The organism is Colwellia sp. 5_MG-2023 (assembly GCF_030547795.1).
Lineage (GTDB): Bacteria > Pseudomonadota > Gammaproteobacteria > Enterobacterales > Alteromonadaceae > Colwellia.
On the sequence record NZ_JAUOPW010000023.1, the window covers coordinates 1 to 57,671 of the forward strand.

The 57,671-nt window shown below is 35.5% G+C and carries 51 protein-coding genes, 2 tRNA genes and 2 pseudogenes (1 of these 55 running past the window's edge); 15 read left to right on the forward strand and 40 right to left on the reverse strand.

The features are described 5' to 3' along the window. Nucleotide 1: 1 nt before the first annotated feature. Both Q4496_RS13910 and Q4496_RS13915 read right to left on the reverse strand, forming a co-directional pair. Nucleotides 2–74: transfer RNA gene (locus Q4496_RS13910), tRNA-Glu, on the reverse strand. A 73-nt stretch (nt 75–147) separates the two neighbouring features. Beyond that, nucleotides 148–223: transfer RNA gene (locus Q4496_RS13915), tRNA-Ala, on the reverse strand. A gap of 449 nt (nt 224–672) precedes the next feature. Here Q4496_RS13915 and yvcK point away from each other — a divergent pair. After that, the gene (yvcK, locus tag Q4496_RS13920) at nt 673–1,578 is read left to right on the forward strand and encodes a gluconeogenesis factor YvcK family protein (protein WP_303602817.1); all 906 of its coding nucleotides are present in this window, start codon (nt 673–675) and stop codon (nt 1,576–1,578) included. Between the two features lie 10 nt (nt 1,579–1,588). On the opposite strand, the gene dcd is transcribed toward yvcK, so the two are convergent. Further along, nucleotides 1,589–2,194 (reverse strand): dCTP deaminase, encoded by a 606-nt coding sequence (gene dcd / locus Q4496_RS13925; RefSeq protein WP_215971540.1) that lies wholly within the window; start codon nt 2,192–2,194, stop codon nt 1,589–1,591. 67 nt (nt 2,195–2,261) lie between these two features. Next, the gene (apbC, locus tag Q4496_RS13930; RefSeq protein WP_303610671.1) at nt 2,262–3,437 is read right to left on the reverse strand and encodes an iron-sulfur cluster carrier protein ApbC; all 1,176 of its coding nucleotides are present in this window, start codon (nt 3,435–3,437) and stop codon (nt 2,262–2,264) included. Nucleotides 3,438–3,520: 83 nt separating this feature from the next. On the opposite strand from apbC, the gene metG reads away from it, so the two are divergent. The 4 genes from metG (at nt 3,521) to tsaA (ending at nt 9,122) form a co-directional block, all read left to right on the forward strand. Beyond that, nucleotides 3,521–5,647, forward strand: coding sequence for a methionine--tRNA ligase (metG, locus tag Q4496_RS13935; RefSeq protein WP_303610672.1), 2,127 nt, complete (start codon nt 3,521–3,523; stop codon nt 5,645–5,647). 128 nt (nt 5,648–5,775) lie between these two features. Beyond that, nucleotides 5,776–7,917 (forward strand): cation:dicarboxylase symporter family transporter, encoded by a 2,142-nt coding sequence (locus Q4496_RS13940; protein WP_303610673.1) that lies wholly within the window; start codon nt 5,776–5,778, stop codon nt 7,915–7,917. Between the two features lie 25 nt (nt 7,918–7,942). Continuing rightward, a complete protein-coding gene (locus Q4496_RS13945; RefSeq protein ID WP_303602813.1) occupies nt 7,943–8,383 on the forward strand; it encodes a rcsF protein in 441 nt (146 codons plus the stop codon). 1 nt (nt 8,384) lies between these two features. After that, a complete protein-coding gene (tsaA, locus tag Q4496_RS13950; RefSeq protein ID WP_303610674.1) occupies nt 8,385–9,122 on the forward strand; it encodes a tRNA (N6-threonylcarbamoyladenosine(37)-N6)-methyltransferase TrmO in 738 nt (245 codons plus the stop codon). Between the two features lie 71 nt (nt 9,123–9,193). On the opposite strand, the gene Q4496_RS13955 is transcribed toward tsaA, so the two are convergent. Continuing rightward, nucleotides 9,194–11,005 carry a nitrilase-related carbon-nitrogen hydrolase gene (locus Q4496_RS13955; RefSeq protein ID WP_303610675.1) on the reverse strand — a complete coding sequence of 604 codons (1,812 nt, stop codon included), beginning with the start codon at nt 11,003–11,005 and terminating at the stop codon, nt 9,194–9,196. Between the two features lie 404 nt (nt 11,006–11,409). Between Q4496_RS13955 and Q4496_RS13960 the strand changes: the two genes are divergently transcribed. Beyond that, nucleotides 11,410–12,012, forward strand: coding sequence for a PEP-CTERM sorting domain-containing protein (locus tag Q4496_RS13960; protein WP_303610676.1), 603 nt, complete (start codon nt 11,410–11,412; stop codon nt 12,010–12,012). A 520-nt stretch (nt 12,013–12,532) separates the two neighbouring features. Here the strand turns inward: Q4496_RS13960 and Q4496_RS13965 are convergent. Further along, a complete protein-coding gene (locus Q4496_RS13965; RefSeq protein WP_303610677.1) occupies nt 12,533–15,670 on the reverse strand; it encodes a S8 family serine peptidase in 3,138 nt (1,045 codons plus the stop codon). Nucleotides 15,671–16,218: 548 nt separating this feature from the next. Here Q4496_RS13965 and yddG point away from each other — a divergent pair. Then, nucleotides 16,219–17,139, forward strand: a pseudogene (gene yddG / locus Q4496_RS13970) (aromatic amino acid DMT transporter YddG). 136 nt (nt 17,140–17,275) lie between these two features. On the opposite strand, the gene yiaY reads toward yddG, so the two are convergent. Then, nucleotides 17,276–18,424, reverse strand: coding sequence for an L-threonine dehydrogenase (gene yiaY, locus Q4496_RS13975; protein ID WP_303610678.1), 1,149 nt, complete (start codon nt 18,422–18,424; stop codon nt 17,276–17,278). A 282-nt stretch (nt 18,425–18,706) separates the two neighbouring features. Here yiaY and Q4496_RS13980 point away from each other — a divergent pair, with 282 nt between their 5' ends. After that, the gene (locus Q4496_RS13980) at nt 18,707–20,812 is read left to right on the forward strand and encodes a S9 family peptidase (RefSeq protein ID WP_303610679.1); all 2,106 of its coding nucleotides are present in this window, start codon (nt 18,707–18,709) and stop codon (nt 20,810–20,812) included. A gap of 58 nt (nt 20,813–20,870) precedes the next feature. Here Q4496_RS13980 and Q4496_RS13985 read toward each other — a convergent pair whose 3' ends face one another. Beyond that, nucleotides 20,871–22,550, reverse strand: a complete 1,680-nt coding sequence (locus Q4496_RS13985; protein ID WP_215971552.1) for a B12-binding domain-containing radical SAM protein — start codon at nt 22,548–22,550, stop codon at nt 20,871–20,873. A 152-nt stretch (nt 22,551–22,702) separates the two neighbouring features. Next, nucleotides 22,703–25,063 carry a CHASE domain-containing protein gene (locus Q4496_RS13990; protein ID WP_303610680.1) on the reverse strand — a complete coding sequence of 787 codons (2,361 nt, stop codon included), beginning with the start codon at nt 25,061–25,063 and terminating at the stop codon, nt 22,703–22,705. A 483-nt stretch (nt 25,064–25,546) separates the two neighbouring features. On the opposite strand from Q4496_RS13990, the gene Q4496_RS13995 reads away from it, so the two are divergent. The 3 genes and pseudogenes from Q4496_RS13995 (at nt 25,547) to Q4496_RS14005 (ending at nt 28,202) form a co-directional block, all read left to right on the forward strand. Then, on the forward strand, nt 25,547–26,014 hold the full coding sequence (locus Q4496_RS13995; protein WP_215971554.1) for a hypothetical protein: 468 nt from the start codon (nt 25,547–25,549) through the stop codon (nt 26,012–26,014). Then, a complete protein-coding gene (locus Q4496_RS14000; RefSeq protein ID WP_303610681.1) occupies nt 26,004–27,122 on the forward strand; it encodes a PQQ-dependent sugar dehydrogenase in 1,119 nt (372 codons plus the stop codon). Before Q4496_RS13995 ends, Q4496_RS14000 begins: the two co-directional genes overlap by 11 nt. 191 nt (nt 27,123–27,313) lie before the next feature. After that, a pseudogene (locus tag Q4496_RS14005) lies at nt 27,314–28,202 on the forward strand (LysR substrate-binding domain-containing protein). Between the two features lie 190 nt (nt 28,203–28,392). Here the strand turns inward: Q4496_RS14005 and Q4496_RS14010 are convergent. The 9 genes from Q4496_RS14010 to Q4496_RS14050 form a co-directional block, all read right to left on the reverse strand. Beyond that, nucleotides 28,393–30,015: a methyl-accepting chemotaxis protein gene (locus Q4496_RS14010; RefSeq protein ID WP_215971556.1), complete on the reverse strand. Its 1,623-nt coding sequence runs from the start codon at nt 30,013–30,015 to the stop codon at nt 28,393–28,395. 387 nt (nt 30,016–30,402) lie between these two features. Continuing rightward, nucleotides 30,403–30,750, reverse strand: a complete 348-nt coding sequence (locus tag Q4496_RS14015) for a DUF2282 domain-containing protein (protein ID WP_215971557.1) — start codon at nt 30,748–30,750, stop codon at nt 30,403–30,405. Nucleotides 30,751–30,924: 174 nt separating this feature from the next. Continuing rightward, on the reverse strand, nt 30,925–31,833 hold the full coding sequence (locus Q4496_RS14020) for a YeeE/YedE thiosulfate transporter family protein (RefSeq protein ID WP_215971558.1): 909 nt from the start codon (nt 31,831–31,833) through the stop codon (nt 30,925–30,927). A gap of 148 nt (nt 31,834–31,981) precedes the next feature. Continuing rightward, on the reverse strand, nt 31,982–33,565 hold the full coding sequence (locus Q4496_RS14025; RefSeq protein ID WP_215971559.1) for an FMN-binding glutamate synthase family protein: 1,584 nt from the start codon (nt 33,563–33,565) through the stop codon (nt 31,982–31,984). 223 nt (nt 33,566–33,788) lie between these two features. After that, on the reverse strand, nt 33,789–35,030 hold the full coding sequence (locus tag Q4496_RS14030) for a sodium:proton antiporter (RefSeq protein ID WP_215971560.1): 1,242 nt from the start codon (nt 35,028–35,030) through the stop codon (nt 33,789–33,791). Between the two features lie 183 nt (nt 35,031–35,213). After that, nucleotides 35,214–35,762, reverse strand: coding sequence for a DoxX family protein (locus Q4496_RS14035; protein WP_215971561.1), 549 nt, complete (start codon nt 35,760–35,762; stop codon nt 35,214–35,216). Nucleotides 35,763–35,797: 35 nt separating this feature from the next. Continuing rightward, a complete protein-coding gene (locus tag Q4496_RS14040; RefSeq protein ID WP_303610682.1) occupies nt 35,798–36,625 on the reverse strand; it encodes a DNA-binding domain-containing protein in 828 nt (275 codons plus the stop codon). Then, on the reverse strand, nt 36,618–37,562 hold the full coding sequence (locus Q4496_RS14045; RefSeq protein ID WP_303610683.1) for a DUF692 domain-containing protein: 945 nt from the start codon (nt 37,560–37,562) through the stop codon (nt 36,618–36,620). Before Q4496_RS14045 ends, Q4496_RS14040 begins: the two co-directional genes overlap by 8 nt. Further along, nucleotides 37,552–37,899: a DUF2282 domain-containing protein gene (locus Q4496_RS14050; RefSeq protein WP_303610684.1), complete on the reverse strand. Its 348-nt coding sequence runs from the start codon at nt 37,897–37,899 to the stop codon at nt 37,552–37,554. The genes Q4496_RS14045 and Q4496_RS14050 overlap by 11 nt, the downstream gene beginning before the upstream one ends. Nucleotides 37,900–38,483: 584 nt before the next feature. Here Q4496_RS14050 and Q4496_RS14055 point away from each other — a divergent pair. Both Q4496_RS14055 and arfA read left to right on the forward strand, forming a co-directional pair. Then, on the forward strand, nt 38,484–41,024 hold the full coding sequence (locus Q4496_RS14055; protein ID WP_303610685.1) for a TonB-dependent siderophore receptor: 2,541 nt from the start codon (nt 38,484–38,486) through the stop codon (nt 41,022–41,024). Nucleotides 41,025–41,277: 253 nt separating this feature from the next. Further along, nucleotides 41,278–41,478, forward strand: a complete 201-nt coding sequence (gene arfA / locus Q4496_RS14060) for a ribosome alternative rescue factor ArfA (protein ID WP_215971566.1) — start codon at nt 41,278–41,280, stop codon at nt 41,476–41,478. Nucleotides 41,479–41,577: 99 nt separating this feature from the next. On the opposite strand, the gene Q4496_RS14065 is transcribed toward arfA, so the two are convergent. Together Q4496_RS14065 and Q4496_RS14070 are read right to left on the reverse strand one after the other, a co-directional pair. Then, nucleotides 41,578–41,937: a hypothetical protein gene (locus Q4496_RS14065; protein ID WP_215971567.1), complete on the reverse strand. Its 360-nt coding sequence runs from the start codon at nt 41,935–41,937 to the stop codon at nt 41,578–41,580. Nucleotides 41,938–41,960: 23 nt separating this feature from the next. Next, nucleotides 41,961–42,104: a hypothetical protein gene (locus Q4496_RS14070; protein ID WP_215971568.1), complete on the reverse strand. Its 144-nt coding sequence runs from the start codon at nt 42,102–42,104 to the stop codon at nt 41,961–41,963. A 561-nt stretch (nt 42,105–42,665) separates the two neighbouring features. On the opposite strand from Q4496_RS14070, the gene Q4496_RS14075 reads away from it, so the two are divergent. Both Q4496_RS14075 and Q4496_RS14080 read left to right on the forward strand, forming a co-directional pair. Next, a complete protein-coding gene (locus Q4496_RS14075) occupies nt 42,666–42,980 on the forward strand; it encodes a hypothetical protein (RefSeq protein WP_303610686.1) in 315 nt (104 codons plus the stop codon). 56 nt (nt 42,981–43,036) lie between these two features. Then, the gene (locus Q4496_RS14080) at nt 43,037–44,809 is read left to right on the forward strand and encodes a lysophospholipid acyltransferase family protein (protein WP_303610687.1); all 1,773 of its coding nucleotides are present in this window, start codon (nt 43,037–43,039) and stop codon (nt 44,807–44,809) included. 151 nt (nt 44,810–44,960) lie between these two features. On the opposite strand, the gene Q4496_RS14085 is transcribed toward Q4496_RS14080, so the two are convergent. The 20 genes from Q4496_RS14085 to Q4496_RS14180 all read right to left on the reverse strand — a co-directional run. Continuing rightward, nucleotides 44,961–45,461 (reverse strand): DinB family protein, encoded by a 501-nt coding sequence (locus tag Q4496_RS14085; protein ID WP_215971571.1) that lies wholly within the window; start codon nt 45,459–45,461, stop codon nt 44,961–44,963. Nucleotides 45,462–45,495: 34 nt separating this feature from the next. Next, nucleotides 45,496–45,777, reverse strand: a complete 282-nt coding sequence (locus tag Q4496_RS14090) for a zf-HC2 domain-containing protein (protein ID WP_215971572.1) — start codon at nt 45,775–45,777, stop codon at nt 45,496–45,498. Continuing rightward, nucleotides 45,749–46,453, reverse strand: a complete 705-nt coding sequence (locus Q4496_RS14095; protein ID WP_215971573.1) for a sigma-70 family RNA polymerase sigma factor — start codon at nt 46,451–46,453, stop codon at nt 45,749–45,751. The genes Q4496_RS14090 and Q4496_RS14095 overlap by 29 nt, the downstream gene beginning before the upstream one ends. 150 nt (nt 46,454–46,603) lie before the next feature. Beyond that, a complete protein-coding gene (locus tag Q4496_RS14100; protein WP_303610688.1) occupies nt 46,604–47,755 on the reverse strand; it encodes an acyltransferase in 1,152 nt (383 codons plus the stop codon). 172 nt (nt 47,756–47,927) lie between these two features. Continuing rightward, nucleotides 47,928–48,278 (reverse strand): hypothetical protein, encoded by a 351-nt coding sequence (locus Q4496_RS14105; protein WP_215971575.1) that lies wholly within the window; start codon nt 48,276–48,278, stop codon nt 47,928–47,930. After that, entirely contained in the window at nt 48,275–48,652 is a 378-nt protein-coding gene (locus Q4496_RS14110; protein WP_252727334.1) for a hypothetical protein, read from the reverse strand. The genes Q4496_RS14105 and Q4496_RS14110 overlap by 4 nt, the downstream gene beginning before the upstream one ends. Before the next feature lie 139 nt (nt 48,653–48,791). Then, a complete protein-coding gene (locus tag Q4496_RS14115) occupies nt 48,792–49,880 on the reverse strand; it encodes a hypothetical protein (RefSeq protein ID WP_303610689.1) in 1,089 nt (362 codons plus the stop codon). Between the two features lie 292 nt (nt 49,881–50,172). Next, the gene (locus Q4496_RS14120; RefSeq protein ID WP_303602790.1) at nt 50,173–50,685 is read right to left on the reverse strand and encodes a cupin domain-containing protein; all 513 of its coding nucleotides are present in this window, start codon (nt 50,683–50,685) and stop codon (nt 50,173–50,175) included. Between the two features lie 55 nt (nt 50,686–50,740). Then, nucleotides 50,741–51,142, reverse strand: coding sequence for an NUDIX domain-containing protein (locus tag Q4496_RS14125; RefSeq protein ID WP_215971578.1), 402 nt, complete (start codon nt 51,140–51,142; stop codon nt 50,741–50,743). 120 nt (nt 51,143–51,262) lie between these two features. Further along, nucleotides 51,263–51,751 carry an AAA family ATPase gene (locus Q4496_RS14130; protein WP_303602789.1) on the reverse strand — a complete coding sequence of 163 codons (489 nt, stop codon included), beginning with the start codon at nt 51,749–51,751 and terminating at the stop codon, nt 51,263–51,265. A 68-nt stretch (nt 51,752–51,819) separates the two neighbouring features. Then, nucleotides 51,820–52,395, reverse strand: coding sequence for a YdeI family protein (locus Q4496_RS14135; RefSeq protein WP_303610690.1), 576 nt, complete (start codon nt 52,393–52,395; stop codon nt 51,820–51,822). A gap of 112 nt (nt 52,396–52,507) precedes the next feature. Further along, on the reverse strand, nt 52,508–52,822 hold the full coding sequence (locus Q4496_RS14140; protein ID WP_215971581.1) for a DUF4144 domain-containing protein: 315 nt from the start codon (nt 52,820–52,822) through the stop codon (nt 52,508–52,510). A 285-nt stretch (nt 52,823–53,107) separates the two neighbouring features. Beyond that, on the reverse strand, nt 53,108–53,800 hold the full coding sequence (locus Q4496_RS14145) for an aspartate/glutamate racemase family protein (protein WP_303610691.1): 693 nt from the start codon (nt 53,798–53,800) through the stop codon (nt 53,108–53,110). Nucleotides 53,801–53,862: 62 nt separating this feature from the next. Further along, complete coding sequence (locus tag Q4496_RS14150; protein WP_303602787.1) at nt 53,863–54,183, reverse strand: hypothetical protein; 321 nt, start codon at nt 54,181–54,183, stop codon at nt 53,863–53,865. Between the two features lie 105 nt (nt 54,184–54,288). Then, on the reverse strand, nt 54,289–55,065 hold the full coding sequence (gene map / locus Q4496_RS14155; RefSeq protein ID WP_215971584.1) for a type I methionyl aminopeptidase: 777 nt from the start codon (nt 55,063–55,065) through the stop codon (nt 54,289–54,291). Beyond that, nucleotides 55,058–55,264 carry a ParD-like family protein gene (locus tag Q4496_RS14160; RefSeq protein ID WP_215971585.1) on the reverse strand — a complete coding sequence of 69 codons (207 nt, stop codon included), beginning with the start codon at nt 55,262–55,264 and terminating at the stop codon, nt 55,058–55,060. Before Q4496_RS14160 ends, map begins: the two co-directional genes overlap by 8 nt. Nucleotides 55,265–55,448: 184 nt before the next feature. Continuing rightward, the gene (locus tag Q4496_RS14165) at nt 55,449–55,865 is read right to left on the reverse strand and encodes a GFA family protein (protein WP_215971586.1); all 417 of its coding nucleotides are present in this window, start codon (nt 55,863–55,865) and stop codon (nt 55,449–55,451) included. Between the two features lie 69 nt (nt 55,866–55,934). Beyond that, nucleotides 55,935–56,429 carry a GNAT family N-acetyltransferase gene (locus Q4496_RS14170; RefSeq protein ID WP_303610693.1) on the reverse strand — a complete coding sequence of 165 codons (495 nt, stop codon included), beginning with the start codon at nt 56,427–56,429 and terminating at the stop codon, nt 55,935–55,937. Between the two features lie 138 nt (nt 56,430–56,567). Continuing rightward, nucleotides 56,568–57,377 carry a nuclease-related domain-containing protein gene (locus Q4496_RS14175; protein WP_303610692.1) on the reverse strand — a complete coding sequence of 270 codons (810 nt, stop codon included), beginning with the start codon at nt 57,375–57,377 and terminating at the stop codon, nt 56,568–56,570. Next, on the reverse strand, nt 57,378–57,671 hold the 3' portion of the coding sequence (locus Q4496_RS14180; protein ID WP_215971588.1) for an NYN domain-containing protein. The gene runs 420 nt beyond the window's last position; 294 of the gene's 714 nt are visible here — the last part of the coding sequence; the start codon falls outside the window, past its right edge; the stop codon is at nt 57,378–57,380.

The following is a 57,671-nucleotide window of genomic DNA, read 5'->3' on the forward strand; positions in this document are numbered from 1 at the left end:
GCATCCCTAAGGGGATTCGAACCCCTGTTACCGCCGTGAAAGGGCGGTGTCCTAGGCCTCTAGACGATAGGGACACTAAAACTTGAAAACAAGTTAAAACTATCTATTTTTTGTTGAATATAAAACATCAACAAAAAACCTAAATATTGGTGGAGCTATGCGGGATCGAACCGCAGACCTCTTCGCTGCCAGCGAAGCGCTCTCCCAGCTGAGCTATAGCCCCGCTTGCTTAAACAATTCTAATAAAAGAAATAATTCAAACAGTTACATTTAATACCTGGCCTAATAGCTATTAAGTGCATTTACTTCCTCACTATAAATACTAAGAAAGTACATTCTCTTTCGCCATCAATTTCGTTAATTGAAGTCTTCCTGAAAACGAGGCGCATTCTAAGCAGCGACCTCGAAAGTGTCAACACTTTTTTTTAAAAAACATCGAAAATATTGCAAAATAGTGTTTGAGTGACTAGATAAAGAACAAGTTGATTGTTTTTTGCCTAACTAGTTGTTTGACTGTGTAATTTGCGTTCAAAGAAGTTGTTAAACTTGATGACTCATTTATTAACTAAATATTATCAACATATCCTTCTACTTTCTTTTTTTAGCGATTACAGGTATTGTTCACACACAAAACATATCAATTAATCCCCCAATAGAGTTTTAAATTATAGAATGCAGTTAAATCAATTAAATATTGTTGCTATTGGTGGTGGCCATGGTTTAGGAAGAGTTTTATCTACACTTTCATTTATGGGCGATAAACTAACAGGTATAGTAACAACAACCGATAATGGCGGTTCAACAGGTAAATTAAGAAAACGCAGTAGTTCTATTGCTTGGGGTGACTTAAGAAATTGTTTAACTGAACTGGTTGATAATGATTCTATCGGTAGTCAACTTTTTAATTTTCGTTTTGATGGTGCTGATGAGTTGGGTGGTCATAATTTAGGTAATCTTATTTTATATGGTTTGGGACAAGTACAATCTCGACCTTTAGACTCAATTAAACTCGTTAGACGAATGTTAAGAGTACGTACACAAGTATTACCTATGTCTGAGACACCAACCGACTTAATGGCGTTTTATCCAGAAGGACGTTGCCGCGTTGGAGAGCTTTCTGTTGATGAAATGCCGATTATGCCCAAAAACTTAATGCTAGCGCCTTTAGTGAAGTCTATAAAGCCTTGTATTGATGCTATCAACAATGCTGATCTTATTATTTTAGGCCCAGGTAGTTTTTTAACAAGTATCGTACCGCCATTATTAATAAGGGATATTAGTAACGCTATCAATAATAGGAAAGGTCACTGTGTATTTATTGATAACGTAGTACTAGAAAATAGCCCCGCAGCTAAGTTAACGATAGATGAGCGCTTAACTTGGATCCAAGATAATATTGGCTGTTTACCTATTGACAGTGTTATTTGCCAAGACCCACAAGTTACGTCAGAAAAAGTGAATATTATTTGTCGTGATTTAGCGCATAATAAAGTTCCTCATCATCATGATAAAAAGAAACTCATTAGCGCACTGGAAGATTGTTTAGCGAGTGTTGATTACAAAAAAAGAGTCGGTTGAGACCTCCACCCTATTCTTCTTTGTTGCTAGATTGTTTGTCTTCACTAATTCTACTTGCAACCGCTCCCTTTTGATCTCTGTACTTCGCATCAGTTCTTTTATTGTATGGGCGCAATGCACTTGATGACATAGTTTCAAAGTTAAGTGCAGCTATTTTCATTTTTGGGCGAAGCGCCAATGGTAGCTTTCCTGAATTGTAAAATTCTAAAACAATTTGCCCTGACCAACCAGGATCAATTCTATGGGCGGTAACGTGCACCATTAAACCAAGTCTAGCCAGTGAAGAGCGTCCATCTAACCAACCCACTATATTATCAGGTAAAGTAACCGACTCATAAGTAACGGCTAATGCCAGCTCTCCTGGGTGTAGAAAAAAAGCATCACCATCGGCAATATTAATTTCCTCACTCATCACTGAGTTCATGGCGGCTTGCATTTCAACCTTTGGACCACTTAAATCAATATACGGTGCTGCATGGGCTTGAAAAACACGAAATTCATTACCTAAGCGAATATCAACACTTACCCCTGAAATCATTGAACTATCAGGCTTTGGTAAAATAATTATTTCTTCATCTGCTAAGTATTGTTCTATATCTTTATCGCTTAATCTCATAATGATTGTTCTTGTATTATTAATTTATATTATTGATGTGCATTACGTTATGTATATTAACGCTCGATTAGTCTGTATATATAACAGTTGTCGTTAGTGGGCTAGCATTATCAAATTGTAGAAAAAGTTGCCCCGTAATATTACGTGCTATTCTACGGTACAAAGATGCTATATCACCAGTGCTATTTTCGATGATGTCTGATTCACCAAAATCAGCATCTTGGCGAATATTAATATCAAGCGGTAATTGACCAAGTAATTGTGTTTGTTTTGATTTTGCCATTTTCTCGCCCCCAGCTTCTCCAAAAACATGGCTTTTATGCCCACAGTTTTCACATAAGTGATAACTCATATTTTCAATAATACCTAAAACAGGCACTTGCACCTTATCAAACATAGCAATTCCTTTTTCAGCATCAATCAAGGCAATATCTTGTGGCGTAGTGACAATTACGGCAGCGGCTACGGGTACTTTTTGCGCCAAAGTTAATTGAATATCCCCTGTCCCCGGTGGCATATCAATGAGTAAGTAATCTAATTCAGGCCACGCCGTTTCATTTAGTAATTGATTAAACGCACCACTCGCCATTGGGCCTCGCCAAACCGTAGCGTCTCCTTCATCAACAAGAAATCCTATCGACATAGCATGTAAACCATGAGCCTCTAACGGAATCATAAATTTGCCATCTTTAGATCCAGGTTTAGCATTTTTCAGCCCTAATAATGTTGGAATAGAGGGACCATAGATATCTGCATCTAAAATGCCAACCTTAGCCCCTTCAGCAATTAGTGCGTAAGCAAGATTTACTGCGGTAGTTGACTTACCTACCCCACCTTTACCTGAAGCAATAGCAATAATGTTTTTAATCTTACCGCCATTAAGAGCAGAAGAACGTACCGTATTGACATTAAGTGTTATTTCAAAATCAACTTGCTGAGCAAAAGAAGTTGATAAGGTAGTGGCAAGTGTATCTAATTCTCCTTGGCAAGGAAAAGGCAGGGTTAACTCAACCCGTATTCTGTTCGATTTTTCTGTATGTATTTTAAAATCACGACAAACAGCAAGCACACCTTGAGGAAAGTTTAGTGATTGATAGCTTGTTAATGCTTCTTCTATCACTTGAATTTTTTCTGCCGTTGTTAAATCAATGGTAGGTAAAGCACTTTTAGAATCGTTTGGAAGTTGCGGTCTAGTGGATGATTTTTTATTTTCACTTTTATTATTGAAGAATTTACCGAACATATTGTCACATTAATTATTTGAGTATAAACGTTAAATTCTGTACTATTGCAGCCATTATTACCATCAAAAAACACTATTTATTCATGTCTATAGCTACTTCTTCGCAAACATTACCAAAAAAACGCAAAATATTAGTTACTTGCGCATTACCTTACGCCAATGGATCAATTCATTTGGGACATTTACTTGAGCATATTCAAACAGATATTTGGGTACGATTCCAACGAATGCGCGGACATGAAACTTATTTTGTTTGTGCTGATGATGCTCACGGCACACCAATTATGCTTAAAGCACAAGAATTAGGCATAACACCTGAAGAAATGATTAATGCAGTTCGTGATGAACATATGGCTGATTTTGCTGATTTCCACATTAGTTTTGATAATTATCACACAACGCATTGTGAAGAAAACCAAGCTTTATCGAGTGATATTTATAATAAATTACATGCTAAAGGTCATATTAAGACACGTACTATTTCGCAGCTTTATGATCCTGAAAAGGGTATGTTTTTACCTGATCGTTTTGTAAAAGGCACCTGCCCTAAGTGTAAATCAGAAGATGAAAATGGCGACAGCTGTGACAAATGTGGCGCAACTTATTCACCAACTGAAGTCATTAACCCGCGCTCAGTTGTTTCTGGTGCCACACCGGTACTAAAAGATTCGGAGCACTACTTCTTCGACTTACCAGCCTTTGAAGGTATGTTAAAAGAATGGATTCGCAGTGGCGCATTACAAGAAGAGATGGCTAACAAGCTTTCAGAATGGTTTGAGCAAGGTTTAAAGCAATGGGATATTAGCCGTGATGCTCCTTACTTTGGTTTTGAAATTCCAAATGCTCCTGGTAAGTTTTTCTATGTTTGGTTAGATGCACCAATCGGCTACATGGGAAGTTTTAAAAATCTATGTAATAAGAATTCAAACATTGATTTCGACAGTTTTTGGGCCGAAAATTCTGACGCTGAGCTATACCACTTTATTGGTAAAGATATAATCTATTTCCACAGTTTATTTTGGCCATCAGTACTCGAAGGTGCTGGCTATCGTAAGCCAACAAGCGTATTCGCCCATGGTTTTGTGACAGTAAATGGCGAGAAAATGTCTAAATCTAAAGGCACCTTTATTAAAGGTCGTACTTATTTAGATCATTTAAATCCTGAATATTTACGTTACTACTACGCAGCGAAATTAACGAATCGCATCGATGATTTAGATTTAAATCTAGAAGACTTTGCTCAACGTGTTAATTCTGATTTAGTGGGTAAAGTCGTTAATATCGCTTCACGTTGTGCTAGTTTTATTACCAAACGTTTTGATGGGATGTTATCAACAAATATTGATAACCAAGCACTTGCTGACGAAGTTATGAATGCTGGTGATAGCATTGCCGCACATTATGAAAGCCGTGATTTTGGTCGTGGTATGCGTGAAATTATGGCACTTGCTGATAAAGTTAATGAGTACATTGCGGTAAAAGAACCTTGGCAGCTTGTGAAAAACGAAACTAAACAGCAAGAAGTACAAGATATTTGCTCTTTAGGTATCAACATGTTCCGTACCTTAATGATTTATTTAAAACCTGTCTTACCAGTACTTGCCGATAGCACTGCTGCATTTTTAAATGATGAATTAATTTGGGATGGTCATAAAAAACTATTAACTGATCATAAAATCAATAAGTTTAAAGCACTGTTACAACGTGTAGATATGGATAAAGTTAATGCAGTCACAGAAGCTTCGAAAGAAAATTTAGCGGCTATAAGCACGGACGCTAAAAAAGAAAAAACAAATAATAAGAAAAAGAAACAAGAAAAAATTGTCGATAATTCTGCTGCACTTGCTAATCCATTAGCTGCAGATCCTATTAGTGAAGAGATTCAGTTCGATGATTTTGCTAAAATTGATTTAAGAATTGTTAAAATAATTAATGCTGAGCATGTTGAAAAAGCCAATAAACTACTTAAATTAACATTAGCACTTGATAATGATGGCACAGAAACTCGTCAAGTATTCGCTGGTATAAAATCGGCTTATCAACCTGAAGATTTAATTGGCAAGCAGACGGTTATGGTAGCCAATTTAGCGCCTCGCAAGATGCGCTTTGGCATGTCTGAAGGTATGGTGTTAGCTGCAGGCCCAGGCGGCGAAGACTTGTGGATATTAAACCCTGATGATGGCGCACAACCAGGTATGCGAGTTAAATAAAATAACTTACTGTTATCACTACCAACTTCATTTTATATGAAGCGCTCGTATAAAAGGTATGGCATAACGCGATACCTTTTTTTTTGTCAAGCTAAACTAATTAAACCTATAAAAACATGAGTATTATTATGGTAAAAAAACTAACAAGTTTGCTAAGCAACACACCGGCTTCCTTGCTAATTTTAATCGCTATGTTTATCGGTTTAGTTGTTGGTGCAACCACATCAACCGTTTATTCGGGGGTAAATGAAATAGCAGACGCCTTTGTTATGCTATTACAAATGACAGCGCTTCCTTATATTGCGTTATCATTAATTATTGGTATAGGTAGCCTCTCAGAGCATAGAATAAGCGGTACGATTAAAAAAAGTTTAGTTATTCTTATCTCATTAACCGCAACCGTATTGCTTTTTATTTTAATTACGCCCATTGCCTTTCCAGACTGGGAAAGTGCTGATTTTTATAGCTTAAGTACAATAAAAACAGTACAAGATCTCGATATTATTAAGCTCTTTATTCCCACTAATCCTTTTTATTCTTTTGCTAACGGTTTAATTCCAAGCGTTGTTATGTTTAGTATTCTGGTTGGCATCGGCTTAATGAAGGTAAAAGCTAAAAAGCAAACCTTATTAGCTTTAATAGGTTTAAACAAAGCCATTATTAATGTTAGCTCTATGGTGATTAAATTAGCGCCATTAGCCATTTTTTGTATTGCATTACGTGCTGCAGCAACAATTGATAGTTCACAAATAGATGGGTTACTTGTTTATATAGTTTCCGCCAGTGTTTTAGTGTTGTTGTTAGCCTTTTTGATAATACCTGCAATTATTGCCACTATTACACCTTTGGGTTATAGGGAAATACTAAAGGCCTCACGTGAAGCAATGATCACTGCCTTTGCAACCGGAAGCTTTTTTATTGTTATTCCATTAATTGTCGAAAAAACAAAACAGTTAATTGAAAAAATGCCGGTAGATAATGCCCATTTACGCACTGATGCTATTATTGCGCCTAGCATCATTGTGCCTATTGGCTTTAGCTTACCAATAGGCGGTAAACTTTTAGCTTTATTATTCGTTTTATTCGCTGCCTGGTTTTCTGGCTCAGAAGTCAGTGCAAGCCATTACCTTTATTTACTTACTGCTGGTTTACCCCAATTATTTAGTTCAAGCTCAGTGGCTATGCCAAATTTATTAGAAATATTCAATGTACCTAGCTCAATGTATGAATTATTTTTAGTCGCTGAAAACTTAATTGTCGGTCGCCTTAGCGCTTTGCTTTCTGTGGTATTCTCGTCAAGCTTAGCAATATTAATTGCGACAAGTATGTTAAAACAACTTACATTTAAATGGTCTAAGTTTAACAAATACTTAATCCTTCTTCCGGTATTATCTGTTATTGCCTTTATCGCATTAAGGTTTACTTTTGACAGCATTAGTTATCAATACCAAGGGTATACAAAGTTTATTGAACGTGACTTTATTATGTATAACTCCCAAAGTAAGGTGTTAGAGGCACCAACTAATATCAAGGCTAACTCTCAACCCAATGTTGATGTGTTAACACGTATAAGTAAGCGAGGCTTTATCCGTGTTGGTTATTTTAGAGATGACTTACCTTATGCTTTTCATAATAATGAGGGAAAACTTGTCGGTTTTGACATTGAAGTGCTTAACCTACTCGCAGATGATTTAGAGGTAGATATTGAATTTGTGCGAATTTTCCATAATGAAGCACAAAAACTACTCTCTTCAGGTTATTTGGATATGACAACCGGCATTCCTTTAATTCCTAACAATATGAAGAAATTCACATTAACTGTGCCATATAGTACTCAATCTCTTGCTTTTATCGTTCACGATGGCAGGCGGAGTGAATTTACTACTTGGGAAAAAATTATTAGTAATGAACAACTAATTATTGGTATCCCTGAATTATACTACAGCGAAAACTTAGTGAATCGTCATTTTGAACACGGCACAATTTGGGAAATATCTACACCAAGGTTATATTTTAAAAAAGAATACGAACATATTGACGCCATGCTTATTGGGGCTCCAACGGCTTCAGCTTGGACTTTATTACACCCAGAATATACAGTAGTAACGCCAAAACCAGCGCAAGCTCCCTTATCAATGGCTTTTGCTATTAATAACAAAGATACCGCTTTTGAATTATTTATGCGTAACTGGATACACATGAAAAAGCAAAACAACAATATTGATCAATTATTTCAATATTGGATTGCCGGAAAAGAAGAATTTGAATAGTACATAACAATAGAGCCTAACCAAGATGAAATTGAACACAAAATTAAATATGAACAGAACATTAAAGCTATGTGTTAGCCCTTTACTGCTTTTATTAGCCAGTTGTAGTAGTAGCTTTGTCTCAACCAATCTCGATAAAGATAACTTTAGTGATTATTTCTCTGCCAGTCACGTTAAAATTTATCAAAGCGAAAAAGACATTAACGCTCGTTATCAATTAGTGGGGATTGTTGAGGGTCAAGATTGCCAAATTAAGCCTCATCACGCAGAGCCTGATGAGATTAATGCACGAACTGAAGCAAGAAGGTTGGCATTTGATCAAGGAGCTAATGGTATCGTTTTTTCACAATGTGCCTTATTACCCCACGAACGGTTAGCCCAACTAAATGACAGTGCTGATGCGCAACAATGCCATGCCATTGTTATCTGTTATGCAAAAGCTTATGCCATTGAAGTAACCAAGTGACATGATTGAAGCAAACTTAACGAGTGCTCCTAGCATTAACATAAAGCCCATTGGTATTGTTAATTCTCCTTATAAAGAGAAGTTTGCGATACCTCGTCAACCTGGGTTAGTGGATGCGGCCAAAGGCACTATCGCATTACTTAATGATGTCAATACACTTGATAGTGTTAGAGGACTAGAGCAGTTTAGCCATATTTGGCTATTATTTGTCTTTCATGGCACACAAGCGCAAGGCTGGAAGCCATTGGTGAAACCACCTCGCCTTGGTGGTAATAAAAAGCTAGGAGTACTTGCAACACGTTCAACCTTTAGACCCAACCCTATTGGGATGTCCGTGGTTAAACTCGATAGCATTGAAACCGTAGAACAAAATATTATTTTACATATATCGGGGATGGATTTATTAGATCAAACACCTATTGTAGACATAAAGCCTTATATTAGCTATTCAGACGCCTTACCCAATGCATGTGCTGGCTTTGCTCAACATCAACCTAATAGTAAGCTAAACATTACCTTTTCAGAAAATTCACGGCAAATTTTAACCAGATTAACACAGCGATTACCTGAGTTATCCTTACTTATCGAACAAGTATTAGCGCAAGATCCTCGCCCTGCTTACAAACAAAATAAGCTTGATGAAAAGGTTTATGGCATGCATTTATATAACCTAAATATTCAATGGCGGATGCTAAATGTAGAGACAATAGAAGTTATTCAAATTACTGAACTACCGTAAGATTTAGCTTTATCGCAACTAAATTTCGAACAAAGCTATTCTCCTGTGTGTTCACTTATTTTTTATTTTTCTTATTTATTACAAGCCGCTATAGGGTGAACAACTGCTTTGGTAATTTTACCATATTGGTATTTGACAATAGGTTGGTTTATATAACCAGTAAATTTTCTTGGCTTCCATTGAGGTAAAAAAGCATAGTCTGTTGTTAAATTAACAATTAACCCTGTCGATTTTTGACATTTTATTTTGTTCTGGCTCTTAATGTTACTCGGGCTACTCGACGCTTCATTATCTAAAAGATCATTAGAGAAGTTTTTCTCACGACTCCCTGCGACAACACAAATCCTATTCTCAGCAGCTAGAGACAAAATATTATACTCGACCTCGCTGGGCTCTTGAATATCAAAGGGTAGCAACAATAAATGAATGCCACTCAACGCGGCAACTTTTACTATTTCAGGTAGGTTAGCATCATCGGCTGTTAACATTGCAACAGTAATATTACCTTGCTCTAGTGGCAACGCTATTATAGTTAATTTATCGCCTAATGATGTCCACTGATACCTATTACAAAAGTGTAATTGCTGTTGTGTTGCCAATAAACCTTGTTGATTTATTAGAACCGCCTGATGTATTCCTTCAATAACTAAACTGGTACACACATACTGAAAAGGTCTCAACACTGCACTAATTTTAGTTATGAGCTGTAGGCTCAAACTCGCAATTGTTTTACGTTTTTCAACATCATTTGTTATTGCTTTATCAGCGATAAAAAACAACTCTGGTAATTGAATAATATCGCTAAGATTATTTTCAATATAATGGCAAACATCTTCAATTGCTTCTTCATTAGATTTATAGGTAGCATATATAGCGACATTAGCTGTTTTTGCTATATTTTTATCTACCAAAGCATGCTTATGTAATGCAGATTGATTAATATTTTCTCTTAATGCCTGATATAACTCAGGCCGTAATTGTTTAAGCACTTTAGAGCCATCAGGACGAACTTTATTATGCAGTCCAACTTTTTTACCTGTACCTATTAAATCGATATCAGCAAAAATATAGCCCTCTTTATTATGCTTTATTTGTGCTAGTACTGAACCACTAGGACAAATAATTTGGCTATTCCCTACTCCCGAATTACTCGACTGAGCCGTTTGCGTTGTAAAATCATTAGCTTTGCTTTGAGCAATAAAATCTTGTGATGATTCTTGATGACTTACTTGGTGACGTACCGGATAAATTAATGCACCGATTTTATTAGCTGTCGCGATAAACACGTTATTTTCATAAGCACGAGCAGGATCATATAAACAACTTTGATCAAGCGCAAAGGTGTTAACAGAATTACACAATAACTGCGCGCCACCTAACGCTAATTTTCTCGATTTTTCAAAAGTGATATCATCGTTACCATTTAATAGGCCTAATTTTCCATATGGCGTTGTGGCTACATCTGCAGTTTCGCTTGTACAAATATAAAAGTCATGCTCATGCCCTATCAACGAGTGTTTATCTTTTTGTTGAATAAGCTCTCCTAATGGTGAAAATAAACAAGACGTTACCGTAATATTTGATTTAATAGCGCCATCTTGATGATCACGTGAAGGGTCTCTTCGTAAAGTAACATTAATAACAATATAACAATGATGTTTTATTGCTTGATCAGCAATACATTGTAAGAAACTACCATTGATTTCTAGCGCTGCATTCCATGCTTGATTATGATCACTACACTCACTCAACGTATTACTATATTCAGGAAGAACAATTAGCATGGGTTTACACACCGCAGCGTCATTTATTATACGGATACAAGTTGCTAAATTTTCTTGTGTGCTTGAAGTGGTGGCAAACTGAGTAACGGCTACACGCATAGTTTATACTTTTCCATAGAGCGAATGATTATTTATTTTAAAAATGTGAATTGTATAACAGAACACATTGCACATGATGGGCGTGATAGTACAACACAAAGCACATCAAAAACTATTGCTAAGCTTACATTTGCTAATTTTTAACTATATATGTTACTGCTAGCTATAGTTTTATATGCGTAAACACATCAAGTGTCAGAAAATTTTACACTATATAAAGCGCTTTATGCTCTTGTTAATAAAAACATCCAAAACAAAAGTAAATTACTGATATTTAATAACTAATAACTTAATTGTTAACTAGGCGTAAAAGTTGCATTAATATGTAAATTGTTGGTGTTACTAATGTAAAAGGTGATATTCAACATATAAATTAATAAAAATAAAATAAATTAGGAAGTAACATGTTAAATAAACTTTTTTTAAAAACATTATTCACATTATCATTGGTATTCGCCGTAAGTAACACAGCCAATGCGACGTTAATCACCCAAGATATTTGGCTTGATTCAGGCATTACTACTGAAATTGATTATCAATATATTGGCTTTATTACTATAGATACTGAAATAGCAATTGTTGATGATGTTTTCAATGATGGCTCACTGATGTTAGGCACTGTTAGCGCTTGGGTTGATTTTGAGTTATTTGGTTTTAATTTTTGGACTGAAGCAGAAAGCGATGCGGCTCTAGATGCTGATCCTCTTTCTTTTCCAATGTTTGGTTTCTTTGAAGCCGTATTTGATACCAATAACCTGGCCGCGGGTATTGAATTATTGGACTTTGATGTTACTGAAAATACATTTGACTTCTATGCTTTCAGTGGTTTAATTGATATATTTACACCTCCTGGATTTGGTGATATTTTCGATCCAACAGGTGGCCTATACGACTTTGGTGAGTTAGCTTTTGGCGAAGCGAGACTTACCGCTGTACCTGAGCCTACCAGTTTACTACTATTTTTAGCCGCTGCAATCGGCTTAACTACACGTAGAAAAGTAAAATAATACGATTAATACACGGTTTAACAATACAAGAGTTATTGCATCGTACAACAAATGATAGTTTTTAATATAAGGCTAAGAGTTAACACTCTTAGCCTTTTTTTATGCCATCAGCTTCGTTATTCGCTATGCTATCAACCTCAACTAGACAGTATTGAAAGCAGTTTAACCATTTAATTCAATATCTAGTCTAAACTACATTAGTAAACCTAGCCCACACAACATTAAATACGGCCATATTATCAATAGACTCCTCATTAGTGCAGTATAGGTAATGAAGTTCTCAACGATAAATTATCAAACTATATCTAAATATAGCTTTATCGCTAATATTTAACCGTAAATACCATATAGGAAACTTATTATTTTTCGTTACTTGTATAGTAAGAAAATGTATACAAGATTATTATTAAATATTTTTTTAAACATAAAAAAACCTCATTGAATTACGCCAATGAGGTTTTTATTTATTTTACTATTTAAACAAATAAACAGTATTGATATTTATTTATAAAGCGAGTGATTAGTTTCCTAATTCAAGTACAGTAGTACCTTCAGCTTCACCGTCAGCATTATAATAAGTAATCGCACCCATATAAATAACTCCTGCATCTAAACGAGAAGTAGAAATGGTTGTATAATTATAACGTCCTTCTATCGCTCTGCGACTTGATGTTATACGTGTAGTGCTTTCAGCTTGATCAGCTACCCAGCCTAACATTGTATAGTTTGTTTCAGCTGCGCCTTTTAAGTCTTTACCATGAACAAAAGCAATATATAAATCGCCGTTGTCACCATTATTTGCTGGAGCAGGATTTGTTAAAATAATGTCTTCATCTGAATCTTCTGAAACAGCACTTTCAACGGCACTACAGCTCCATGCTACACAGTGATAGAAGTAAATATCTAAATTAGCGTCAGCTGCATCAACTAAACCACCACGTAAACTAAAACGTGCCACTTTTGTACCTTCTGGAACAAGAAAGCCATGAAAACCTAATCCAGGTTCATTAAAATCATAAGAACCGTTTGAATCTTGAGAGACTGTACCATTTGCACCAAATGGCGCAACTAAACCAGCATAGTCAATAGATATAGCCCCTGAATAGTTTGTTTTTACAGGGAAACTATAACGTCCTCGCTGCAATTGAGCAGAAACAATAGCAGGCACTTCAATATTAGTATCTGCAACCGCTTTTATCGCAATCGGACTACGGACACTATGACCAGCATTATCAGTCCAAGTGATTGCACCAAATTTCCAAACATCATTCTCACTTAATGCTGTTTTTGCAAATGTTAATGCATAACTTGCCTTACCACCTACTTCAACATCCAATGTGTTACTCGGGTTAACAGCACCGTTAGCATCAAATGTTTGTAACTGCACATCAATTCCTTCAGGCGCTTCAATTGTTGCTGTATAACTTGATGCACTATTTGCAGCATTTGAAACAGTTCTAGTAACCGTTTCTGGTGCTTGTAACTCTGCAATCCCAATTGAAGGTAAATTTAATTGACTAGGATCAAGACTGAATCCAGCTGCAGTTAATGCATCACACTCAATGCCCATGCTCGCAACAAAAGTGTCATTACCTATGCCACATAAAAAAGCAAGGTAGTCAGCAGTATTCGCATCATACAGTAACCCTGGAGTTAACGAGGCAACAGGGTCAACATGACCAGCACCAAAATTAAAAGGATCTGCAGGTGTGATACCATCAGGTTTCATAACATCTTGATAAGCATTGGTCATCATCGCTGATTTTATTTGTGCTGGCGACCAAGTGCTATTTGACTCTGTAAATAATGCCGCGATTCCCGCGATATGAGGAGAAGACATTGAAGTACCTTGTAAGTACCTAAATGAATCACCTACAGCACTACTGACAGGGTTTTCACTATAAGCGGCTAATATTTTAACACCTGGCGCTGTAATGTCAGGTTTAATAATATCGTAACTTGCTGTGTTTGGCCCAAGAGAAGAGAAGTCTCCCATTATATTACCAATCACTGGTGTTGGAGAGAATATTTCTGGTGACATTGTCACCTCAAGCACTTCCCCGCCAGTAATCGCTGCATTGAGTGATTCTCCATTACTTTTACTAATCATAAAACCTGGAATTTCAAAAGTACCATCACCCCCCATAACGATAGGCGTATCATCTGTGCTATAAACAATAACAGCGGTCGCACCAGCAAGTTGAGCACGTTCAACTTTTTCGGTAAACGCACAAGAACCACGACTAATTAACGCAATTTTACCTGCGATTTCGGCAGAGTTATCAAGCGCTGTAGCTAAACCACTATCAAAACAGGCTAATAAAGGCTCTGCAACCACTACATTACCAATAATAGCACCAGTTTCGCCTAATGGTTTAGTGATAGCCCCTTCAGCCGCCACGATAATCTCTTCTGGATCACGTGATGAAATTTTTATACCTTGTGTTATAGCAGTACCATCATAAGTTGAAGCCGCAACACTAGTTATCCAAGGAGCTGGTGTGCCAACAGTTTCAGGTCCATCTTGACCACTATTACCTGCAGAAACCGCAACAAAAACACCTGCATCTACTGCGCGTAGCATTGCCGCTGTGGGTGGTACTGTTAAATCAGTTAAACTACCGCCAATTGAATAATTCAAAACATTGACACCATCAGCAACGGCTTGATCTATCGCCGCCATGGTATCACCGTAAAAACAACCGGCTTCATCATCCCCTGTAATAGGATCTTTGTACGCGTCATTCCAACATACTTTATAAGCAGCAATACGCGCCCTAGGAGCCATACCAGAAACCGTACCTGTGCTAGCTTCATAGCCATTAATATTAATGGAACTCGCAGCACCTTCATTACCTGCGGCAGTACCAGCAGTATGACTACCATGACCAGCCGCATCTCTTGGAGACTCAACTTCACCTAATTCATATTGAATGTCATAAACAGCTTCAAAAGAGTCTTTGAAGTATCGAGCACCAATAAGTTTATTATTACAATTAAAGGTTTCATCTAAACCTGAATCACAAGCACCTAACCAACCAAGTGTTGAAGGGTCGCTATAGCTGCCATCATCAGAAAAACTCGGGTTTTCTGGCCAAATACCGGTATCAATAATTCCAACAACAACATCTTCACCTTTAATACCGAGTGAATGTTGACCGCTGCCTGAGGTTAGCCCCAAAAATTCAGGTGTATTTGCAGTGGAAACACGTTGAACTTTATCTTCCCAAACACCAACAACGTCTGGATGAGATTCTAATGCTGCTTTTTGTGTCGGTGACAATATGGCACTAAAACCATTAAAGGTATGCTTAAATGAATAGTTGATATCAATGGCACCTATTTCATTAGCAATAGCTTTTTGCTTTGACTCTAATGCTAATTGATAAGCAACCATTGCAGGTGTATTCGCGTTGTAGTTGTTGCCAGCAACAGCTACTTGCTGGTTACTAGGTAGTAGCTCACCAATATTTCGAGCTTGTTCAACACCTGTTTGCCCTTTAATTTGTACAATATAGCTTTTACTTTCTGTAGCCTGCGTTAAATTTTCACCCGCAAGAACTAATCGACTGCTATCTACTATCACTTCATTAGCATTCGCGGACGTTGCTAAAATGAGTGTAATGACACTTCCTATCATGGATCGTTTAAGTTGCATTTATTACTCCAATTATTATTATTTATTCGCTAAACATAGATATTATTATCTTTACCTTACATACCAGTATGTAAAAAATATACTTTCTTCCATACCAAGGTAATTAGCGATAATAAAATGAAGCAATAACAATGCCTTTGTTGCAAAATTATGAAATTCATTACAACAAGGTAATAAAAATGTTACAAAAGTATACAAACGTAAAACAAGTGTAAAAAAACTTTACACTTATATCTTATATTAAACGAATATAAAACAAACGATAGCGTTTTTAATGACAACAAAAGAATAAAAAACAAAATTAAGAACAATAAAATCAAATTAAACAAAATAAAGTTCTAAGTAATGTTTTTGTTTCTTTATGATTTATGTAAAATAACCTGACAAAGTGTTTATACTGCTTAAATTATAGACACAAATACTTACATAATTTTCAGACAAAGAGTAAGTATTTCACTAATTTATCAGTTCTTTATTGTCCTAATGGTGTAAATAATTAATTACTGTTAATTTAACGAGTAATAATTAAGTGTGGCTTTAGGTTTACAATGACATTTTTCAGCAATAATAAATATACGATCTGTGGAATAGCGGCAATATTACTTTGGAGTTGTCTCGTTGCACTTATAAGGGACGTTTCAGAAATATTTAGTCCCATTGGTGGTGCAGCAATGATATATTCGATCAGCGTTATATTTTTAATGCTAATAATGGGATTACCAAAATTAAAGGATTTCCCACCTCGTTACCTTATTCTTGGCGCTATATTATTTGTATCTTATGAAGTTTGCCTTGCCTAATCTTTGGGAATGGCGAATACCAGACATCAAGCAATGGAAATGGCTGTTATTAATTATTTATGGCCTGCTATCACCATATTATTAACGGTGTTTTCAGGCCGTAAAAAAGTAAGTCTCTGGGTTTATTCCAGTGTGTTAATTGCTTTTGTTGGTGTCGCATGGTGTATAACTGGCGATAATGATGTTTCAGTTGCTGTTTTAATGAATAATTATTCTGATAACCCAATAACGTATTTAATGGCTTTTTCAGCGGCATTTATCTGGTCTGTTTACTGTATAATCACCCAAAAACTGAGTAATGGTAAAAATGCGATCACCTTATTTATTACTGCAACTGCGATTACATTGTGGATTCAATATGCCTTGAGTAACGAGCCGCCATTAACATTCTCAATGAGCTCTACTGTCATTCTGTTAATTGCTGGCATTGTTATTGGTAGCGGGTATGCTTTGTGGAATAAAGCGATTATAGGCGGTAATTTGATGCTACTCGGTACCATATCTTATTTTACACCGGTTTTTTCTACTATTATTTCTGCTTTTTATTTATCTATTACCCTCAGCCAATCATTCTGGCAAGGTGTATTTTTAGTCACTCTCGGCTCACTAATTTGTTATTTTGTTACCAGAGAAAAAAGCCCAAAGTGTAAAGATATCGTACTTACATAACAGGCATAGCCAGATCAAATTTTTTAACTGAGCAAATATAAATATTTACTCAGTTAATGCTTGGTTTATAATTTATATATTTTTTACTAGATTTTAATCAAACAAACCTAAACGTCACTCATTCTGTCTAGTAGCTTTACATGGCTGCACGAAAAATGTTACAAATTTCTTCGTGGCTTGCTTGTCTGGGGTTAGTTAGGCTACACACATCTTTTAACGCGTTTTCAGCTAATAAATTTATATCACCGTCTTTCGCACCAAGCTCTATTAAACCAGCCGGGATTCCTACTTTTTGGCTTAATGTTTCAATAGCACTAATGGCAGCGTTTGCGCCTTCCTCTGCAGACATATTAAAAACATTTACCCCCATACTATTCGCAATATCTTTCAAACGTTCAGGGCATACTTTTGCATTGTAGCGTTGTACATGTGGTAATAAAACGGCGTTACAAACGCCATGAGGCAAATCATAAAAACCACCTAATTGGTGAGCCATCGCATGAACATAGCCTAATGAAGCGTTATTAAATGCCATACCTGCCATAAACTGAGCGTAAGCCATTTGTTCTCTTGCTTCAATATTTTCGCCATTTGCCACTGCTGTTGGTAAATTTACTTGAATAAGCTCAATTGCTTTAAGAGCAACAGCATCAGTAATGGGTGTTGCGCCTGTAGAAACATATGCTTCAATAGCATGTGTTAAAGCATCCATACCTGTTGCAGCGGTTAATGATGCTGGCATACCAACCATAAGAGAAGGATCATTGACCGATAACATTGGCGTGGTATGTTTATCAACAATTGCCATTTTTACATGACGTTTTTCGTCAGTGATAATAACAAAACGAGTCATTTCTGATGCTGTCCCCGCAGTAGTATTAATCGCAACTAAAGGTAACTGAGGCTTTTTAGATACATCTATGCCTTCATAATCTGCAATTTGGCCACCATTACTCGCAACTAAAGCAATACCTTTAGCACAATCATGTGGTGAACCACCACCTAACGAAACGACAAAATCGCAATCATTTTGCTTAAGCATAGCTAATCCAGCATTAACATTACTGACAGTTGGGTTAGGATGTACTTGATCAAAAACAACACTCGATATCTGTTCTTTATCGAGTAAATCAGTAAATTTTTTTACTATACCTATTTTGCTTAATACACTATCACTAACAATTAAACCCTGCTTAAATCCTTGATCTTTTATATAATTAATCGCCTCGACTAAGCAGCCACTACCCATAACATTTAACGCTGGCATATAAAATGATGTACTCATGAAATTCTCCTTTAGTGAACCTGATAAAACCAATAGTTATTTGTACCATAAAAAGAACATGAATTAATTGATCTAAAATATATCTTTATCATTCACTACCGTTATGCCTAAAAGTCCGATATCTTTTGTTGTTTATCATCCAATAAACAACAAAAGCTCCAACACTTATAGAAAAATTTAAAGCTTAGTTTGTAAAATATATATAGACTTACCCATTAGTTTTTTAATTATCAATACAAGATTACTCAACCAGAGATCAGGTTAATTATATAGGAGCACTTAGTGCCAAAAATTTCACTTAAATCAAACAAAAACATTACCGCGCCAATAGCTAAAAAAATTCCACATAAAATGGAAATTCATAATCATCAACGGATCGATAATTATTATTGGATGCGAGATGATCAACGCAGCGATGAAAGTATTTTGGCGCACCTTGCAAGTGAAAATAATTATGCTGATGCTATGCTGTCAGAGCAAGAACCATTACAAGAGCTACTTTTTGAAGAGCTCAAAGCTCGCGTAGTAAAAGACGATAATACTGTGCCTGCAAAAGATGGAAAATATTGGTATCACAGCGAAATTCATGGTGAACAAGAATTTTCAAATCATTATCGTTCAACAAGCTTTTCAGGTGATAACAAACATCTACTATTAGATGTAAATGAAAGAGCTAAAGGTCATGAGTTTTATGATTTAGGTGATATGTCTATCAGCCCTAATGATCAACTATTATCGGTATCTGAAGACACCGACAGCCGTCGTATTTATACCATCCACTTTAAAGATTTAACTAAGCCTGCAGACTTTCCAAACCCATATTTATCAGATGTCCTTGTCGAAACTGAAGGACAAATTGTTTGGGCTAATGATAATCAAACCGTTTTCTATGTAAAAAAAGATCTAGAGACCTTATTGGGTACACAGGTTTTCCGTCATAAGCTAGGTACACCTCAATCTGATGATGTTCTTGTGTATGAAGAAAAAGATCATAGCTTTTATATGAGTTTAGATAAAAGTAGAGACGATTCTCAACTTTACATTTGTTTACACGCCACGGAGTCTACTCACTATCTATTTCTTAATGCAAATGAGCCAAATGGTGAGTTTATCGAATTGCTGCCTTATCAAGAGCAACATGAATATCATGCGGATAAAATGGGAGAATATTTTTATATTGTCAGTAACTACCAAGCTAAAAACTTTAAGCTAATGAAAGTTGCGGTTGATAAAATTAATGATATAAATCACTGGCAAGAAGTGATTCCTCATCGAGAAAATGTGTTATTAGAGGGTGTTGAATTATTTCATAACTTTATCATAACCACTGAGCGAGAAAATGGTCAGATTAGATTTATCGTTCACACAATTAATGGTACTAATGCTGGTAATCAGTATCCATTATCATTTGATGATCCTTGCTACTTTGCTTGCTTGGGTGATAACCCAGAGCCAAACAGTGCAATCGCACGGTTATATTATTCTAGTTTGACCACACCTGGCTCTTTGTATGAATTTAACTTAGCAACTGGTGAACGAAAACTGTTAAAACAACAGAAGGTTTTAGGTGATTTTAATAAAGACCATTATCAATCAGAGCGTTTATTTATTACGGCTCGTGATGGCGTAAAAATACCAGTATCAATTGTTTATCGCACGGATATGTTCAAAAAAGATGGTACTAACCCACTCCTTCAATACGGTTATGGTGCTTATGGTATCACTATAGATCCTAATTTTTCTAGCCAAACCTTAAGCTTGTTAGACCGAGGCTTTGTCTATGTTATCGCCCATATTCGTGGCTCTGAAATGTTAGGTAGACAATGGTATGAAACAGGTAAAATGGCACATAAGCAAAATACTTTTAATGATTTTATTGATGTTACTAAAGCATTAGTAACTCAAGGATATGGTGCTAAAGATAAAATATTTGCTTCAGGTGGAAGCGCAGGCGGTTTATTAATGGGAGCCATAGTAAACCAAGCCCCTGAGCTATATTTAGGTATTGGCGCGCATGTACCATTTCTAGATGTATTAACTACCATGCTTGATGAAACGATCCCACTAACCACCAATGAATATGACGAATGGGGTAATCCAAACGAAGAGCAAGTATACAAAAATATTTTAGCTTATTCGCCTATTGATAACATTAAGGCGCAACATTACCCTAATATACTGGTAACGACAGGCTTACATGACTCTCAAGTTCAGTACTTTGAACCAATGAAATGGGTGGCAAAAATGAGAGAACTGAAAACAGACGACAATATATTATTGTTTAAAACAGATATGGATGCAGGCCATGGCGGTGCTTCTGGACGCTTTAAGCGCTTAAAAGAAGTTGCTTTAGAAATGAGTTTCTTTATTTCGCTATTACCAGAATAGAACAAAATAATAAGTTGAACGTTAAAAATGTCTAAATTACAGCAACTAACAATGGTGGTTAACTCATATGTTGTTGCTGGCGTTTTAACGCTTTGTTTTTAATTATGGGGTCAACTTGTGTTAATTTATCTTGTGGAGTGGCATAAAGGTTAAGCCCACTAAAAAGGCTTTTTAATTTAGCTGCATCATAGTCTTGCTCAATTTTTTTAATGACTAATTGATGTTTTTCTGGATATAACGCTTCGACTGATTGTGAAATCAATTCAAATAATTTTTTCAAATTAATCTTATGTATTTGCCCTGTTTTATTAAAAATCCATTCGGTAATCGCCATAAAATCATCAAAAGGCTCATCAGTCAATATATGCGGTAATGAGTACTTAAAACGTCCTGAATTACCTATCATGTCCCAATATCGAGCAAAGCGGTTAATACGTTGCATGGTAGAAAAGCTTACTCTATCAGTACTTAATATATTAAATGGCGGTAAAGGATTAAACCTCAAATCAAAAGCTTCTGTATGTCTAATAATCGGGCTACCTTTTAAGCGTTTTAAAATACCCATTTGAATTTCGTGCGGACGACAATGATAAAGCTGATTAAAACTATCTTTGAAAGTGTCGAAGGTTTCGCCTGGTAAACCAAAAATCAGATCAGCATGAATGTGCGCATGAGTATTATCTTTTAGCCAAATTAAATTATCTTTCGACTTTGCATTATTTTGTTTACGGCTAATATTCTTTTGAACTTCGGTATTAAAGGTTTGTATGCCAATTTCAAATTGTAAACTGCCTTCAGGAAACTGTGCTAATAATTCTTTTAACTTTCGAGGAAGGTGATCAGGTACCACTTCAAAATGTAGATAAAGATCGTCAGTCATGCGGTCTAAGAAAAACTGCATAATATGCATTGTGGTATTAATATTTAAATTAAAGGTTCTATCAATGAATTTAAAATTACGCGCACCTCGTAGATAAAGAATGTCCATTTGCTCAAGAAATACCGTTATTTCAAAAGGTACTGATGTTTTATCTAAAGATGATAAACAAAACTCGCATTTAAATGGACAGCCCCGTGACGCTTCAACATAAAGTAAACGATGGGTCAAATCTTCATCGGTATAATACTCATATGGTAGCGCTAATTCTTTTAACTCAACCGGTTTCGAGTGAACTATTTTTTTATTTGGTGGCGTATTGTTGATTATATCTTTACAAAGCTGATAAAAACTTAAATCGGCAGGCCCTGTTAATACATAATCTGCACACTGAACTATTGCTTGTTGTTCAGTTTCATAACTAACTTCTGGACCACCTAAAATAATTTTTATTTCAGGTGCAATCACTTTTAATAAATTAACAACATCGGTTGTTTCCACTATGTTCCAAATATAGACACCAAAACCGACTATATCAGGCTTTGTCTCCAATATTTGTTCGACAATATCAATGGGACGAGTTTGAATAATAAACTCTTTTATTTCACAATATTGCTGTAGTTCTTGTAAATTGGCATAAAGATAACGTAGCCCAAAACTTGTGTGAAAATAACGTGCGTTAAGTGTTGCTAATACAATTTTAGGTGAAGATTTAGCTATTCTATCATTTATTTCTAAAGAGGCTTGGTGAGTATTTTGAATAGACTCTATTGGCACAGGCGATGTTAATAGTTCACTATTATCATCAGTTAAATGAATTTGCGTAACCTTGAGTTCAGGGTGATGCTTTTGCTCTGCCATTCTATGTGTTAACTGCTTTTATTAATATGACTGCAATTATACGTTGATTGCTCACATTATTCAGTAATCTTATTTTCACATCAACAATGTCACTGAATAGTGTTAGATATCTTTGCTAGCCATATTCATTCAATATGAGTATTTATATTTCATCATGATGATTTATCGTCACCATCTTGGTAATGTTTAAAAGCATTTCGGCCTGCACGTTTTACTTGATACAGCGCTATGTCGGCTTTTCTCAGTAAATCTTCAATAGAATCATCACCTGCAGGATCAGAAATAGCAATACCAATACTCAACGATACTTGTCGCTTCAGAATACCATTGGAAAATACATCACTAATCGCTTCAAAAATATTATTAGCTATTAAAGTAGCATCTTCTGAAGATTTAATTTCTGATAAGATTAAGACAAACTCATCTCCTCCTTGACGGGCTAGCGTATCAGTCCCTCGCAGACACGACTTTAATTTACTTGATAACCATATAAGTAAATCATCGCCAACATCATGACCATATTCGTCATTAACGAGTTTAAAATGGTCAACATCAATATACATAAGCGCAAATGGTCGCTTATATCGACGGCTTAATTCATAAGTACGCGCTAGTCTATCTTTTAAGAATCGACGGTTAGGTAACCCTGTTAATTCATCATGACTTGCTTGATGTAATACTTGTTTTTGAAGTTCCTTACGAACAGTAATATTTTCAATTTGAGAAACGAAATGAACTGGTTTCCCTTTAATATCAACTACCATAGATACACTAAGAAACGCCCAAACAATAGAGCCATCTTTGCAGAAATACCGTTTTTCCATTTGATAGCTTTTTATTTCTCCCGCAACAAGTGCCGTTAGATGTTCAAGATCTAAATTAAGATCTTCTGGGTGAGTAATATCTTGAAAAGTTAACTTAAGGAGTTCTTCCTCACTGTATTGCAACATATTGAGCAAAGACGGATTCACTTCAATCCATTCACCATTTAGCCCTACAAGTGCAATCCCCATTGCTGCTGTTTCAAATGCACCTCGAAAGCGTAGATCACTTTCGGTAAGTGCTAGTTCTAATTTTTTCTGCTCAGTAATATCGGTATGAGTTCCTATACTACGGGCAACACGCCCATCGTCAGTCCAACTAACCGCGTCTCCTCGACAAAGAATCCATATCCACTTACCATCTTTCGCTTGAAGCCTTTGCTCTAGATTATAAATATTCGTTTTACCACTAACAAAATTTGCAATTGCTACTTCAGCACGTTCCCAATCTTCCGGATGAAGTAAGCGTTTCCATTCTGAAAATTCATTTTTAATTTCATCGTCAGCATAGCCAAGCATAGACTTCCATTTAGTATCGAAAGTGACACTATTAGTAAGGTTGTCCCAATCCCAAACACCATGTTCGGCACCAGACAATGCCGACTTCCATCGAAACTCTGTTTCTGAAAGTTCTTTATTCATGAATTCTGCTTTTGCTTCAGCACGATTTTTACTAGTAGATAAAGACCAAACAACTAATGTTAGTAATAATGAAAATAAGCTACCTATCAATAAAACAATGATTCCTTCAGTATTAACATGAGACTGAACAAAGTTCTTATCTGCTGAAAACACAACAGTCCATATTCGCTGAGCAATAACTAGTTGCTCCGTTTGCTGAAACGCCATCTCCTCAAATTCTTGCGCATTTTTCATTGAAGAATATAGTTGCGTCTTTTTATTTATGACCGTGCCATCATATATATTTAAATTAATCTTTAGTTTATCGGATAAAATCCCTTCCATCAGTATGTCCATACTAAACGGAGCATAAACCCACCCATATAAATTTTCGGGGATTACGCCAACCTGCTCGTCATTATCCTGGTAAACAGGTAGGTATAACAAGACTCCTGAGATAGGACCACGATCGACGTCTTGTACCAAACTTACTTTACCCGAAAGCGCTAGCTTATTTGTAGCTCTAGACTTATCCATTGCTGCACGTCTGACTTTTTCTGAATACATATCAAAGCCAAAAGCATTCAAATTATTTCCGCTAAATGGCTCAAGATATATTATAGAAGTATATTGTTCTCGCTCCCCTTTAGGCAACATCACATAATTTGGAAATCCTTCCGCACGAATGCTCGCTATATGCTCTGCACGTTGACTGGGTGCAATAGAAAGGGAAAATCCAACCCCTAAAATACCGGGATAGGTATGTTCTAGTGCAAGTTCTTCAGTGTAAGCTTTAAATTCAGTACGATTAACGTTATCTGAGGCAACAAACAATCCTTTTATCCCTCGCAGTACTTGCTGATAGGTTTCCATCTGTTTTTGTATGTTCAAGAGACTCTTATCAGTCTCTTGTTCAAAACGTAATTGGTCTTCCATAAACACTACATCAACCGCGTTACGCCATTCTATTATTGTTAATGAAAGCCCTAAAGTAAGTACAGCAATACTTAATACTGTTGTGCGGGTTAAACGACCTATATTTTTAGAAAAAGTTTTTGTTTTATTCATCATTACTTTTTTGTGCCTAAATACTGATTGCATTCAATGACTGATTCATCTGGATAAACTCAATCATTGTGTATCGCAAAATCAAAAATGCTATTTAACAAAAATTAATTTGATGAATAATTTTGCGCTAATTTTTTGAATTCTAAGCCATGATTAAATATATTAACAGTGCTCCGCTCGCTTATATTCACTCATCCGATGTTCTAAATAATTAAATACAACTCGATATAACAGTAGACCCTATTCAAATAATTAGCACGATAAAACTTAAATTTATAAAAAATTTAAACTGAGTTGAATTAACGTTACACATATATGAACTTATTTTATTCAATAAAATTTCAAGTAAAATAATTCACTGAAGATTAAAGTTTTATTTCAAAATTGTACTCATTAAATTAATAAATAATGTACCTTTAATCATTTAAAACCTATTGTGTACTTATATTATGTACTTATCTCGCAAATATCAGCAAAGGCCTAATTATGTTAAAAACCATTATGTTATTTATTTTTAGTACATTTTTAGCAACTCTGCTTGTTTCTATTGTGTCTACTCAAATAATATTAGCTGAGGTACAATCATTTGGACTTAGTATTTCTACAGAAATACGGGTCAATGCTACCATTGAAGATCTACTTGGATTAGCGCCAGCTTTGTACCTATTGATTTCTATTGGTTTTTTAGTTGGTTTTATTATTGCTAAATATGCTTATCAATTGATTGGAGGTAACAGAATTCTTTGGTATGTTGGCGTGGGAATCACTTCTTTTCCTATAACAATTCATCTCATTCAATACGTTATGGGATTAACGCCAATCGCTTCGGCACGAACTCCTCTAGGACTCTTTTTAACGACTTGCTGCTGTATCATTTCTGCATGGCTATTTGCCTTTTTAACATCACATTCTGCTGCTCAACCTAGTTACTTGGGAAATAATAATGAACAATAATACCCTGACAATAAAAAAACTCTGCATGAGCTTCTGTATGTTGATTACCAGTACTATTAGTTGTGCGGAAACACAAAACAAAGAATACAAGGTATCTACGATAGTCGAAAACTTGAAATATCCTTGGTCGATCGCCTTTTTGCCTAATAATGATATGTTAGTGACTGAACGTATAGGCGTCTTAAGAGTAATTAGAGAAGGTAAGCTACTTGAAAAATCCGTTTCTGGCTTACCTAATATTTATGTCGATGGCCCTGCAGGTTTATTCGATATTTTGTTAGATCCAGACTTTGAAAAAAATAAAAAACTTTATATCTCGTACAGTGCTGGCACAAAAAGCAACAATTTTGTTTCTGTAATGAGTGCTACATTACAAGGACTGTCATTACAACATCAGAAAGTGATATTTACAGGTTCAAGTAGAAATACGCCACATCATCATGGCGCAAGAATGACCTTTTTACCTGATGGTACGCTACTAATTACAGCAGGTGACGGCTTTAATTTCCGTGAACAAGCACAATCCCTACAAAGCATGTTAGGAAAAGTACTGAGAATTAATACTGATGGCAGCATTCCTAAAGATAATCCATTTGTTCATCAAAATAATGTAAGGCCTGAAATATACAGTTATGGTCATCGTAATCCACAAGCTATTTTAGTCAGTAAAACGGGAGAAGTTTGGCTCCATGAACATGGCCCACAAGGGGGTGATGAATTAAACTTACTTAAATCAGGTCATAATTACGGCTGGCCTGCTATTAGTTATGGCATCGACTATTCAGGGGCGTTAATTTCACCTTTTACCGAAGCAAAAGGCATGGAGCAACCGGTTACCTATTGGATACCTTCAATTGCGCCTGCTGGAATGACCGAGTATCAAGGTGATATTTTTCCACAGTGGCAAGGAAACTTATTTATTGCCGCTCTCGCAGGAAAAAGTGTGCGACGTTTAAGCCTAGATGATAATAAAGTGATTGCAGAAGAAACGCTGTTAGCTGAGCGCCAACAGCGAATAAGAGATATAAGAACAAGCCCCGATGGCTGCTTGTATATTTTAACAGACAGCGAACAAGGACAATTATTAAAGCTATCTCCTAACCTATAAAAATTAAGCTAAAGCCACTAATAACATAATTTCAATCAATTAAATTTTTACCAGATTTTAGAGCTCAACAATAGTTCAGCTCTTCCCTTTACTGATAAATAGTGCTTCCTTTAAAAGCCTTCTAATACTATTTTACCGATTGATTTTCCTGACTCAAGTTCTTGATGAGCTGCTCTTAAGTTTTTCGCAGTATCACAGCCGCAGCAGAAAGTTTAGATATGCGAACAGCGACAGCAAGTGCTGCAATTAAACGAGTTGAACGTGCGTTAGGGGTTGAGCTATTTATCAGAACTACCCGCCACTTAAGACTTTCAATTGCTGGTGAAAAATACATTCCAAACTGTGAACAAGCATTACAAATGCTTAATTTGGCAAAACAAAGTGTAAAAGACGATTTAGACGTTATTGATGGTGAACTACGAATTTCAGTCCCCTCTGATTTAGGTCGAAACTTAATTTTACCATGGCTTGATGAGTTTATGCAGACACATACAGGCATTAGTGTGAAGTTACATATCAGCGATAGTAATATTGACTTCTACCGTGATCCTGTTGATATCGCTTTACGTTATGGAACACCCAATGATGTAAATCTCTATGTTTTTAAAATTTGTAAAGTACCCCGTGTGATTTGTGCAACAACCGAATACTTAGAAAATAATGGCTTACCAACACCCCCTAATGATTTAGCTAACCATAATGGCCTTTTGTATCAACTTCATGACATTATTCATGATGTTTGGGAATTTACTCACCAAGAAAAGTTAATGAAAGTAAAAATGCCAAGTAATCGTGCTTTAAATGATGCCGAACTGGTAAGACGTTGGTGTGTAAATGGTAAAGGTATAGCCACTAAGTCTAGCTTAGATATGTCACATGACTTACTGAATGATAATATTGTATCGATATTAAAGGACTTTGCGCCTAAGCCGACAGAGCTATGGCTAATTTGTCCAAGCAGACAAACAATTACCCCCCGCAGTAAGACTGCTTAGAGAACATTTAAAAATTAAATGCCGTGATGTTTTTACACAACTAATTAACAAAGGCGTGTTAACTCAAGCAAATGTCAGTTATTAAACTACAAACCTAGCTGATATTGCACATAGACTATTTTAACTTGAAATTAGTTTATGATACTTTTAATCAATTGAAACATTTCACAATATTATTGAAGACAACACAGCTTGAATATATTTAAAAAACTGGCAATGTTTAGATCACTGCCAGTACAATTTATCGTATATGATAAATTTTTTTATAAAATTGCTTAGATTTTAAATTGCGTAACATGATTATTAAGCTGTACAGCAAATTGAGCAAGCTCTTCCGTAGCAATTTTAATTTCTTCAGCGCCAATACCTGTCTGATGTGATAAATCTTTTATTTCAACAACTTGTTTACCCACTTCAGCTGCAACACAACTTTGTTCTTCTGCTGCACTGGCAATTTGTGAATTCATATCAATAATTTGATAAACAGCATTTTTTATTTCAGCTAGAGCCTGCTGCACATCCATTGTTTGCGATACAATAGTGCCTGCTTGACGACGGCCAATTTTCATTGACTCTACAGAAGCCTTTGCACTTTCTTGTACTTTACTTATTTTTTCTTCAATTTCAGCAGCCGATTTTTGCGTATTAGACGCTAAGGTACGTACTTCATCAGCAACTACTGAAAATCCTCGGCCAAACTCACCTGCTCGAGCAGCTTCAATAGCAGCATTAAGCGCCAGTAAATTGGTTTGATCTGAAATACCTTTTATCACAGCAAGTATTTCAGTAATCTCTTCTGTGTTATCAGCAAGCTCAGAGATAATGATAGATGTGTTATCCAGATCACTTTCTAATCCTTTAACACCTATCGAAGATTGTTCAGCTTTCAAAGTGCCTTCATCAACAAGTAAACGAGCAGCTTCCGTTGCTTCAGCAGCAACATTTGTATTATTAGCAACATCTTCTGCGGTAGCATGCATTTGGCTGATCGCTGTTGCAATTTGTTCTGTTGCTTGACCTTGATCTGAAATATTATTTTTGGTTTGAACTGAAATTGACGCTAACTCTTCAGACGCGGTTGCCTGAGAATCTGCAGAATCTGATATTTGTTTCATCATGGCCTTAAGTTTACCAACCATGAGTTGCATTGCTGAATAAATACCAGTTTCTTTTCCTGTATGTTCAAACTGCATACTCAAATCGCCATCAGCAATTTTACGTGTGAGTATTTCTATATCTCTTGGTTCACCACCAATAGGCTTTAAAATTGATAATGTAATCTTCCAACTTAGTAATATCGCCAAAATTACAGCTACTGTCACCAATATAATTAAATTTGTAATTGCTGATTTACCTTGTGCTAAAGAATTCATGGTAAATTCATCAGCTTTATTTGTCGCAAAATCCTCAAGCTTTAACAGACGGTTATTTAAATCACGAATATGCGCCTCACCTTCATTTTCTGTAATTTGTCTCGCTTCTGCTCTTTTACCCTCTTTCATCAAAACAATTACTTCACTTCGGATTGGTTTCCAGTTCATAAAGTTTTCTTGTAGTGCTTTAATTTCTGACTGATCACCTAGAAAACGTTCATTCAAGACCGCAAAATACTGTAGTGCTTCTTTTTCAATATGCGCCACATCCGCAACCGCTTGATTAATTTGTTCTAATGAATTTGCCAACGCAACATCTTTCATAGAACGATGCATGCCGGTAATAGAGCCTTCTACTTTTGCAATGGCGACACTAACCGCGAAAGGATGTTTATAGAGAAGTTCAGTGTAACTAGATAGCGATCGCATTTGCTTAACAGCTAAGCCGGTCATAATTAATAAAATAACAATTACAATAGAAAAAGCAGCGGCCAAACGTTTTCCTAGTGACAAATTATCAAACATAGAAAATCCTTCTGTTTATAAATTAAATAAAAAAATCGATTTGAAAAATTCAGATGCTAAGTATCTTGTTAATCAGGTTCTCATGCCTTGATCACTATTCAAATCAACTATATTTTTATATAGAAGTTTATGAAGGTTTGATTTTGACAGTGATGATATAGTGACTATGTACCTATAATTAACAGCCACATACACTTAATTTTTTGATTAGTGGATTTTCATCTTGACATAAACAACAGCTCGAATAACAATAATTATTTGAGGTGCATGCTTGCATAGATAGAAATAAAATATAATCAAGGTGCAGGTTTTTAATATCCCCTGCACTTAATTTAGTCCTAGAAAATCCCAGGAAAAATATTTATCAAGCTTGGCTAACTTTATAGATTAACCTTTAAGCGAACCAGTACCATTCGGCGTTACAATTGATTCACATGTGCCTTTAGGTGAATATGTCCATGCATTCGCTTGAAAATCTGACGTTGAAGTACCTTCACAACTAGTACCTGCGCCCGCTTTACAATCATTTTCACCCGCTAAAGCAATACCAAAGCATTTATCTTTACGGCCACGAACTTTATCACCAGCTAACCATTTAGTAAGTTGCTCTTGTACTTTTGGTGATGCACCATCTGCAATTTTTAATTGGCTATTTGGACCTGCCGTTGCACCTGTACTTAATACTGCTACTGATGCGCCCACTAATAAAGCTTTAGTTAAATTTACTTTTTTCATTTTTATACTCCAAATTAAAATATTTTTGTTTTTTAAGATTATTTATAAACCAATACAATAGCGACAAGCATATCGCCGTTTTATCAATTAAATAGACCTATACTATTTATAAAAAATTTCAGATAGATAGCCATAAATACAGAATTAATAAAAAAATAGTACAATTTATTCCCATTAATTCCATTTAAAGCATTTTATAATATAACTACCACCCCAAATCCCTAATAACATTCCTGCGACAGCACCGAACCCCGAAGGAGAAAGTGTAGGTAGTGCGAGTAATAACTGCACACTATTACCTCCCATGGCTATTGAAGCCCCAACTCCCATGAGTGTTCCAGCAAATAAATGTTTCGCCAAATAGCTAACATTAGCAGGAATAAAATTAAATCTTTTTGTCCGCCATGCTGCCAAAAACATACCTAAAAGCATAGCAATAAAAAATAGATACTGCTCTATTAATGGCCAATTATTATTTTGACCATTAATCAAGGCTAAACTTATTTGTTGCAATAAAACACTTGGTGGCCATTGAGGTTGGTAAAGAAAAATAAACCCCGAAAGTAGCCCTATCCCCATCATACCAAACCAAAGCTTTTTTCTTTTTTTATCACCAACTAAACCCCATATAGTAATAGCTATTGTAATGAGAATAAGTGGAATATAACTAATCTCACCAGGCAAAGAGCTACGTACTACCTCTATTTTTGGCGGCCAACAAGCGAGTAGCACCCAGCCAACGAACCACCCTAAAATAGTGGCAAACATTCTAGAGTCACCACGTGCTAATCGACTTAATGTAGATACCCCACAACTTTTGTTTAACGCAGCGCCTAAACCAAATATAAAGCCGCCTAGCACAAACCAGCCACTTAAAGCGTGAGTCCAAAAAGTAAATTTGATATCAAAAAACTGAGAAAAATAAGCGCCAACCCAAGCTAAAACGCCACTAAAAATAATGGCTAATAAAAATTCTTTATTACCTGCTTGCCATTCATTTACTCCTCGAACCATGCATAAGCCTGTTGTTTGAGCTAAATACCCTAAAAAACAAACGCATATAAAAACGCTAATAAACAACATATTTTATCCTGCGATTAAATAAACAATAATAGAAGTGATAAATTTTTAAACCTGCCTGACACTTACACATATAATTATAAATTTATATTGGTTATATACTTACAAAAGAGGCATTTAGCCTCATTTGAATAATTAACGATTGACATATTTACCAAGAAGCTGCATTTGCTTGTGCCATATCATAACGCCAGCTTTCAGGCATACTAACGTCTTCTAATAAGCTATTCGCTTTAATGGTAGGATAAAGCTGCTCATAACTTTTAATATTTATTCCTTCAACTCTACGGTTTAAGTGTTTAGGCTCAAGTTCATCGACACCGTTCAAACCAGCAGCCCCAACTAACTCAACTAAATTTTTAACCGTTTCACGTTGAAAGTTAGCAACACGTTGCGCTTTATTGGTCACAATAATTGCTTTATTTCGAGATGGATTTTGCGTTGCTATTCCTGTTGGACAATTATCTGTATTACAAGTACGTGCTTGAATACAACCTAAAGATAGCATCATGCCACGAGCAGAGTTCACTGTATCTGCACCTAAAGCCATTGCTCTTAATATATGAAATGCTGAAAACATTTTACCTGACGCAATAATACGCATTTTGTCTCTAAGGCCAAACCCTATCAACGCATTATTTACAAAGATCAATGCATCCTTTATCGGTGTACCTACCGAATTTGTCATTTCAGTTGGTGCTGCACCAGTACCGCCTTCACCACCATCAACGGTAATAAAATCAGGGGTAATACCCGTTGCTATCATCGCTTTACAAATAGCTAAAAATTCGTCACGTCGGCCTATACACAATTTAAATCCTATCGGTTTTCCATCCGATAACTCTCTTAACGTTTTAACAAAAAGCAATAACTCTGTTGGCGTTGAAAAAGCGCTATGTGCTGGCGGTGAAACAACATCAAACCCCATAGGAACATGACGAATGGCCGCTATTTCTTCAGTTAACTTAGCCGCAGGTAAAATACCACCATGGCCTGGTTTTGCCCCCTGAGAAAGTTTAATTTCTATCATTTTTACAACATCTTTAGTGGCATTTCTTCTGAATGTTTCAGGATTAAAATTGCCTGCTTCATTACGACAACCAAAATATCCGGTACCAATTTGCCAAACAATATCTCCACCATGTTCTAAATGATAAGGGCTCATACTTCCTTCGCCGGTATTATGTGAAAAACCGCCAATTTTAGCGCCCCGGTTGAGTGACATAATGGCATTTTTACTTAATGCACCGTAACTCATCGCAGAAATATTAAGCACAGAAGACATATAGGGTTTGGAGCAATCAGGACCACCAAACTTAACACGAGGGTCAAAATTAGTAAGATGTTTAGGTTGCATTGAATGATTTACCCACTCATAACCCGCACGATTAACATCAAAAATAGTACCGAATGGTCTTGTATCCCTATCACCTTTAGCGCGTTGATAAACTAACGATCTAAATTCTCGAGAAATAGGTGTTCCACTCGTATCAGACTCAACAAAATATTGTTGAATTTCTGGCCTAACAGATTCTAGTAAATATCTAAACCGCCCAAATACCGGATATAAGCGACGAATAGATTGTTTTGTTTGTAATATGTCGTATAAACCAATTAAGTTTATCGGGCCTAAAATAACCAAGGCCCACAACCAATTGGTAGAGATCATAGATAGACCAATTAATAATATAATTGATGTAAACATGAATGCGATGAACATTTGACGCATAGTCATGGAGTAAGGTTCCTCTTTTATAAATTTTATGTAATTATTTATTTCACGGTTATAAGACAAGCCGTTAGATAATAAAATTTCACAATAAAAGAGTATTGCTAAGTAGTATTACTTCATTAGCGATGCAAATAAAAAATACTACTTATAATTCAATAATATAAAAACATAGCAAAACTAACTAAATATTTATATTTATCCCCCTAGATGTCACTAAAGAAAACTATTATTGATTTTGATTGTTAAGTTTTTTTTGTGCTTTTGACTTAATTTTTAACAATTTAATTTTGGCGCCATACCAATCAGCCATTGGCGCTGCTGCAATACCGTGTATCAAAGTGCTTATCCACACAGCATTAATCGCTACTATTAATATTGAATGCCCATACTCTCCAATAATATCTTTAGAAATAATTAGCGCAAATAGTGCAGTTGCCAGCCCTCTCGGACCAAAAAACCCCATAAATACCCGCGTTAATGTTTTGGCTTTTGTACCAAGCAATGATAAGTAAATAGCTAGAGGACGAACAATAAATATACTGACCAAAATATAACCTACAACCGGCAATGTTAAGTGCTCTATAGCAGATGGAAGCAGTCCTAAGCCAATAATAACAAACGATGTCCATATTAATATTTGCCCTTCACTTTCAGTAAATTGATAAATGAAGCGACAATGCCCTTTTACAATATGACCAAAAACTAAACCAGCAACAAAAGAAGCAATAAAACCATTACCGCCCAGTAAACTAGCCATTACGTATGATATACCAGTCAGAGCTAAAACACCGATCCCTTCATACACACTTGAGGTTATTTGTTTTGCTTCTGAATATAAAAATAAACGACCACTTAACCAACCCATTAATAAACCAACAAAGATACCGACAAATATTTGATTAAAGCCAAACATTAACCAAGATGTCCCATTTGCTTCAGAGCCAATTTCCATAGCAACTATGCTGGCAAAAAATAGAATAATGGGTAATGCGAGTCCATCATTTAAGCCACTTTCAACTGATAAGCTTTGTCGCTCATTTGTAGGCACACTTTCATTACTAATAACCGCTTGCCCTAAAGCAGCATCAGTAGGTGCTAAAATAGCAGCAATTAAGGCTAACATTGGCCAAGGCCACTCTGGAAAAAATAAGTAAGCAAAGCCGGTACCAATCAAAATGCTCAATGGAAGACCTAGCAATAACATCCTCAAAGGCCAAGTATTCTGCCTTTTTAATCTACGTAAGTTAATTTGTGAAGCATCTAAGAAGAGTAATACTACAAGCGATATTTCTGCGATCAAATACACAGTTTCATGCGCATCTTCTACATGAATCAAGCCTAGTTGAGACACGATAAACCCCATACCCAAAAATACCATTGGTGCGGTGATAATAGTTGTCGATAATTTTTTTGCCAGCATAGCGTAAGTGCTAACGGCAAAAAGAAGAATGAGTAATCCGATTTCCATTGGAAGTTCCTATTGAGTGAACGAGGGCTTTGATAACCCCGCGAATAATAGACATTATTAAAAAGTCAACCTAAGTGAATGGGTTGATTAATTATTGTGTTTAATCATTAACTTTTATTTAAAAAATAACCGGCTCATGGCCGGTTATTTTTGCTACTTAGTTTACATACGTTAATTTAATCATTAATACGTTGTGGTACGTTTAGCATCTAAGCCAAGAAACTTATCGACAGATAAGAAACCTGGGCCACGTGCAAAAACGACTAATAATGAAGCTGCCCACCAAGAAGCAGGATTAATCCAATGATCTAAGGTTGGAAAAACCGCAAGCTGAATAAACATTGTCATACCAATAAGGCCTAATGCTGCAAAACGAGAAAATAAACCGATAATTAATAATATTGGTAGCACAACCTCAACCACACCTGCCACAACAGCAAGTAATTCAATTATTGTTACGGTAAGTGAGCCATCTACATAGTCTAATGTTTGAGGATCACAAAGAAGTAATGCGCCATCCCTTATTGGATCTGGACAAAAAAATTCATATTTAAATAGGTCATATTTATCAACATTAAATTGTAAAAAACCATCCCATTTACTTAATCCTGAATCGAGAAATACTTTTGCAACCATAAAACGAATAGATAATAACGCTAAAGGCTCTAGAAACCTTGATAACTGTTCACCCATTTGTACGTACAATAACTGTAGTTTTTTTACCATGCTCATGTTTTTTTCCTTATCTTACTTATTATTTATATTTTTTAATTACTGTTAATTTCTAATAACTCATTTTGTAAGCAAGCAGTAAAAGCATCACTTACTTCAAAGTTTTCATCTAGCGTAATAGCGGCATCAAAAGCCTCCCCCAAAGTTCTACCTTTACCTTGTAGAGCTTGCATAAGTGCAACCTCAGCAATAGACAGTAAACGGGCTTGTACTCCACCTTGTAAACGCCATAACATTACAAAAACATCTATTGATGATCTGTCTGTAATAGCATCATTATTATTTTTTTTTAGTGATATCCATTCAGAAAAAGCATCCTTTTTTACATGTACCAACAACACACTCGGATTAAGCTTTACATTAAGTTCAGTAAACTCAATTTCTTGCTCAATTAAATCGGTAACATACTCTATGGTTAATGTTTCATTAGAATCAGCACTCATTAAACTCATTAGCCATGCGTAGTCTAAATACGCAATATCAGCTAAGTTAACGTATAAGTCGGCAGAAAAGTTCTGTGCTACAGTCAACCCAACCTTATCACTACTTTCAAATTCAAACTCTTTAAGCAGGTCGATAATAAAGTCAGGGAAATTTTTTCCGTATCCAACTAAGGTACCTTGCTCTGGTGGAAAATGGTCAACATAAAGTCGCGCCATTTTTCTAAAATCATCATTGTCCAATTTTTTTTCACACATAGGAAAATTAGCAGCTAAGGCATCAACACAACCTTTATAAAACCCATTACGATAAACGGCCATTCGTTCAAGGTGCGCTGAATTTTCACAAAAAGGTGCCATAACACTGAGATCACCATGACGTAAATAACGCGAAAAAGCATCGATATATTGATTGCTATTCATTAACGAGCACCTCATTACCAGCTGCATTGACGTTTCTTAGCACCTTGTCTTGCTCTAAATAGTTTTGAGCTATTTGGCGTTCCTTCATAAGCTCTGTAAATGATGGAATATTCGCATCTCGTTCAACCAATACAGGCTTATGACCAAATAACCCTAACGCTTGTTCCAACAACTTCCACACCGGTGGTGCTACTGCTGCTGCATGACTGTCAATTAATAATGATTGACCCAGGGTAGGATCGGGATCGTGCCCTGCAATATGAATTTCACCAACAAGCTCTGCTGGTATCTGTTTTAGATAGTTTAATGCATCAATACCTGTATTTTTACTGCTGATATATAAATTATTAATATCAATAAGCAAGCCACAACCTGATCGCCTAGCAGCCTCAACTAAAAATTGAGGTTCATCCATATCACTTATAAAATCTAAATAGTTACTTGGATTTTCAATTAAAATAGACCGACCAATACCTGACTGATAACAATCAACACCATCAATTAATGATTGCAGTGCATCTTGTGTTCGAGGCAAAGGCATTAAATCGGCAAAATACTTACCATCTGACTTAGACCATACTGCATGCTCTGATACTAAAATAGGTTGAAATTCATTAATCAATGCTTTTACTTGCTTAGTATGGGCAGCCATGGCTTTATGATCAGAGCCTAGCGAACCACCAACCCCATGAAAACTGATGTTATGGTTTTCACGAACTGCTCGTAAATAGTTTAAGCGTGGGCCACCTGCAACAAAATAATTTTCGGTATGTACCTCAAACCAAAGATTATTATTTACTGATGGTGCTTGCACAGGTAGCGATAAAATATCATCAAGATGTTCAGGTTTTAGACTTAAGCCTGCACCTAATTTATCCCCAGCAATAGTATGCTGAGGAAAATTTTCTTGGGAATAATATAAATTATTAGCCTTCAAGTGAGCCTGTTCCATTCGGCGTTACAATTGATTCACATGTTCCCTTAGGTGAATATGTCCATGCATTCGCCTGGAAGTCTGACGTTGAAGTACCTTCACAACTAGTACCCGCGCCCGCTTTACAATCATTTTCACCCGCTAAAGCAATACCAAAGCATTTATCTTTACGGCCACGAACTTTATCACCAGCTAACCATTTAGTAAGTTGCTCTTGTACTTTTGGTGATGCACCATCTGCAATTTTTAATTGGCTATTTGGACCTGCCGTTGCACCTGTACTTAATACTGCTACTGATGCGCCCACTAATAAAGCTTTAGTTAAATTTACTTTTTTCATTTGTATACTCCTGATTTAATTTATTTTTCTTGCTTAATCGAGAGCTATTAATAAAAAGTTAATAACCGTTACCTTCTAAAAGCAAGTATCTTAAGGATAAGTCATATCCCTGTATTAGCAATTTAAGAGACCTCAACTTGTAACAAATAATTTCAAAAAATTTTTTTTAATTGTAATAACACTAAAAAAAACCTGTGCAGGTATTTATTAAATTATCTAAAGCCAACGAAAAACGGGGTCTATAATGAATCAGCCTTATTAGCTGCCTTTATCTATAACAATTATTAACTATCACTATTTACTATTACCGTTTTGTGAAAATTATTCATTAATACCCTTCTTGTTCATTATTCATTTTTCTACAAATGCTTCAAAGGCGATTATTTATTTCGCACACTTTACTGGTTAAATTAAAGGCAACACTAGGTTAAATTTCAATACATAGAAAGTTATTCACATATTTTGAATAAATAATTACGGTTTTTCGTTTCTTTTTATACTCATATATTGCTAGGATAGCGCCAACACAGTGTAACTAACACAATTATAAAAAATATAATAAAAAAACCAATAGGGGCATGATTATGCAAAATTACCGTATAAACACATTAGCACTAGCGATAACATTAGCTATTAGTGCACCAAGTATTGTAAATGCACAAGAGTCACAAGCGCTTAGTGCTGAAAACCTTGAACGCATTTCTGTATTAGGTTCACGCGTATCTAACCGTACTTCTACAGAATCTTCTTCTCCTATCGATTTAATTGACGCAGATGATTTAAACAAAGGCGGTTTTACTGAACTTGGACAAAGTTTACAAGCAACAGCACCATCATTTAACTTTTCTCGTACACAAGTTTCAGATGGCTCTGATTTATTCAGACCAGCAACATTGCGAGGCTTACAACCTGATCAAACCTTAGTCTTAATTAACGGCAAACGTCGTCATAACCAGTCTATTTTTGGGCTTAATGGTACAGTTGGCGCAGGTGCTGCTGGTACTGATATGAACGCCATTCCACTGACTGCATTAAAAGGTGTTGAAGTATTACGAGATGGCGCTGCAGCACAATATGGCTCAGACGCTATCGCGGGAGTTATTAACTTATCACTTAATAACTCCACTGGCGTTACCACTGGTTATGTTCAATATGGCGGTACAAGTGAAGGCGATGGAGATACCCTTTCTACCGGTTTAAACCGTGGTTTTGAGCTGGGCGATAATGGCGGATTTATTAACTTATCACTTGAATACCGTGATGCTGATGGTACTAATCGTGCTGAGCGCGATACTGGTGGTTCGCTTGACGTAGAGCCTGGAACTTTATCTGACGAAGTACGTTGGGGCCAAGGTAATTCAGCGAGCGAGTTCACTTCATTCTTTTATAATATGGCAATTCCTTTTGGCGATAACGAGCTATATTCATTTGGTGGCTACTCTGAGCGCACCGCGTTAGGGAATGGCTTTTACCGTAACTTTAACGAAGCGTCTAAAAACGTAACACAAGTATACAGCGATGGTTTTTTACCACGCATTTATAATGAAGCAGAAGATACGTCTGTTGCGGTAGGTTTAAAAGGTGATATTAACCCTGACTGGACTTACGATGTTTCAGCAGTATATGGCGAGAACCAATATGATTTTTCTTCTCGTAATACGTTAAATGCCTCTTACGCTGCCGAGTATTTATTTAATAACCCAGAAGCCAGCGATACTGAAATTGCCGCGAATTCAGGTCCATCTGGCGGTTATTCTGGTGGTTTCAGATTCGATCAAACAACGGTTAATCTTGATATTAACGGTATCGTGGATATTGGTCGTAGTGAACCGCTTTATGTGTCAGTAGGCGCTGAATATCGTAAAGAAAACTACGAAATCGTTGCAGGTGAAGAATCTTCTTATGCGTGTGGTTTAGCCAATATGGATACCTCATATCCTTCGGTTAACGACCCTGAGCAATTCGCTGAATGTGGTTTTCAGGCTTATAACGGTTTACGTCCAGAGGCAACCAACGACAGTGACCGTAACAGCTACGCATTCTATGCAAACGTTGAAACTATGATTAACGATGCTTGGAACGTTAGCGGTGCACTTCGTTATGAAGATTTCTCTGATGCGGGTGATGACATCATTGGTAAGTTAGCCACTCGTTATGAATTTAACGATGATTTTGCGGTACGTGCAGCGGTATCAACTGGCTTTAGAGCCCCTTCTCTTCAACAAAGTGGCTACACAGCGTTCACAACGAACTTAGGCTCAGACGGAACATTAACGCAATCATTCACAGCAACAACAGGCTCAGCATTCCCAAGTGCATTAGGCGTTGATAGTTTAGAGCTTGAAACATCTAAAAACTTAAGTGCTGGTTTTGTTTATGATGTAAGTAGCGAATTATCATTAACCGTAGATTTTTACCGTGTAGAGATTAAAGACCGTATCAACTTAGGTAGTTTACTATCTGCTGATGATGTTGCTTTTAGTGCTGATGCTGTAGCTGCGCTTCAAGCAACAGGTGCTGTACAAGCTAACTACTTCTCAAATTCAGTAGATTCAACAACACAAGGTGTTGATATTATTGCGTCATATCGTACCGAGCTTGATGGTGCCAACGTAGCAGTAACATTTGCAGGTAATATCAACGATACAACCATTGATAATGTGAATGCTTCTGAAGGTATTCCTGAAACTGTTGCCTTAGATGACCTACAACGTAGCTTCTTAACTGACGGGCAACCGGGCGAGCGTGCAACACTAACCTTCGATTACGGACGTGACGCCTACATAGCAACACTACGCTTTAATTATTTTGGTGAAACTGATGTTAAATATTTCGGTAATGACCATATTTCATTACCTGGTGAGCTTTCACCAACAGGATCGTTTAAACCAACCAGTATCGTAGAATCTGCTGTGCTAGTTGACTTAAATGTTAGCTACAAAATTAACGAAATGTTTTCACTTTCTGTAGGTGCTGATAATCTATTTGACGAAACACCAGACGAATTAGGTGAAGACGAAGTACTTAACTTTATCACCAATGGTGCTTTTAAATACCCTGTACGTGCATTGCCTTACGGCTTTGACGGCAGAACGTATTATGCTAAATTAAGCTTTAGTTTTTAATGGCTAACATCACTCATTAAGTCAATAAGGCTCTCTGAAAAACGCAGTTAATTACTGCGTTTTTTTATGCTATTTTTTTGTCCTTTAGTGACAATATTTATTTTGCTAAAACAGACTAAATTACAATAATAATACTTGCATGCTTGTAAATTGAGCATACAATCGCCATCTTAATAGTGAGCTGATTTGAAGCAGTAAATTATTAAAATTATTTTAATCTCTTAACAACGTATAAGTAACATATAGGACTGACATGACTAAAAAATCTAAAGCAAAAAACACGGTTAATTCAACCGTAGATACTGGCAGAGGTGTTATCAAACACAATGCACTAGCAGCGATGGTAACGTCTAAATTATTTAGACCACAAGTAGTAAAAGCGAAGAAAGGCAAAGGTTCATTTAAGCGTAACAGTAAACATTCAGGACAAGAGTCCTATTTAATCGCCGCTTAAATAGCTGTGATCAAATAGGGCTTTTTCAAAGCCAGTAAACAAGTTCAGAATAAACCAACAATTATCCTTCATTAAGATATGCCTTTGACTTTAATTGGCTTATGTAGCTATTGTGCCATGAAAATTTAGATATAACGCTTTTAATTTGGGAGGAATAAGTGGCCAACCAATTTCTTTCGTTACCCTACTCGCCTGCCAAAATAAGTGTTCAACATAATACACATCAATAAATTCGAATTCTTTAGGATGAACATCAATTAACTTTTGTTCCATATAAGATAAATATCTTTGTGCTAATTCAATATTCCCGTTAGCAAATGCGATACAGGTAGCATCAGCAAAGGCTTCCATTTTTGATGTAGTCATAGATTCGTCTTGATCATCCATCAATAGTTTTATTTCAGGAAATGTACAACAGATTTCATTAAGAAAACTTTGTACCACGTCATCATCATTCATTACTAATACCATTACTGAAAACTTTAGAGCGCTTTACCTATAGATGAACCTATAATAACGCCAAAAGCCATAATAAAAACCAACCCAATAAATGATGCTAGTACAATTAAGCCAGTTTTCTGATTTTTTGGTACCGATAGCCACCAGTTTTTCAATTCATTAATCATATTGTTTCCTTATAATATCGAAACGTGAAATTATTAATCCCAAAAATATCACTTAGAGACAAGCAATAGTAGGTTACAATCAAAGACTATTGCATATAAAACTTCACATACACTAGCCGAAACTTAAAATGTTGGTGATGGAATATCAAAGGCTACATTTGCTACATATTTCCTCATAAAATACTATACTTAATTATAGAAACCAATAACACATAACAATTTTATCGTGCACGAGTTTCGTACTTTAAGCATTAAGTTCTTTTTAACAAATAACTTAATGCTTTGCCACTTATAGATTCTCTAATACTCCATACTGTTCAGAGAATGAAAATACCGAGCCTATTTATCTGAATATGAGCAAAGCCCTAGATACTGTACAAATAAAAAGGCCTCATAATAAAGGGCACTTAAAGTATGTGATAAATTTAAAAATGCCAATAACCTTGTAACCTTCTTGAAAGTGAGGGCATCTAAATAATATGTTAGATAATTAGAATCACTCGATTAGGTACGATTTATATACCTAGAGTGGTGCTAAAGCGGTAAGAATAGCGGTGATATATGTGTAGTACGCCAAGACCAAAAACAAGGGTAAAAGGTAAAGCCGGTAGTTCGGATAGTGTGTTATCGAATTTAAGTGTTGAGTCTAGAAGCCTGTTCGCTGAGCGGGCTAATATTGCTCAAGAACGACGTCATCAAATGGCAATGAAACAAAGAAATGATCAACGTCAACATGATGCTTCGATAAAAAAAGTTACAAAAGCGGTAAATAGCGATGTTAATAATTCTCAAAACAGCTTAAGCTATTGGTTACTAAAGGCAAACTTAAAAGACCTTTTTATTATGTTATTCTTCGGTACGTCAAGACGAACATAGTTTATATACTATTAACCACTTATAAAATTTAATTACGTTACCCATTATACCCCGTTATGACAGATACAGATAAAACACGTTCAGACTTACGAATAGCATCAATGGCACCTAATTCCTTCGCTGGGTCAGTGCTTAAGTTATTTGCTCCCTTGCTTGATAAATTGTTAGGTATTAGACGCTTACGTAGTATTTACGAATCCTCTGATTTACCCGGTTTAGATAAACAAGCATTCTCTGAAAAGTTATTGAAATTGTTAGGCGTTCAGGTGTTGGGTGGCGAAGATATAATCGCTAAAATCCCAAAGACAGGTCGATGTATTGTGGTATGTAATCATCCTTACGGTATGATTGAGGGTGTTATTATTGCCCATTTACTCACAGCCTTTCGTGCTGACACCAAAATAATGGCCAATGTTGGTTTACAAATATTTAAAGAAATTAAAGACTATTTTATCTTTGCTAATCCGTTAGTACCTAAAGCACCCATTAATACTTCTGCGATAAAACAGTGTTTTAGTCATATTAATCAAGATGGATTATTAGTTATATTTCCTGCAGGTCGCGTGTCTTTTTTTAACTCGGATAAAAAAATAATAACGGACGGTGATTGGAACCGACTTGCGGTTAAAATTGCGAATAAAACTAATAGCCCTATTTTACCTGTTTTTATTTCAGGTACTAATAGCGCTTTATTCCACCGCATGGGACGCATTTATTATCGTTTTCGTTTATTAATGCTAATTCGTGAAATGCTTAAATTACAGCAACACCGCATAACCCTAACAACAAAAAACTTAATTGAGCCTAAGCAGCTAAAAAAACTTGGTAGTATTGAAAAAATGAATGATTTTATACGATTACAGTGTTATTTAAATGACGAAGATTATCTCAGCCAATGGCCTGAAGACGATGAACAAGGATCTTTTAAAGACGTTATTCCTCAGGCTGACAGTGAATTAATAAAAGCGGAATTATCTCGCTTACCGGCTAAGCAACACTTGTTAGATTTTAAATCATATTCTGTCTACTACGGTTATCAACATCAAATACCCACTTGTGTTCAAGAAATTACGCGTTTACGAGAAATTACGTTTCGGACACTAAACGAAGGCAGTGGCGAGTCTTGTGATACCGATAAATTTGATGCTACTTATATGCACTTATTTGTTTTTGAAAATAACAATGAAGAAATTATAGGTGCTTACCGCGTTGGTCAAACAGATCTTTTACAAAAAGACGGGGATATTTCACAGCTCTACCTTTCACAAATGTTTGATTTTCAACCTGAGTTTATTAATCAGCAGCAACCTTGTTTAGAGATGGGGCGCTCTTTTATTATAGAAGCGTATCAAAATAGCTTATATGGCTTATTATTATTGTGGAAAGGTATTGGCGCATTTGTTTGTCAGAACCCGCGTTATAGAACGTTATATGGCACGGTATCGTTAAGTAAATTATATGACCCACGTTCAGTCGCTTTAATTAATGATATTATGGTAAGAGACGCTCATGGCGTTCAGCCTAAAGCCGCGTTTGTTGGCAAGCTTCATCCGGAAGTAAAAGATTTTGCGAATCAGGAAACGGTGGGTATTTCGCAACTATCGTCGCTAGTTAAAGCGATTGAAGAAGACGGTAAAGATATTCCTATATTATTGAAAAAGTACCATAAACTTGGCGCTAAATTTCATTGTACGGGCATTGATTTAAACTTCAATCAAACCCCCGGCTTACTACTTAGTGTTGACTTTCCTCGATCACCTGACAAACTATTAAAGATTTATCTTGGTGACGGTAAAGATGAGTACGTACAATATAGCGACGTTGATTAATTTGAATATATGAATGCAGTTTAGTGGGTGATCATGAACTTAGTTTTACCAAAATAGTGGATTTAAACAAAGTTCAGTACGCCCTATTCTTTCAAAAAAAGTTTAGCGGTTAGCATTATCCTTATCACCACATTGCACAAATAACGAAAGTTTATCTTGCTCTCATATAACTTACCGTGGCGGGAGCTAAACCAAATGTTTGAGGCAGCGCTTTTGTTTGGGCAAACGATATTTGAGCAATCATAGCGTAATGATGAACAGCATGACTACCAACAAACACTAATTCTCGGGCGATTGAGGTTTGTACTGTTTGTACATTTTTACTGGTCATCGATACTTCAGTTTTTAGTGGCAACAACGTGTTTAATTGCCTTTCACTAAGGCTTTTAATCCAATCAGATATTTCATTTAACTTATCGATTGCAAGTGTTGGATGTAGTTCGACAGAACTACCACGTCCTCTCTTATCATAATCAATTTCGTTGTTATGTAAACCTGACATCAGAGCAAGGTAATGATCAATGATATGTCGAATATGGGAGCCAGCTGAACTGATAAAGTTAGGAGATATGATAGCGGTGTAATCCTCTTGGGATACTTGATTGAGGTATGACTGAGCTTGTTCAATAATTTCTAACTGGCTTTTTATCATTTTTCTTTATTTCCAATGTTTAAATTAACTAATACTATTTTTTCGTTCGACTTTTTAATATCGCTTTAATAAGTTCTTCAGGTACTTTTTTAGCTGGCTCGGCATTAGTAAACTCAGCTTGAGAAATACGAATGGTATTTTCGTATTTACGGACATAATTTTTACACTCTTTACACATACTTAGATGCAGTTTAAATTTTAAGCACTCTATATAGGATAATTGATTTTCATGAAAATCATATAAAAAACTGTCAATTTCTTTGCAAGTGAGCATACCTGGAACATATTTAGACATTAACCGTCTGATCGTTAACATGCCAATTCACCTTCCAATTATCTTCAAAGTTGCCTTTATCTTTTTCCGCTAAAATAGCCTTCAACAGCAGCCTTGCTCTATGAAGTTGCGTTTTTACTGATGCTTCAGATATACCTAATATATTCGCAGTTTCTTTCGTACTTACTTCTTGGATGTCTCGAAGCAAGATAACGTTACAATATTTATCAGGAAGTTGGTAAATAAGTTCATTAAGCGACAGTTTTAGTTCATTTTGTTCAAATAACTGCTCAACATTATGCCCTATTCCTCCCATTACCCCTTGTTCTTGCCCTTGCACAGAATTAGCACTAAAAACAGTACGCTCACCGTATTTATTGTAATACTGAGTAAAGCTTTCTAGGGATAAAGTGTTTTGTCTTTTTCTCTGTCTTATCAACATTAATGCTTCATTGACTGTAATACGGTGCAACCAAGTTATTAAGCTTGAATCTTTTTTAAAAGCAGCAATATTTTTGAATACTTGAATAAAAGCTTTTTGCAACGTTTCTTGTGCATCGTCATCTGAAGTAAAAAAACGGCAAGCAACAGCATACATTCTTTCGCTGTACTGTCGTACCAAGATTTCATAAGCAAAATCGTCGTTGTTAATTAACTTATCAATAAGTTCATTTTCTTTCGCTTGCTCAACAATCGCAGAGGTGTGTACTTTCAACAATGTATAACCTTTAAATTAGTGAGCGTAAAATAGTTATTTAAATAGAACGATTAAAGCAGAGTTTTATTTCATATAGATGAAAATTAATAAAAAACACAAATAAATGTTCATTAAAAAGACGATTTTAACTTAGGTTTAACTTGTTTAACCTTATTGGAGCGGGCTATTTTCTGCTAATAGCGGCAAGCTCTTCTTGGGTTTGAGGCCAAATAGAAAGCGTAATGAATTAAATGGTTTAATGATAAAGAGACAAATTGCACTGGTAATAATAAATGATAAAACGAATAGCAGTATGATTTTAACCACTATTGGTGCTTCCAACCCAATGACATAATAACCAACAACCACGATAACTGTTTGATGAAAGATGTAAAAAGGATAAATTAATTCATTACTAAGGCGTAACCATTGAGGAGTTTTGCATAAATAAAACTGTCCATAACCTAAAATAGTTAACAGTGCCGACCATGCCACCAAACAACAAACTAACCACCAAATAGACCAACGTGCATCTAAGGATAAATACTCACTAAGATCGGGTGAATAGTAATACGCATAAAAAATAATGGTAGCGATCAGTAATATCATTAAGTTATAAAGTCGCTGTTCGCCTATCGCTTGCCAAACATCTTTGCTTTGAATGAAGACCATACCCGCGATAAAAAAGAAGAAGTAATAGGTGGACGATGATAAATTTTCAATTTTATTATCGTCGCTGGTAAAAGTTAAAGAAAAGTATATTTTTATCCCAATAAGTAAACAAACAAGTAAAAACAAACCGGCTTTATATGTACTCAGTTTTACGACATTATTGATAATTAGCGCCCCAAATTTAGTGCTTAAAAGTTTATTAATGGGAATGGCAAGCAAAGCAAAAACAATGAGATATTCGATAAACCAAAGGTGGTTAGATTCAAATTTAAGCACAAGTTTAGGAAATTCCTGCCAGTAGGATTGCAGCTCTGTAATATTTTCAATGTAAGTCTGTGGAGGTACCACTAATATTACCCCTACTAGCAAAGGGATAAAAAGCCTTGTTATCTTGTTTAAGGCAAACGCTTTAGCACTTATTTTTGATAATAAAATTACACTACCTACACCAGAAATAAAAAATAAGATCGGTAATCTAAATTGCTCAAAATAAACCATTACATCATCAAGTACTTTGCTTGAGTCATTATTCATAATGTGCCAATTATCACCATTAAAAGGCATACATACATGATGAAGGAATACGGCAAAAATCAGTATAACTCGTAACCAATCTAATTCTGATAACCTTACGGTGTTGTTAAATGTCATTGTGAACCTTTCAACTTAAAGCGTGTTAACGGGTATAGTATTTGGTCTAGTAATTATTGATGAAAACAACAACATCATTAATGACGCAAGTTAAACATAAACAATAATTGGCTAAATTTTCGAGTGAATCAAAAGAATCAGTAACACTTTTTAGTTAACTATCTGCTAGTTATTAAAACACCATAGCATGGTCAACTAAAAACCGACCATTTTGGTGCGTTAATACTATTTCAGCCACATACTCGCCTTCAACTTTAGAGCAAAACTGTTTCCAGATAATAGCTGCTGAATCAGGACGTTTAAGCACAGCAATAAGCTCTCGCTTTCCCCAGGTACCTTTTTCAGATTGATATTTTTCACATACCCAAGCTAGGTGCTCTTTGGTAACAATTGCTTTCGCTCTATCAGTAAAGTCTTGAACATGTTTTGCATGATTAATATCTGTCGATGCTTGCATCAAGTTATCCATAATAGGAGTCGCTATCGCTAATATTTCTTGATCCGACATTTTCATAAAATTCATTCAAGCTCCTTAGTACGATTAATCACTATTTTTTTAATACGTCTTTTAATTATCTTTTGTTCACAATAAAGTTCGACAAAACCACCAACACCAAATGAAGCAATAACTAACAACCAATACAAAACCCTATCAAATGAGTGAATATCAGAAATATAAAGATATAAGTTAAATGGAATAACAAAGAACAAAATACCTAAGACATAAATAAATGTCCTAAAAAATTCGGTACTAGTCTTAGCTTCTTCAATATATGAGTTAATAATTTGATCTGATGTATCTTTTAATTCAGGATATACCTTTCGTATCCAACGTAAATAATTCATTATTCCCTGCTTGACTTTATACTTAACTTCTTGTTGAAGATGAAAAGTCATTGACTACAATTAGCCTAAAAAAATAGCTAAAAAAAGCATTGCTACTTTTATCGTTTTAAAAATGGCAATGCTATTAAATGTATTCAATGTTTCGTGCTTAGCTCAAAGTTTACCGTTTATAGTAAACCTTTAGTGCTAATTATTGTCTATCGTCAATGGTATAGCCATGTGGAATATTAAATTGACTATCATGAATTTGTTTTTCAGAGACTGATGTTACTTCATAAATATATCGAACACGGGCATCTTTTTTCCATTCATCAACAACACCATCAACAATTTTATCCGCTTCATCTTTTATAATATTACCCAAAAAGCTGCTTGCAGCGTTGCCTAGGCCTTGAGAGAAATCCAGTGGTTTGTCTGCACGTTTTTTCTTTGCTACAGGGCACGCTTCACTTTTTTGAAACCACTCCATTTTGACAGATAGCGGATAACCTTCAATGGTTGATAACTTTTGAGTTATGCTATTAAACTGCATCTTGTCTGTTTTTTCTACATCACCACTAAATGCGCTAATAGCTTTATAACCATCTTTACCTAGTAACCGTACTAAAGCATTATTATCACCAACAGTATCAAGGTAATTATCAGTCGCTTTTTCATGCACTTTCCAAGCATGGGTCATTTCTGCTGTTGGGGTTGTCGTCCAAAATACAAATTGTAATAGGTTAAGATCAACTTTACCTGCAGAATCTTTAAACTCTGTGACCCAAGTAGCCGTATATTCTTGAGCGGGCAAACCGCCTATTTGACGCGTACTGTTTGTTGCAACAACAGTAAAATCATTTTTATCTAATGTTACAGCACAACCACGTTCTTCATAAGTTTCATATTCTTCTTCCTCTTCTGAAGACGCTTGGGTTTTCGCCATAAAATTTTCAAAAAGATCAGTACAGCCACTTAACTTACATTCTCGATAAGTTTCTCTATCATGATCAACTTCCCAAAGTAAATTTTCAGTCATGCGGAAAATATTGGTAGTATCGTAATTAGCCCATCCCATATAAAAGCTGTCAAATTCAGCTTTTTGGTGTATTGCTCGCATATCTTCTCGTGTATATACGGTTTGTTTACCCGCGTGATCTGGTAGATATAAACCATTAATACTAAATTTTGCTGTAATCACAGAAGTAGGATTTTTTGGTGTGTTATCAACCGGCGGCGCAGCACATGAAGCCAAAACACTTGCTACAGCTAGTGCAATAATCTTACGGTTAAAAATCATTTTTTTTCCTTAATATGAATGAGTTAATAACATTTTCACATAAATTCCTGATTTTGATAAGCATTAAATTATATTTATTATCAGTTCATCAACGAACATATGGCACAGATAATAGTGAGCATAAACAGTCATAAAAACGACGTTTTAGCAGTATAAGTGTATAACTTATCGCAATAATAAGGATAAAACGAAGAATCAATGATATTGGCTATGACTCGACGTTGCTACTCATTACAAATATAAAAAAACAATGCTAATACGATGTATTATTTAAACCTACACGACTGCTCCACTACATTTTATTTGCTAAACGCTCAATCACAACTTTATGTTGAGGAAATTTACTGAGTAATTCTTCTCGACTTACTTCTATCATATCTTCTTGCTCCCAACCTGGTGCTACAGCTTCGCTTACTAAACCATATGAACCAGAAGTTAACTCGGCAGCTTTATAAGTGCCACCAGGAACGGCAAGTTGTAATTGCTGACCATTGACTATATCTGGGCCAACCACCACTTTTTTATAACGCCCATCAGGGTAAATCATATGATAAGTAATTGGCGCTCCCATATGATAAAACTCAATACCATCCGAATACTTGGTATGAAAGTGATCAATATGATTATCTTCAGTCAACATATAAAATATTGCCGACATCGTTGTTCTTTCACCACGCACAGTACAGACTTTATCTCTATGATTGGCCTTAAATGTCTGACGAAAATACCCTCCTTCAAAATGATGTTCTAATAATAACTGTTCAATTACTTGCTCTTTAGTTAAGTTCGGGACGGCATTATTCATAATCGTTTAATTACCTTTAGTGGTGTTTTAGCTAGTATTCAATCACGGTATAAAATTAATTTAATAAACCTTGGCTCTTGAGCCAATCCATCACTTTAATAGATCCAAGTGAACAAAGATGTTTATCCTGATAGTCAAGAAAATCAATTTCTTCTATTTCAGCAGCTGGAGCAAGTTCCCCATAAAAGTCGGCAAAATAACACGTTAGTTTCACAACAGTATCGGTATTTTTACCATCGGCATGTGCTTTAAAAGTTTTTGCATATTGAATCGAATCTGGCATTAAATCTACCGATATTTCTTCTTTAACTTCCCGTATCAGTGCTTGCTCATCAGACTCCCCTGCTTCTCGTTTACCACCTGGAATATAAAACAGCAGTTTATCTTTTGAGCGAGCACTTAGTAGTTTGCCGTCTTGAATGTGTAACCAAGCAAGCTTATCAATTTCTTTTTTCACAAGTATTCCTATTAATCTTAATTACGCTAACCATCTTAACTATTTGATTTGACTTTAAAGCAATATAATTACGACATTTCAGAATGAAATTGTAAATTATTTGTGCTTTGCAATAATTTGTTAGACTTCTGGCTCATTCGACAAATGCATTCGTTTCTTACCTTTAAAGTCGTGATATAACTTTTCATGTGCAACTTTCGAAAAGGTATCGGTTCGATCAGCGTATTGTGAAATCCAATTCACTAACATTGCCAAATTAGCATCTTGAGCAGCCTTACTTTCATATTTATGTGGTTCCCAAGGGCGAGCTTTAGCATTTTTTATGCAAGCAGAAACAGGTAAGTTTAGAAAAATAATTTCGTCTGCTTGCTCAATGACAACTGCTAATAAATCGGCATAACAACCTTCAACTACCCAGTTATTGTGGGTTAATAAAAAGTTATTCAGCAATATACTAGACTCGGCAATAGGCAATCGCTCTGGTGGAGTAATCGGTTTCCAAGCAATAGTGTCTAAATCTAAATGAGCAAGATCGTCGTGTAACGCTAACTGTTTTGCGAGCGTTGATTTCCCCGATCCTGAATTACCAAAAATAACAACTTTACTCAATATTATTCCTTAGCGCCTAAACACTGTTAAAGGATTTACTCTGTTTTGTTTGCAATATTACATTTAATTTATTTGGGCTTCTCTTCATTAATTAACATGTTAATAAATTTTGTAAAACGCCTTGATCTAGTTTCGGATTTTTTCGCACTTATTAAACCATGAGCTATAACATAGCGACTTGATTTAGTTAGTTTTTCAAAAAAAGTTTTTGCGCTTGGCTTACTCTCTAGTGCAACTAAAAAATCGGTGGGAACTTCTATTTCACTGACAACATAAGCATTTTCCCAACGACCATCCGCTTTTGCCGCGCGAATATGCACAAGACCAGGCTCCATCATTAAGTTTTCACGTATCAAACGTTCAGCATGCTCGGTATTCCTCTTAGACCAGTTACTTCGTACAGTTCTTGGCGTAATACGTTGCAGATAAGCTTGCGCATCAATTGATTTTTTAACACCATCAATCCATCCCCAGCAAAGCGCCTCGATCACGATATCATTCCAAGTGACACTCGCAATACCCGTATTTTTCTTGTATATTTTAACCCAAAGCTCACTTTCAGACGCGTGATTCGCCTTTAGCCATTGGCTTAAATCTTTTGGTGTTGGGAATATTTTTATTTTTAGCGGATCAGGCTCTGGCATTTCGTAATAACCTCTTTTGGGTCTCGCCTTATGTAGTGACTAACGTAACTCGTTGTAATAATAAATAGCAACATCACTAGCGGCTGTTTGTTTAAAAAACAAGTTTATGAAGTTAATAATTTAATGAATGTATCGCTTCAGAAACGGTTAAAAAATTAATTTTCGTAAGACAAACAGAAACCTTATTAAATTCATGCGCACGTACTAATTTTACAACTTCGTCTATTGACAGCCTAATGTCGTTGGCAATTAAATCAAGCATCCCTGAAATAGACTTAATCAGATAGCAGTTACCTGATGCATCGATTACATAATCATCGTCAGTAAAAATAAGTTCACTACACTCTAAGTTAAATTTTTGAAATGAATCTAAGTAAATAAGTTCATCATCACCATCAAGTTTCAACATACATGGCCACGAAATCATAACAATTACCTTAATGTATTTTACAGCCCAAACAGGCTAAATTAGTGATTAAAATGTAAAAGCTGATAAAACCGGCTATCACGATGTTAAATTTTATTATCTACTTAACCTGAACTCGGTTTAAGATGTTTTTAATCCATTGAAATAATTATTAATAAAATTTAACTTATACTCTAGCTTGATAGTTTTTCTTTCTTCAAGGAAAATTTCGCGTCAATAGCTAGTCTATTGCTAGTAAAAGTAGCGATTAGAGAAGAATATATTAAGCCGAGCTCAGGTTACTTACTATTCAATTGCCCATTTAACTGCTTTTTGTGCATGAATAGCGGTGGTATCTAGCAAGGTAACATTTGTATCGCTTTGATCAATTAACATGCCAATTTCAGTACATCCAAGAATTACCGCCTCGGCGCCTTGATTAGCTAAAGAATTAATAATTCTGAGGTATTCATCTTTAGAAGATGGAATGGTATTTCCAAGGCAAAGCTCTTTATAAATAACATGATGAATAATTTTTCTATCTGTTTCATCAGGAACTAGCACCGTTAAACCATAATTATTTCGTAGACGCCCTTTGTAGAAATCTTGCTCCATAGTAAAAGCCGTGCCTAATAGGCCAACCGTTTTAATTCCTCTTTTAACCAAAACTTCAGCAGTAGCATCAGCTATATGTAATAAAGGGATATTAATCGCTTCTTCTATTTGAGGAGCAACTTTATGCATGGTATTTGTACAAATAAGTAAACAATCAGCTCCAGCACGTTGAACATTAATGGCAGCTTGAGAGAGTATTTTTGCAGTACCATCCCAATCACCAGTGTGTTTTAACTTCTCAATGGTATCAAAATCAACACTATACATGGCAATTCTTGCAGAATGCAGGCCTCCTAAAGCTGCTTTAATGCCTTCATTAATCTTTCGATAATATCCAACTGAGCTTTCCCAGCTCATACCACCTAAAAGACCAATTGTTTTCATACTACCTCTCAAAATACGTTAACAATATAACGAGTCTATACCGTTTTTCGCTAAGCTAAACATTAACGTGACATGTCAGATTCAATTTTTAAATACTTACCTTTACCGAAAGTAATGTAATACAAGGGTAATAAAAGCAATGTTATTATATTACTCGCAAAGGAATTTTTAATAACAATGCCATTTTCAGTTATAGCGTGAACTGGAAAAGTTTGACTTGAACACCAATCAATTCTTGCCTGAAGGTTTTTAGTATCATCGGGAATTTCAATCGATTGTATAGACCCTCTTGTAATTGTTGCTACCTCTACACCATCTGCAAATAACTTATAGTCTCGCGCCATATCTGCGAGCTGCTTTGGTCTAAAAACTTGGATAATCATTTGTGCTCCATATTGGCTATATACTCCATAAAATAGCAAGGATAATTAGTTATAATAAACAACGACTAAGCAAGAGCTAACGCTTAATACATTTTACATAATTTGTTAAGCCGCTTTTTCTTCATCTCGAAGCGTTAATACTTCAAAACCAGTCTCTGTCACTAAAATAGTATGTTCCCATTGTGCAGATAGTTTCTTATCTTTAGTCACTACGGTCCAGCCATCATTTTTAATTTTTATTTTTTGCGAACCCTGATTAATCATTGGCTCTATAGTAAATGTCATTCCCGCTTCAAGCACTAAGCCTGTATGTGGTTTCCCATAGTGAAGTACTTGAGGATCTTCGTGCATTTCTTTACCGATTCCATGTCCGCAATATTCTCGAACGACACTATAACCAGAAGCTTCGGCATGTTTTTGTATCGCATGACCAACATCACCCAATGTTGCTTTTGGTTTTACTACTTGAATACCTTTCCACATAGCTTCATACGTTGTTTTAACTAAACGTTTAGCTTCAGGACTAGCGGTGCTAAGTACATACATTTTGCTTGAATCACTGATATAACCATTTTTCTCTAAGGTAATATCAATATTTACAATATCTTTGCTTTTTAATTGAGAGATATTATTAGGTACACCATGACAGACAACATCATTTACCGATGAGTTAAGTGAATATTGATAACCATACTGCCCTTTACTCGCAGGGCGAGCATGTAATACATTAACAATATAACTTTCGACTTTAGCGTCAATCTCTAATGTTGTTATCCCTTCACAGATAAAATCATCAAGCATTTTAAATACTTGAACTAAAAGTCTACCTGACTCTCTCATAAACTCAATTTCTGCATCAGTTTTTAACATTGATTTATTCATGTAAAAGCTCCGCAATAGTAAGTTTTTCTTTCAATAATTGCTTTTTAATGATTTCGTGATAAGTAAGTGTTGGGTTTAACTCAGCTAGCATACCTAGTTTTATCCAGAATTCTGCTTGTGAATTGATAGACCTAGACATGACATTGCTCGACTTTCTAATTTCTTCATGCAATTCGTCTGATATTTTTACGATTCCCATTATACGTTCCATATATGAATTATATATAAATCATATATTCATAAAAATAAAATGTCAACGTAGTAAATTTACTCTTCACTAACTGAAAAGTGATTACTAACCCTAATATGAGCATTAACATTTTCCACAGCCAACTGTCATTTTAATTTAGCACTTTAATTTAATATTTTTATTATAAATTTAATTATATTTCAGCTGAAAAATAAGCCATGATCTCATCGGTAGTCATCTCTTTGGTTGCATTTGAAAAGCAATAATAGTTAGGTCGCATATCACTAAAATATTGCATATCCATTTCTAACCCTTTTAAGTTATGAAACATCCCTACCGGCATATTATATTCACCTGTAGCTTTAAATTTATAAAACAGATGAGTGCCACATTCATTACAAAAACCTCGCGATGCCCAAGATGATGACTCATACATTTTAATTTTATCTTCACCTTCAATTTTTACGTTAGTTCCGCATTTAACCGCAAAGAATGGCCCTCCCCCCCAAGTTCTACATGATTGGCAGTGGCAAACTGTAAACTTAGGATCAACCTCTTTCACAGTGATTGTGACAGCACCACAAAGACAATTTGTTTTTGCATTAGACATATTGGTAACACCTTAATAAATAGATAAAGCTGAGTATTTTATTTGCATTGTTTATATTTAAATTATTTATCACTTTACCAGATAATCTGGTCGTATTCTTGACATCATATGTACGTCTAAATATTTGCCTGATTTAAAGGCACTTAATTTTTTAGTGCCTTCTATTTCAAACCCAACATGTTTATAAAGTGATATCGCAGCTAAATTATCAGAGTGTACTTCTAACTCTAAGCGCACTAAGTTCAACCAATTATCAGCTTGATTTATAGCCTCAAGCATTAGCATTTTACCAACGCCTTTACCATGAAAATCAGGATGAACAGCTATAGCTATACTTGCCCCATGCTTTTCTCGAATTTTATTTTTCAAGAAAATAGTTATATGCCCCACAACCCGAGATTGACTCTCGACAACTAAAGTATAATTATCTGGACTATTAAATAAATTTTCCACTATCTCTGCATTAAGAAAAGGCAGCTGAGAAGTATTCTCTAAAAGTGATGGGAAATTATATATTTCAAATAAATCGTTGTTATCTGAGCTTGCTAACCGTCTAATTTTCATTTCCAAAATCGATTCCTACGCAAATTTACAATTTGCACATACCATAACAATAAAAAACTGAAAACTCTTTACTAATATGTTGACAAAAAATACAGCTAATATCTTCCATATACTAATTTAACTTATTACATAAAAGCCTTAGTAACGCCTTGCTTGGATAATATTCCTACACTTTGGAAACATACTACATCCCCAAAATTCATTACCTGAGTGCTTACCTTTAGTCGCCTTACGTAAAACCATTTCAGCACCACATTTTGAGCAAAGTTTGCTATGAGTCTTAGCTTGGATAATTTCTTTGACATGTTTAACATGTTGTCGGTTAGTTTTAAAACTATACTCTAACCTGCCACTTTCAATCTGTTCGATAATACTTTGTGTTTCTTCTGTATTGAAAACAATGTCAGTTTTACTTTTAATATATCTGATACCACCGCGTGCAAACCTTACATTGTCAGGCATTTTCGATTTAAAGGTACTATCACCAATAAAGATGATAACTGAGAATATAGGAGTGTTTCCACTATTGTTATCAGTAAATAAGCAAGATTCTAATGTTTTAACGTGTTTATAGTTTTGGTGAAGTGGATTCTGAAATTTTGATTTGTGCCGATAGATTTGTTGCGTCCATTGCTTTTGGTTTTCACCTCCAAATATCCATCCTTTCATATTTTTGGTTTCAACCACAAAAATACCGTATTGGGATACAATAATGTGATCTATCTGAGTTGTTCCCTGTTCTATATTATTAATAAATGTTGGTAATGTTACGTTTTTAATAAGGTGATACATATTTTTGTCTAAGAATAGCTTAATCAGTAAGTTAACTTGCCACTCACCAAGTAAACCTTTGAACCAAGAAGATTTTATGATAGAAATAATTATGAGGCTCGGTATTAAATACCAAGCAGCACTTAACATCATATTGATAAAAATTGATAAATCCATCTAGACTAACTTATGTTTACGTATGTCCCTTACCCAAGTAACAGAGCCATTCGTACGCTTCATTTCAAATAAATCGATTGCAGCAAACAAATCACTCAATTTTTTGAAACCATAATTACGTTGATCGAAGGAAGCATGATTTGATATGTGTTTTCCAATAGGCCCTAGTTGTGCCCAACCTGCATCATCTTCAGACGCTTCAACCGCTTGGCGAAGCATATTTATTAATTTAGTATCACACTTAATACTTGGTTCACTTTTACTTACCGGCTTTTCCTCTTGCTTCATTTCATC

Bases quoted from the DNA above. Each gene is read 5' to 3' on its own strand.
- Q4496_RS14015 (WP_215971557.1), bottom strand. From the start codon at position 30,750: ATGAAAAAAGTAAATTTAACTAAAGCTTTATTAGTGGGCGCATCAGTA.
- Q4496_RS13990 (WP_303610680.1), bottom strand. From the start codon at position 25,063: ATGATGAATAAAACAAAAACTTTTTCTAAAAATATAGGTCGTTTAACC.
- Q4496_RS14150 (WP_303602787.1), bottom strand. From the start codon at position 54,183: ATGATTATCCAAGTTTTTAGACCAAAGCAGCTCGCAGATATGGCGCGA.
- Q4496_RS14085 (WP_215971571.1), bottom strand. From the start codon at position 45,461: ATGATAAAAAGCCAGTTAGAAATTATTGAACAAGCTCAGTCATACCTC.
- Q4496_RS14030 (WP_215971560.1), bottom strand. From the start codon at position 35,030: ATGGAAATCGGATTACTCATTCTTCTTTTTGCCGTTAGCACTTACGCT.
- Q4496_RS13985 (WP_215971552.1), bottom strand. From the start codon at position 22,550: ATGGCAGAGCAAAAGCATCACCCTGAACTCAAGGTTACGCAAATTCAT.
- Q4496_RS13995 (WP_215971554.1), top strand. From the start codon at position 25,547: ATGTTAAAAACCATTATGTTATTTATTTTTAGTACATTTTTAGCAACT.
- Q4496_RS14160 (WP_215971585.1), bottom strand. From the start codon at position 55,264: ATGGGAATCGTAAAAATATCAGACGAATTGCATGAAGAAATTAGAAAG.
- Q4496_RS14000 (WP_303610681.1), top strand. From the start codon at position 26,004: ATGAACAATAATACCCTGACAATAAAAAAACTCTGCATGAGCTTCTGT.
- dcd (WP_215971540.1), bottom strand. From the start codon at position 2,194: ATGAGATTAAGCGATAAAGATATAGAACAATACTTAGCAGATGAAGAA.
- metG (WP_303610672.1), top strand. From the start codon at position 3,521: ATGTCTATAGCTACTTCTTCGCAAACATTACCAAAAAAACGCAAAATA.
- yvcK (WP_303602817.1), top strand. From the start codon at position 673: ATGCAGTTAAATCAATTAAATATTGTTGCTATTGGTGGTGGCCATGGT.
- Q4496_RS14020 (WP_215971558.1), bottom strand. From the start codon at position 31,833: ATGTTGTTTATTAGCGTTTTTATATGCGTTTGTTTTTTAGGGTATTTA.
- map (WP_215971584.1), bottom strand. From the start codon at position 55,065: ATGAATAAATCAATGTTAAAAACTGATGCAGAAATTGAGTTTATGAGA.
- Q4496_RS14120 (WP_303602790.1), bottom strand. From the start codon at position 50,685: ATGAATAATGCCGTCCCGAACTTAACTAAAGAGCAAGTAATTGAACAG.
- Q4496_RS14055 (WP_303610685.1), top strand. From the start codon at position 38,484: ATGCAAAATTACCGTATAAACACATTAGCACTAGCGATAACATTAGCT.
- Q4496_RS14080 (WP_303610687.1), top strand. From the start codon at position 43,037: ATGACAGATACAGATAAAACACGTTCAGACTTACGAATAGCATCAATG.
- Q4496_RS14105 (WP_215971575.1), bottom strand. From the start codon at position 48,278: ATGAATTTTATGAAAATGTCGGATCAAGAAATATTAGCGATAGCGACT.
- Q4496_RS14035 (WP_215971561.1), bottom strand. From the start codon at position 35,762: ATGAGCATGGTAAAAAAACTACAGTTATTGTACGTACAAATGGGTGAA.
- Q4496_RS14050 (WP_303610684.1), bottom strand. From the start codon at position 37,899: ATGAAAAAAGTAAATTTAACTAAAGCTTTATTAGTGGGCGCATCAGTA.
- Q4496_RS14070 (WP_215971568.1), bottom strand. From the start codon at position 42,104: ATGATTAATGAATTGAAAAACTGGTGGCTATCGGTACCAAAAAATCAG.
- yiaY (WP_303610678.1), bottom strand. From the start codon at position 18,424: ATGAGTACATCATTTTATATGCCAGCGTTAAATGTTATGGGTAGTGGC.
- Q4496_RS14065 (WP_215971567.1), bottom strand. From the start codon at position 41,937: ATGAATGATGATGACGTGGTACAAAGTTTTCTTAATGAAATCTGTTGT.
- Q4496_RS13960 (WP_303610676.1), top strand. From the start codon at position 11,410: ATGTTAAATAAACTTTTTTTAAAAACATTATTCACATTATCATTGGTA.
- Q4496_RS14010 (WP_215971556.1), bottom strand. From the start codon at position 30,015: ATGTTTGATAATTTGTCACTAGGAAAACGTTTGGCCGCTGCTTTTTCT.
- Q4496_RS14025 (WP_215971559.1), bottom strand. From the start codon at position 33,565: ATGACTATGCGTCAAATGTTCATCGCATTCATGTTTACATCAATTATA.
- Q4496_RS14100 (WP_303610688.1), bottom strand. From the start codon at position 47,755: ATGACATTTAACAACACCGTAAGGTTATCAGAATTAGATTGGTTACGA.
- Q4496_RS14175 (WP_303610692.1), bottom strand. From the start codon at position 57,377: ATGGATTTATCAATTTTTATCAATATGATGTTAAGTGCTGCTTGGTAT.
- arfA (WP_215971566.1), top strand. From the start codon at position 41,278: ATGACTAAAAAATCTAAAGCAAAAAACACGGTTAATTCAACCGTAGAT.
- apbC (WP_303610671.1), bottom strand. From the start codon at position 3,437: ATGTTCGGTAAATTCTTCAATAATAAAAGTGAAAATAAAAAATCATCC.
- Q4496_RS13945 (WP_303602813.1), top strand. From the start codon at position 7,943: ATGAAATTGAACACAAAATTAAATATGAACAGAACATTAAAGCTATGT.
- tsaA (WP_303610674.1), top strand. From the start codon at position 8,385: ATGATTGAAGCAAACTTAACGAGTGCTCCTAGCATTAACATAAAGCCC.
- Q4496_RS13965 (WP_303610677.1), bottom strand. From the start codon at position 15,670: ATGCAACTTAAACGATCCATGATAGGAAGTGTCATTACACTCATTTTA.
- Q4496_RS14075 (WP_303610686.1), top strand. From the start codon at position 42,666: ATGTGTAGTACGCCAAGACCAAAAACAAGGGTAAAAGGTAAAGCCGGT.
- Q4496_RS13940 (WP_303610673.1), top strand. From the start codon at position 5,776: ATGGTAAAAAAACTAACAAGTTTGCTAAGCAACACACCGGCTTCCTTG.
- Q4496_RS14040 (WP_303610682.1), bottom strand. From the start codon at position 36,625: ATGAATAGCAATCAATATATCGATGCTTTTTCGCGTTATTTACGTCAT.
- Q4496_RS14090 (WP_215971572.1), bottom strand. From the start codon at position 45,777: ATGTTAACGATCAGACGGTTAATGTCTAAATATGTTCCAGGTATGCTC.
- Q4496_RS14140 (WP_215971581.1), bottom strand. From the start codon at position 52,822: ATGATTTCGTGGCCATGTATGTTGAAACTTGATGGTGATGATGAACTT.
- Q4496_RS13955 (WP_303610675.1), bottom strand. From the start codon at position 11,005: ATGCGTGTAGCCGTTACTCAGTTTGCCACCACTTCAAGCACACAAGAA.
- Q4496_RS14170 (WP_303610693.1), bottom strand. From the start codon at position 56,429: ATGAAAATTAGACGGTTAGCAAGCTCAGATAACAACGATTTATTTGAA.
- Q4496_RS14145 (WP_303610691.1), bottom strand. From the start codon at position 53,800: ATGAAAACAATTGGTCTTTTAGGTGGTATGAGCTGGGAAAGCTCAGTT.
- Q4496_RS14115 (WP_303610689.1), bottom strand. From the start codon at position 49,880: ATGATTTTTAACCGTAAGATTATTGCACTAGCTGTAGCAAGTGTTTTG.
- Q4496_RS14135 (WP_303610690.1), bottom strand. From the start codon at position 52,395: ATGCCAGAGCCTGATCCGCTAAAAATAAAAATATTCCCAACACCAAAA.
- Q4496_RS14165 (WP_215971586.1), bottom strand. From the start codon at position 55,865: ATGTCTAATGCAAAAACAAATTGTCTTTGTGGTGCTGTCACAATCACT.
- Q4496_RS14110 (WP_252727334.1), bottom strand. From the start codon at position 48,652: ATGACTTTTCATCTTCAACAAGAAGTTAAGTATAAAGTCAAGCAGGGA.